Genomic DNA, 54,099 nt, shown 5'->3' on the forward strand with positions numbered 1-54,099 from the left:
TTGCCGCTGGACCCTCTTCCCAAGTTTTCGCTGATGCCGCCATTGCAGCCATAGCTTTTGCCGCTGGACCCTCTTCCCAAGTTTTCGCTGATGCCGCCATTGCAGCCATAGCTTTTGCCGCTGGACCCTCTTCCCAAGTTTTCGCTGATGCCGCCATTGCAGCCATAGCTTTTGCCGCTGGACCTTCTTCCCAAGACCGGACGATTTTAGCCAAGGGAGCGGAGTTCAAAAGATCATCCGCATTGCTACCCAACGTAAAACTGGCTTTCTTCTGGCCGTCCGGGGGACACGTTTCTTCGTCGCTCATCTGTGACTCCTTGCTAGCAGTCCACTGCTAGATGACGGTACTAGATACACCATGGCGACCAAGGGCCGCGTATTTTGACGATCGTAGCCAGAGATAATGATGTAGTCCATTCAAGGATTGATATCGTCTAGCAAGAATGCAAAGCGCGGACAAGCAACGACTATTCAGCGACATGCTCTGGCAGATGAGTTGCAGACGACGATGAACGAACAATGAACAGATGCAGTTGCCGGAACACGGTCTCCCGGCTTCGAAGCGACAGAGGAAAAAAGACCGAATCACTTGCAGATACATCGCGCGACGACCTGATGATTCAAGCCAACGCCCCAAGCGGTAAGATGCCCCACAACCGTCCATAATAGAGACTGCCATGGCTGGGATATCCCTAAACCTACCGGAAGATCTGTCCAACTCTCTCACCGACCTTGCCAAAACCAACGGCCAGACAGCGAGCTACCTGGCGATGGACGTTCTTCGCGACTACATCGCGCATGAAAAAACGCTGACCGCTCAAATTGAGCAAGCGGTAAAGGAAGCCGACGAAGGCAAATTCGCCACCGTTGACCAAGTGGCCGCCATGCGCGCCAGGCGCTGGAGCAAAAATGCAGATTGAGTGGCTTGAAAAAGCACTCAAAAATCTGGAAGACGAAGCAAACTACATTGCTCTCGAAAATCCCAAGGCGGCCGACGACTTCTCCGTCGCCATGTTCGCCAGCGTCGACAAACTCACTCACTTTCCCTCAATGGACCGTGAAGGTCGGGTTAAACAGACTCGGGAATGGGCAGTACCCAACTGGTCTTATCTGACCCCCTATCGGGTACGCGGTGATCGCCTACAAATACTCGGCATATTTCATACGCGGCAGCGCCCTCGTTCAAACTGGTAATGAACACAGAACACGCCTCCCCGACACCCAAGATCCATCCCTGATAAACTGCGCCCCATTCGCCTCGCTGAATCAGATCCCCATGTCCCTACAAACCGCCCCACTCTCCCGCCGCTTCTCCGTCGCCCCCATGATGGATTGGAGCCACTAACTCTACAGGCCTTTAAATACGTGCTATGTAGCGAACCATAAATATGTACGTACCACTTCTGTACCACTCCCCTGCAAAGGACGGCAGTTCTTCGCACGTATCGGCTCCGCGAATATCCGCTGCTATGCTTAAAGCTTTAGGAACCAGGGCGATATTGATGGCGAGCGAATACTCACTAGCGGATGTGCTGGAAAGGATGTATGAGAACCAACTGGCGTTAGAGGCGGCAGTAATGGAACTGGTGTTATGGACAGAAGAGCGTGGCGAATTGACGACTGGTGGAAACGTCCGTGGCGCCCTTCAAACGCTTGGTGAGAATGCAGGCCACATCAAACAAGGCTTAGCCAAGCTGAAGAAGCCGGATCGCCCGTAAAAATTTTTCGCCAATGCGGAAGGATACTCCAACGTACCGGGCATTCGAATCTCTCCTTCACCGCCAAATTGATAAAACGCAAACCCCTGATTTTCCTGGAGAAAATCGGGGGTTTGTGGTTTTTGGCGTCTCAAAAAAGCCTCCATGGGACCACCATGGGACTGGCGCCCTGTTTTGGTGCGTAAAGGGCGTGTTGGCCAACCCTAGATTTCGATTGAAAAAGCGGGATTATTTGGCGTTTGATGCTAATCGCTCGCGTGATCTCCAATCGAAAGGAAGGGGTATGGACGGAATAGGCAGGCGGCTTAGAGAGGAGCGCGTTCGACTCGGCTACACCCAGGCTGCTTTTGCTGCATTGGGCGGGGTTTTGGTGAATGCTCAGGGAAAATATGAGCGTGGGCTGCGCAGTCCCAGTGCTCTATATCTCGCCCGATTGGCTGAGATAGATGTCGATGTGATTTACATCTTAACCGGACGATGTAAACGTTAGCTTGCTAATAGTAGGGAATATCGTAATCCGTGATGGCATAAAACTATCAATTAAGCGCTCGTTTGAATTTTCAATTCTGCTTTCTTGAAAATACACCGTAATTGGTCAATCTTACATGTCTAGTCACTTAAGGATGGAGCCGTCATGACTGCCAAACAAGCGAGCCGTAATTGCGCAAAATGCAAAAAGCCGTATGACCCCTCTACAGAAGCGGAGCCCACTTACATGGTTTCCACTACCTCAGATCTACTTTGCCCTAAGTGCAAGCGGAAACACTCGGCGCAGATTGTGAACACTGCACTGCGCAACAACGTAGAGAAAATGTGCATGCTCGCGGGCCACCGCAAATAATAGCGTCAGCGGATAGACAAGGTGATCTATTCATATGAGTGTACTGTTTGTTTCGTGCATTTATTCGGGTGGCGGAGGAATGTAGGGCTTTGGCTGGAATGGTACGTCTCCGGACGGCCGCCATCTTACGTTTTCAAGCCCGTAGCGCTCGGCGAGCGGTTTGCTTATACGTTTAAGCTTATCATTACGTGACCGCGGAATGATGCCTATTCCCGCATCGCAGCAAGCCCAGTGCCATGCCTCCGCATTATTCATTACTTCGCTTCGTATGATGAAAGACCTGGTTGCATGGTGGATTTCATATTCGATGATATATAAGCAATTTTTCATATTTAGCTCCCTCTGAGTTTTTTGTTATTTGGTCCGAGAGAACGTTCAGATTTTTTTCTTGTACATGGTGTGCCGTTTCGTATAAATATTGATTTCGCAGGCTTTACTGTGCCGTCCGTCGGCAGCGTGCGGAAAAAAGTAAACTCATGGGGGATTTTCTATTTCTTACTAGTGAGCCTGTTCCCTCAGCAGTCTCTAAGTAAAACTCCTGTCTTGCCCGTACTCAGTACGGGCTTTTTTACTGTGTGCTCAATGGTTATGAATAAGTCAGACGAAGTTGCGCGTGCTGTTCATAAGTGTGATCACCCCTATATACGCAAGGGCTACTATTTGGGCTTAGATCCAGAGGAGTACGTGTGCATGTGTTGTGGAAAACAGCGAAAGCCTGAGCAGTGGGAGGATTTTGCGTCTCGGCGTACACCGCCTGCTGGAATGCTCAACGGACCGAAGCGCCATCAGCCTTTGGCTGTTATAGGGCGCTGCTAGTAACGCGTCCTATGTTCAATGGCCCCCTACATCAAGGCCCGCTCCGGCGGGCTTTTTTGCGGTTGGCGGAAACCAGACCCCGGGAGCCTGGTCTACCATTATCCTTGATAACGGCTGAGCATGATCGCTAAGGACGAGCGACGTGTCGCTCCCCATCACTGCACGGCAGATGAATGCGCTCAGGGCGCTGCAACGCAAGGACCCGGACCTGGGCGAGCTCGCCACCGCCATCGCGCTGGCCTTCGATGCGACGAAGGTTGAGAACCCGCAGATGGCGCGATTGATCCTGGAAAAGACCTGCCGTCGCATGATCGCCCGGCAACCCGGCAGTCATGAAGCAATGATTCAGCACCTGGCGACCTTCGGGAAATTGAATTGTCTGACACCGGCGCAGGTCAGTGACTTTATCGTTCGAGTCAGAAGGCACGCTTGATGTTGCGCCATGGTACTGATCGCCAATGCCTGTCGCCCCGATTCCAACGTCTCATCTAAACGTGAATATCTGACGCTGTGTGCGCGAGAGTGTGTGCGCGTGAGCGCAAAGGTCGTGAGTACTGCGCAATGCCGCACAAAGTCTCAAAAGCAGCCCGCCATGACCCCTCTCGCGTTTTCATGTTGACCCACGGGAAAGAGGTTAGGAGGGTTAGTTTTTTTCAGAGCGCCTTGAAAGCCTTGTTTGTTATGGCTTTTCGAATGGTTTGCAAGGTTAGCTTTTGGGTTAGGTCTGGTTATTTCCTAACCTTTAATAGCGTTAAATATTCAATATATTAATTCCTTTAAAAACAATAGGTTACGGATTACTAACCTTTAACCTAACCCAACCTAACCCATCAAAGTTAGGTCTCAAGCCCAACAAACACGGGCCTTCCGAGTCACAACACCCCCCTCAAAAAAAAACTAACCTTTTTCCCGAGGCACCTACTGAATTCAGTTGTGTGTGAGTGCTTATGAGCGTTGCTGAAAACATCCACCTTCGCAGGATTTCGCAGGTTTTCTGCACCCTCTAAAACGCCGAGCAAGCCCCCAGCCTACGCCGTCGAGAGTGGTACGCGGGTGCGCAGAAAAAACGACCTATTTAGCCCGCAGGCGAGGTGGGGGGACGACGGCGCGCGCCAGGTGCAGACCATCCTACAGACCGCCTGTAGCACGTCACTCCCCCGGCCTGATGTGGCACGCCAGTTCCCCGAGCCGTAGCCGTGCCAGTAGGGCCGGCGACATGTCCTGATGCGGCCGAGCTACGGCACGCCAGTCAATACGTCGGGATACGGTCACGCCCCGTATTTATTGACTGAAACGTCGCTTCCGGTTGTTGTGACACCATGAAAATGCTATGTTGAAATGGGTTTTTTCATGTCGTAGAAGCCCAAACTTTCATCCTTCCCCTGCTCACTTTTCAGCTCTCCGACCCCACTTCCGCCTACAGCTCGTCGGCTCAAATCGCGGCGCATTTAAACCTCGATTACTGTACGCACATACAGCTATTGAGATTCCCGCTATGAACGTTGACATGGACACCGATGATTGGCTCGGTTGCCCCACTCCACTTGAGATGTACCAGCACCAATGCTCAATCCTCGTAGATGAGCTGGTGGAGACAGAGCGCATGCTGCGTCGAGCGCGGGAGAATATCGCTGGCTTGGTGCAGATGAATGACCTGCTGATGGCAGGCAAGGCGGATGCGAAAGAGAGGTTGGCAGCGGCTGAAGAAAAGATCAGCATGCTGGAACAGCAGTACTCGTTTGCCTCAGTGCAAAGCGTGAAGATTATTACCGGGCAACGAGACCATTTGCTCAGGGAGAATCAGCGACTGCTGGTCGAGCTTAGCGTTTACAAGCAGCCATTAGCCTAACTCGTCGGCATAGGCCGCTACTGCTTCCTCAGTCAGCTCCCGCCACTCACCTTCGTTGATCAGTCCCTTGTGCTTGAGGTCGTCAGCCAGGGCGAGCCGCGTTTCGTATCGCTCCTCGGGGGTGGCCGATATAAATGCGGGATCGTTACGCAGCGCAAACCACGCCTCCATTGCGTTCACCTGATCAATGTTGATCGCCACGACGAATACCTCGAGCCAGTGTCTACAGTGTAGAGATTGGCCGGGGACCGGCTGTTCATCGGCGCCGACGAGCGGAGATGCTTATGTGCGGGAGACTTTCGCAGTACCGGGGAATCCACGACTTTGTTGCAGCGCTGAGTATGCCCAATGCTCTGGCGAACTCCGTGGGTGATCAGCCGATAGAGCGCTACAACGTCGCGCCGACAACTACGGTTGCGCTGCTGCACCTGCAGGGCGACCTGCTACACGCTGATCCGGTGCGCTGGGGGTGGAGGCCGCATTGGGCGAAAGACCGCGCCGCGCCGATCAATGCCCGCGTGGAGAAGGTAGCCCACGGCCCGTTCTTCCGGGCGATCTGGCCACATCGTGCAATCACGCCTATCGACAACTGGTTTGAGTGGGTAGATGAAGGCGGACCCAAAAAGCAGCCCTACCTGATCCGTCGGCGGGATGGTGCGCCGATATTCTGTGCGTCCATCGGCCAGATGCCTGACCCCGATGAAGGACCAGGCGAGCATGACGGCTTCGTGATTATCACCGCCGATAGTGCCGGCGGCATGGTGGATATTCACGACCGAAGGCCCGTGGTGTTAACCCCGGACCTGGCCCGCGAATGGTTGGACCCGGCAACGCCAAAGGAACGCGCCGAGCAGATGGTGTTGCACCAGGGCGAACCCGCCGAGGCCTTTGAGTGGTTCAAGGTTGACGTCGCGGTGGGCAACGTGAAGAACAAACAGGCCGGTTTGATCCGGCCCTTGATTTAGAAAAGTCCGCCGAAGGCGTTCGGCTCCCAGTTCATGATCACCAGCTCGCCGGTAACTTCGGCCTTCGCCTGGCGTTGATTGGCCGTGCTGTATCGAATATCCACCGTTTCGAAGTGGAACCCCTCAAACACCCGCCTGATATCGGGGTGATCGTTGATGCTCACCATCACCTTGCCCTTGCAACGCCGCATGAACTCGGCCATCCGCTCGTAGTTTTCGAAGGGGAAGTCCACGCCATAACCGGCGGTCTGCCAATACGGTGGGTCCATGTAATGGAAGGTATGTGGCCGGTCGTAGCGCTCGGCGCACTCAAGCCACCCGAGATTCTCGACGTAGGTGCCGGACAATCGCTGCCAAGCTGCAGACAGGTTCTCCTCGATCCTCAGCAAGTTAATGGCCGGCCCCGTGGTGGCGGTGCCGAAGGTTTGTCCACTGACCTTGCCGGCGAAAGCATGGTGCTGCAGGTAAAAAAACCGAGCAGCGCGCTGGATATCGGTAAGGGTTTCCGGCCGGGTCATCTTCTGCCACTCAAACACCTGCCTGGAGCTGAGCGCCCACTTGAACTGGCGCACGAACTCTTCCAGGTGGTTCTGCACGACGCGGTACAGAGTCACCAAGTCGCCGTTGATATCGTTGAGAACTTCAACCGGCGCAGCCTGGGGACGCATGAAGTAAAGCGCGGCGCCGCCAGCAAAAACCTCGACGTAGCATTCATGGGGTGGAAACAGTGGAATTAGACGATCTGCCAGGCGGCGCTTGCCACCCATCCACGGGATAATTGGTGTGCTCATAAGTGATCCTTGTTTTGAAAATTGGATTCGCTTAGGCTTCGCACCCCCTGCGCAGTGGGGCGGGGCCTTGGTTGGAGCACTCGGCGTGTTCGAGTGATTCAGCGTCGAGCGAGTGTTAGCGCACCAGCTCGTCGCCTCGTTTACTGCGCAGGGGGTTTTATGCCCCTACGGGAATTTCGTATGGCTTGAAGCGCACGACCTCCTCCCCGAGCCATTCATTCACTTGCGCCATGCGCGCTTGAATCGGCTCCAGCTCATTGGCCGCATAGATCTGCGCCGCTTCCCTGATCGACCCAAACCCACCCGCGTTCTGCGGCACGATGCCCATCAGTTGCGGCGGAATGCGCAAGCTGGCCAGCACGTCGTCGCGGGTCTGATTTTTGATCGAGTTGAATTCATCCTTGGCTGTGACTTCGCTGACAGGGATGATCTGCAGCCCGTCTTTTTTGCCGTTAGGCGAATACACAAACAGGTTGCGGAAGTTGCCAGGCCCCTTGGAGTCCTTCAGCGCTTTGCGTAGCGAATCGACGTCCGCTTCGTTCTGTGCGGCGTCGGTCATGTAGAGAATGAAACCGGCATGACTGCCATTCTCGTAATACTTGCGACGAAACAGAGTGGCTGACTCGTTCAATAGGGCCGATTGCAAAGCGCTGATCCACTCGGGCAGGCCGTACACTTCCTGATGCAGATCCGCCTCCCGCAGATGAAAGACGGTGCCCGGTTCAAATTCGTGCTCCTCTTTCCAGCCCTGGACCATGAACTGCCGGCCGTCCTTGCCCGAGCGCATGTACTTCGCCAGCGGCGGTACCAGCTCGCGCACCGGGCCGAGCATCGAGCGCCGTCCTTCCAGATAGCCGTTACCGAGACACAGGAAGTCCAGGGCGAACTGCTCAAACGCTGCCCGCGACAGCAATCGGTGTGGAATGAAGGTTTTGCTCAGCAAATTGCGCTTGAACATCAAACCGGAATGCAGATGCACGCTGGAACCCACCGACCGTGCCAGACCATCAAGGGACAAGGGCGGCTCATACCACCGTCCGTTAAACCAGCACTCCAGATAATCGAACACCTCCCGGCCACTCAGCACTGGTGACGGATCGCCGAAGCTGAATGCCTCCATCTTGCTGTCACTGCGAGGGATAAACTCCTGAGTACCCACGGTAGGCACCTGGGCCAACTGCTTGGTGTTTCTGCGGCGGTTCGACATCAAAAAATCTCCATCCGCCCGGTGTTGGCAGAGGTCTGCCCCTCCAGCGGTTCGTTGTGCAATGCGTGAAAAAGCGCCCACGCCAGGTCGGCGTGGCCGGTGTTGTCGTTGCGGCCGGCGGTGTACGTGAATTGGCGACCGCCTGCGGTGATGGTCTTGCGGATCGCCATCAACGATTGCGCCATGTCGGTCCAGCCGGCGTCGAACTCCAGCCGGCCCCGGTGGATCACGTCGTAAGCCTTCAGCACCAGGCGCGTCTTGACCTCGGGCGAATAGCTGAACGTGGTGACATTGGGAAAAAATTGCCGCACCAGTTGCGCCACGCCGCTGCCCAGGCCAGTGACGTCGATCCCGATATACGTCACCCAGTAGCGGTCGCAGACAGCTTTAATCACGCTGGCCTGCGCCGCGAAGTCCATCCCACGGAACTGGTGACGTTCCAGCACCCGGAACTTGCCGCCCGGTACCAGCGGCGGCGCGACCACCACCAGGCCGGAGCAGTCGCCAGTTTCCGCAGGGTCATAGCCCACCCACACTTGGCGATCACCGAATGGGCGCATCGCAAACGGCTTGTAGTCCTCGGCCCACTCGACCCAACTGTCGACCATGCACGGCTGCAGCACCGTCAGCGGAAAGATGCTCGCGCCGTCGTCAACGAACTCGCACATCAGCAGGTTGGCAAACGCCTCGGGACTGTACTCGCGGCGCAGCTCCTCAATGTCGAACAGGTCGCAACCGCCCTGCTCGGCGTCGAGGATGGTGACGATCTGGCGCCACAGCCGGTCTTCGCAGAACCGGCCTTGCTGGAGCGCGCCGTGGGAAACATCGACCTTGGTGTGTTGCGCCGCTGGCTTGCCTTTGTTGAAACGTTCGCCAGTCCAGAACGTATAGGCTTCGTGGGCCATGGTCGACGGCGTCGAAAAGTAGGTTTTTCGCCACTTCTTGTGCATCGCCATGCCGGAGGCAACCTTGTTCAGCTCCTCAAACTTGAACGTCCAGAAGAACTCATCGAAGTAGAAATTACCGTGGTAGCCCTGGGCCGTGCGTGCGTTGGTACCGAGAAAAAACAGTTCGGCGCCATTCGGCAAGACGATAGGGTCACCGGTCAGCTCAACGCCGATGACTTCGCGGGCAAATGCTTGGATGTACCCACGAAACAGGTACGCCTGGTTTTTCGAAGCCGACAGGAAGATCTGGTTACGCCCGGTCTCCAGCGCATCAATGAACGCCTCGCGGGCAAAGTAGTAAGTGGCGCCGATCTGCCGGCTTTTGAGGATGACGCGAGTGCGCTGGTTTCCCGCCCGGTGCCAATCCTTCTGGTAGTCGAAACACCCATCGATAAACGCTTCGCGCAGCAGCTCGATCTGGTCTTCGCTGATGTCGTTTTTCGGCGTCTTTTTCTTCGGCCCTTCGTTGCGTTTGGCAAGGTTGGGGTTGAGTTCGGTTTCGGTACCGCCGCCCTGGAAACGCTGAATGCGCGCCTGGCGCTCCAGCTGGCGGTGCAGAAGATCAATTTCCTTGAAGTCTCCGCCGCTCTTGCCTTCCTTGAGGATCAGTTGCACCAAACGCGCTTCCAGCGCACCGCCGATCCGCTCGACGTTGTCGGCCCGGTCCCACTCGTCGCGAGCCTTCCAGCTGTGTAGCGTTTTTTCCTTTTCGCCCGTAGCCTCGGCAATCTCGCAGATACGCCAACCCATCCAATAGAGGAACTTGGATTGGCGTCTGGGATCGATGGGGAGCAGTTCGGTCGTATTCATGGCCGCGATGCTGCCGCTCTGGCCTGCGACTCAGTAGCGCCGCCCCTTGTAGCCCCGCCCTCTACAATCCCGTCCCGTTGCCGCAACTCGCGCGCGTCACGACCATGCCCCTCATTGCAACGCACTTAGCGCCCAACGCATTGAGGATTCCCGGCATGAAGAAATTTCGCAGTAATTGGTTCCGTGTCGCCGTCGAGGGCGCTACCTCGGACAAGCGCACCATCAAACGCAGTTGGCTGGAACAGGCGGCGAAAAACTTCAACCCTTCCACATACGGCGCCCGAATCTGGCTGGAGCACTTCCGCAGCTTGCTGCCAGACAGCCCGTTCAAAGCCTACGGCGACGTGCTCGCGGTCAAGACCGAAGAAGTAGAAATCAACGGTCAGAAGAAGCTGGCCCTTTTTGCCCAGGTCGAGCCAACACCCGACCTGATCGCCATGAACAAGGCCAAGCAGAAGATCTACACCTCGATTGAAATTGACGACAGCTTCTCGGATACCGGCGAGGCGTACATCGTCGGCCTGGCGGTGACCGACTCTCCTGCCAGCCTGGGCACCGACGTACTGTCTTTCTCTGCGCAGAAGCCCGAATCCAGCCCCTTCAAAGACCGCCACTACTCGGCGACGTCGATGTTCACCGAGGCAGTGGAAACCGAGCTGCAGTTTGAAGAAGTCGAAGACAAGCCCGGCCTCGGCGCCCAGCTTTTCAGCAAGGTTCAGGCGCTGCTGGGCGGCAAGCAGGCGAAGGACGATGCCGAGTTTGCCCAGATCGGCCAGGCCGTTGAAGCGATTGCCGACCACGTCAAAGACCTGCCGGATCAACTCGCCGCCGAGAAGAAATTCTCCGGCGAACTGAATACCAAAGTCGAGCAGCTCAGCAAAGACCTCGTCGAGCTGAAAACTACCCTCGGCAACACGCAAGACCACTCCCAAACCCAGCGCCCACCGGTAACCGGCGGCGGCAAACAAGCCCTGGCTGAATTCTGACCTGCGGCCTCAACCGCCCAGCCCACTATCGGAGACACCCATGCGTAACGACACTCGAAAACTCTTCACTGGCTACCTCGCCCAGGTGGCACAGATCAACGGCGTGGAATCGGCCACCGCTACGTTCAGCGTGGACCCGACTATCCAGCAGCGCCTGGAAACCAAGATTCAGGAATCCAGCGAGTTCCTGACCAAAGTCAACGTCATCGGCGTCGACGAACAGGAAGGCGAAAAGGTCGGCTTAGGCGTCGGCGGCACCGTTGCCAGTCGTACCAACACCAAGGTCAAGAAGCGTGAGCCAAGCAGCATTGGCACCCTGTCCAGCGACAAGTACCGAGCTGAGCAGACCGACTTTGACACCTACGTCAGTTACAAGCAGCTCGACGCTTGGGCGAAGTTCCCGGACTTCCAGACTCGCCTGGCCAGCGCAATTGCCCAACGTCAGGCGCTCGACCGTATCCAAATCGGTTTCTACGGTACTTCGGCCGCTGAACAAACCGACCGCACCGCGCACCCGTTGCTGGAAGACGTCAACATCGGTTGGCTCCAGCAATACCGCACTCACGCACCTGACCGCGTGCTGAAAGAAGGCGCCGTCGCCGGCAAGATCACCATCGGTAAAACCGGCGACTTCAAAAACATCGACGCCCTGGTCTACGACGCCATTCAGTTGCTCGACCCTTGGTACCGCCGTAACCCTGGTTTGGTGGTACTGACAGGCCGAGAGTTGGTGCACGACAAGTTCCTGGCCCTGGTCAACAAGGACCAAGACGCGACCAATACCCTGGCGAGCGACCTGATCATCTCGCAGCGCCGCGTCGGTGGCCTGCCGCTGTACGAAGTGCCGTATATCCCGGAAGGCACCATCCTCATCACCACCTTCACCAACCTGTCGGTGTACTGGCAGATCGGTGGGCGCCGCCGCTACCTCAAAGAGGAGCCAGAGTGGAACCGCGTCAGCAACTTCGAATCGTCGAACGAGGCTTACGTGGTGGAGGAATACGGCCTTGGTTGCCTGCTGGAAAACATCACCCCAGTCGAAGAAGCCGGCAGCGAGGGTTAACCCCATGGCACTCAGCATCGCCCAAGCCCACCAGCGCCGCGCTCGCGCGGCCATGGAGGCGGCAAAAACAGCACCGCAGCAATCCATGGCCGGTGCCACAGCCTACGAGCATCAGTTGAATCAGCTGCTGCAAGACCGCTTGCGCTTGAAGGCCATCCAGTCCAACGAAGGCAAGGCTGCGCTCAAGCTGCAGCTGCTGCCTGAGTACATCCCGTATGTCGAGGGCGTGCTCCAAGCGGGCAACGGCGCTCAGGACGACGTTATGACCACTGTCATGGTCTGGCGCGTCGATGTTGAGGACTACAGCGGCGCGCTGGACATCGCCGACTACGTCCTCAAGCACAAGCTGATCATGCCGGACCGCTTCGAACGCACTACTGGTTGCCTAGTGGCGGAGGAAATCGCCACCGCCGCGCTGAAAGCGCAGAAGGCCAACGGCAGTTTCGACTTAGCGATCCTGCACCGCACGGTTGAACTGACCGAAGCCGAGGACATGCCCGACCAAGCCCGCGCCAAGCTGTTCCTGGCAACTGGCCGCGCCACCTTGCACGGCATCAGCGCCGAAGAGCCTGGTCAGCCTGGACAGATTCAGGCCGGTATCGACCTGCTCAAGCGCGCCATCGAGCTACACGACGGCTGCGGCGGTAAGAAAGATTTGGACGGCGCCGAACGCCTCCTGAAAAAACACGCTGCCACTGGCAGCTAACCGAGCGTCCCCACGCACCCCGCCGGCTCGGGGCGGATCGGCCAGGCCGCTCCTCCTGAACGTGAAGCCCCGACCACCGGCGACCTATTTTCGAGTGCAGTCTCATGAGCGCATTTGTTGCCAGCGGCACCGTCGCCAGCGGCCACATAAACACCGACCCGTTCTGGCCGTCGATTGATCTGGACAACCTGCGGGCCACCCTGCGCATCGACTCCAGTGTCACCCCGGCCCGTCTGGAAACCGCCGTGATCGCCGCTGCCATCAACCTCAACCGCGAACTGAGTGACTGGCGCAATGCTCAACAGGCGGCTGGCTACGCCACGCTGGCAGATGTCCCAGGTGATCGGATCAAGGACGTATCGGTAAAGGCCCACCTCTACCGTCGTGCCATCGAAGCCGGTACGGGTGCCGAGGTGTGCGAGCGTTATCGCGACTACAGCGCTACCAATAGCGGGAACAGTAAAGCCGAGGAAACCGCCCCTACCATCGACGACTACCGCCGCGATCTGCGCTGGGCAGTCCGGGATTTTCTCGGAAAAAGCCGCACCACCGTGGAGCTGATCTGATGCCCGTCACCATCCGCGCCAACCAAAACGAAACCGTCGACGCGCTGTGTTGGCGGTATTACGGCCGAACCGCGGGCGTCACCGAAGCGGTGTTACAGGCGAACCCCGGCTTAGCTGACCACGGCCCCGTCTTGCCACACGGCCTCCCCGTCAACATGCCCGAAGCCCAAACCAGCGCGCCCCAACGGCAGATGGTGAACCTATGGGACTGACTCCCTGCAACCAAGGAAACCCACACCATGGCTGATCCGACTTCCAGCGCCGTGACCGGCCTGCTTATGGGCCTGGGCCTGGCAACCGTGACGCCGATTATCGACGGCGAGGCGCTGTTTGGCGCAATCCTCGGCGCATGGCTGGTGACCAGCACCAAGCATGACCTCAAGGTCTGGCAGCGGCTGGGCTCGCTGTTTCTGTCGGCCGGCGTGGGCTATCTGTTCGCGCCGATGGCCCTGCAAGCCCTCCCGTTCATCACCAGCGGCGGCGGTGCATTTGTCTGCGCCTTGGTGGTCATCCCGATCAGCATCAAGCTGATGGTGTGGGTGGAAAAAGCGGACATCTGGGACATCTGGCGTCGCATCCGAGGGGGCAGCTGACATGCCAAACATCGAACTGGCCGTGCAACTGATCACGGCAATCGCCTACTTGCTGAGCGCCTTCCGGTTGGCCTGCTACACCCGAGGCGCATCCCGGTACCGGCGCAGCATCTCACTACTCGCCAGCCTGTTCGGCTCCGCGCTGTGCATCTGCGGTCTGGAAATTCTGCTGTACCGCCAGCCCACCAGCCTCTGGCAAGCCGTCTCCATCGCATTGCTCTGCACCCTGATTTTCCGTTCACGCGGCAACGTCGCCGCCCTGCTGAGGCCCAGCGCATGACCACCACCCTTCGCCACGGCGACCGCTCGCAGGCGGTGCTAATCCTGCAAAAGAACCTCAACAGGCACGGCGCCAAGCTGGTGCCTGACGGTCACTATGGTGACGCCACAGAGACGGCCGTCCGCGCGTACCAGGTGAAAGTTGGTCTGGTCGCCGATGGCGTCGCCGGCACCAAGACCCAGGCCAGCCTGGCCGGCGGTGACTGCGCCCAGTTGCTTCGCAACAGCGACCTCGTCGCCGCAGCCGAACGCCTGGACGTGCCGCTGGCAAGCATCTATGCGGTCAACGAAGTCGAGTCCAAGGGCAAAGGCTTCCTCGACAACGGCAAGCCCGTGATCCTGTTCGAACGGCACGTTATGTACCGCCAGCTCGCCAAGGTTCGACACACCGGCGATGACCCCGCAGAAATCAAGCGCCATGCCGATGAACTCGCCGCGACCAACCCCGCCCTGGTCAACCCGAAGGCCGGTGGTTATATCGGCGGTACCGCCGAGCACCAACGCCTGGCCATGGCCCGTCAGATCGACGACACGGCCGCACTTGAATCCGCATCCTGGGGCGCTTTCCAGATCATGGGTTATCACTGGGAGCGCCTTGGCTACGCGAGCGTGCAGGCCTTCGTGGCGGCGATGAGTGCCGGCGAATCGCAACAGTTCGACGCTTTCACGCGCTTCATTGAAACCGACCCGGTGCTGCACAAGGCGCTGAAAGCCCGCAAATGGGCCGAGTTTGCCCGGCTCTACAACGGGCCGGATTACCTGCGGAATCTTTACGACACCAAGCTGCAGCGCGCCTATGAACGGCACGCTGGCTGTGAGTGTGGACAAGGGGTGGCGGCATGATTGACTTCGAAGCAGTGAAAAAACTCCGCGTGCGGGACGGGGATCTGCTGGTGGTCCCGGAATCGACCGAACAAGACGACATGCTTCGGCTGGCCGAGTGCATCCAGCTGATGAACAACGCCAGGGCCGTGATCGTACGCGGCCCGATCAAGCAGCTCGACGCCGCAGCCATGAACAAACTCGGCTGGTACCGCGCGTGAGCCCCCTGCGCCAGGCCCTGTACGGCATTGCCCTGATCGGTGCCCTGGCGCTGCTGATCTGGGGCCAGCAACAGCGCATCAATACCGCCGAAAGCCAAACAGACCTGGCAAAGAGTGCGGCCAAGACGGCCCGCGAAGATGCCGACCGCAATCTGGCGACCGCTACCACGCTCACCGCCACCCTGAAGCAAGAGCGCGAAAACCAGTCAGCTCTGCGCGTCCAACAGGATCAACTGCGCCTGGCCCTGGCAAAGCGCGCACGAACCATAGAGGAACTGAAACGTGAAAACGACGAACTACGCGACTGGTCTGCTCAGCCTTTGCCTGACATTGCTCGCCGGCTGCGTGAACGCCCCGCCCTCACCGGCGCCGCAGCTTACCGTGACTGGCTGTCCGGCCGTGGTGCCGTGCCAGTTGCCGGCGACAAGCCCAGCCAATAACGGCGACCTACTCACCGACGAAGACCGCGCCGAAGCCGCCTGGGCCGATTGCGCCGCCCAGGTCGACATGGTCTACAAACACCAGCAGGCCCACCCATGAACAAGCCCGAGAGCCTGCGCGCTCACCTGTTGACCACCGTTGCCGAGCTGCAGCACAACCCCGACCTGTTGCTGATTTTCATCGACAACGGCAAGGTGCGCTGCACCGCTGCGGCAACCCTTTCTTTTGAGTACAGATACGATCTGCAGGTCATCTTTACCGCCTTCGCGGGGCACCCTGACAGCGTGATGCTGCCCGTACTGGGGTGGATCAGCATCAACCAACCGGAGCTGCTCGAAAACTACGAAAAAATGCAGAACGGTATTCAGTTCGAAGCCGACATTCTCGACAAAGATAAGGTTGATCTCGGCCTCACATTGCGCCTGACAGAGCGGGTAGTCGTAGGCACGGATGCTCAAGGCAACACGACCGTGAAGCATGCCGGCGAGCCGCAGCGAGTGGCAGGTTACCTCGATCCGAATTGGGTGCCAGGTTCCCAGGGCAACGCCAGCGAATGGGTAGTGCCTGATGACAAATAAGCTGGAAGCGTTGGAGACCTGGGCATCTGGCCTGTTGGAGCAGCTCCAGCCAGCCGCCCGCAATCAACTCGCCCGCACCATCGGCCAGGAACTGCGGCGCAGCCAGCAAAAGCGGGTACTGACACAGCAAAACCCGGATGGCAGCAAGTTCGCACCACGGAAAAAGAGGAACTTGCGCGGCAAGCAAGGCCGCATCCGGCGCAAGGTTGAGATGTTCAAAAAGTTGCGTACCGCGACCTACATGAAAGCCCGAGGCGACAGCAACGCCGTGACCGTGGGTTTCACTGGCCGGATCTCCCGTATCGCCAGGGTTCACCAGTTCGGATTGAAGGACCGTGCGGAGCGTGACGCGCCCGAAGTGCGCTACGAACAGCGTGAAGTGCTGGGATTCACTGATTCGGATATTGATTTAATCCGAGATAGAATACTTTCCCACCTAAGCTAGAGGTCCTCGATACTCAAGACGTCGTCTTCAATTTCGTAGCCTTTGGGCTTTTTGTACAACACTGATCGGGCTACTTTCCCTTTAAAACCCAGCTTAGATTTAAAGTAAAAAGTGAAAGCATCAACGAGCTCGTCCGAGGCGCGAGGATCCAAAAGTATTGACTTAATGAAGCGATGAGGATCAACAGGTATGGTTATGCCTTTTTTACCGTCTGCTTTTATTTCCGAAGGGCAGTACAGAGTGGCTCGCCATTCATCTTCATGCTCAAAGGCTTCTCGTTTTACGTAAAGCATATCAACAGCACCACCAATGTTGAATACCGTTCGCAGACTCGCCGCCACATATTTCGCTTTGTTATTAAGCCTGATTTGAGAGACATATTCGACTTGCCTCAAGCGATATTTATAACCCTTCCCTTGGATACCGACCCTTATTATCTCCCTGAATTTTTCTATACTGGTGGAAATTCGCACTCCCATCCCATCTTTCGAATAAATTCGCCATAACGCGTCTGAGGTATGTGTACTGCTCCAACACTGCCCAAAAACCGCATGATCTTTCGAATGCTTTATTAGTTGTTCATAGGGATCATCCCAAGTGCTTGGGTTTGCAAAATAGAGTTCTTTCTTTTCAAACAATTGAACTACGCGCGCAAAATCCATTATCCGATAAAGCTGGGTGGTTTTTTTTCCCACTACCATGATATTCCCCGTTTAGACATTGCTCCTCGTGGAATCATAGCGGGGACAAGGTGATGAAAGCCATTAATATGCCATCGCGTTGAAGTCCTAAAAAACTGGGCCATTTGTTAAAGCGCCGTGTAACCGGCCGGTTTACAAGGCGAACAAGCTGCACTCCTACGCGCGCAACGCCACCATCGGCGCCATGAACAACCTAGCCGCCCTCGCCCGCCTGCTCGAAAACCTCATCCGCTTCGGCGTCATTGCCGCCGTGCAGATGGAGCCTCCGCGCGTGCAGGTAACAACCGGAAAGCTGACCACCGCCTGGCTTCCCTGGCTCGCATTGCGCGCCGGAGCTGACCGCGAATGGGACCCGCCCACTATCGGTGAACAGGTGATCCTGCTTAGCCCTTCGGGCCAGCTCGCCAACGGGATCGCCGTGACTGGCGTATTCAGTGACCTCGTCCCGGCCAACGGCAACCGCCCAGGCCTCCACCGTCGTACCTACTCCGACGGCACGGTGATCGAATACGACAGCGAGGCCCACCACCTCAACGCCACGTTGGCCGACGGCGGCACCACCAACCTGATCAGCACCGGCGGCATCAACCTGGTCGGCGACATCACGCACCAGGGCGACTACAACCAAACCGGCAATCAGACCGTCACCGGTCGGGTTGACGTGTCGATTGACGTGGTTGCAGCAGGCGTCAGCTTGGTCACACACCCGCACGGCGGCGTCAAGGCCGGCGGCGACCAGTCGGGAGTACCCATCCCATCATGAATCGACATACCGGCGGCGCCATCAGCGAGCGCGAGCACATCAGTCAGGCGATCACCGACATTCTCACCACCCGCATTGGCACGCGTGTAATGCGCCGCGAATACGGCAGCTTGGTGCCCGAGCTGGTGGACCACCCCTTCAACGACGTCAACCGTCTGCGCGTTTACGCCGCCACGGTCATGGCGCTTATGCGCTGGGAAACCCGCATCAGCCTGAGCCGCGTGCAGTTCGCGGGAGCGAACATGCAGGGCCAGGCCTCGATTGATCTGGAGGGCACCGTGGTGGACACCAATGAGCCGCTGAGCCTCAGCGTGCCCCTGCAGCTGGGAGGCAGTGTATGAACAGTTTCGCCGCCATCGACCTCAGCCAGCTGCCGCCGCCGCAGATCGTCGAGCAAATCGACTTCGAACAGATCCTGGCCGAACGCAAGGCCTATGCAGTCAGCCTGTGGCCGGTCGAAGAACAGGCTCAAATTTCCGCACGCCTGGCGCTGGAGTCGGAACCGCTGACGAAGTTGGTACAGGAGAACGCCTATCGCGAAACCGTGTGGCGTCAGCGGGTCAATGAGGCGTGCCTTGCCAACCTACTCGCCACAGCCCGTGGCACTGACCTGGAACAGTTGGCTGCCAACTTCAACGTCAAGCGTCTGGTGATCCAGGAAGGCAATCCATCGGCCGTGCCGCCTATGCCAAGACTTATGGAGAGCGACGACAGCCTGCGCGAGCGTGCGCAAATGGCCTGGGAAGGTTTGAGCACAGCCGGCCCGCGCAATAGCTACATCTTCCACGCCAGGGCTGCGGACGGTCGCGTGGCCGATGCCACCGCTGAGAGCCCGTCGCCCGCAGTGGCGGTGGTGACGGTGCAATCGCTTCTCGGCGATGGCACCGCTTCCCCTGACTTGCTCGCTCTGGTCAACACCTACCTCAGCGATGAAGATCGCCGGCCGGTAGCCGACCGTTTGCTTGTCCAGGGTGCGGATATTCTTAAATACCAGATCAAAGCCAAGCTCTACCTGCTCTCCAGCGGGCCGGAGTCGGAACCGATCGTTGCTGCCGCCGAGCAGCGTTTATTGGCTTATGTCCACCAACGGCGTCGCTTGGGCATGGAGGTCTCAGAATCTGCCGTGCATGCCGCGTTGCATGTAGAGGGCGTGCGTAAGGTCGAGCTGGAAGACTGGGTCGATATCGTCGCGACCAAAGCACAGGCGCCCTTCTGCACCGAAGTCAACGTCATCCGAGGCGCCGAATGATGGGTGGGCAGCAGCTGCTACCTGGGAACTCCACACCGCTGGAGCGCACGGCCGCGCAGGCACTAGCACAGATCAAGCGAGTACCAATCCCTCTGCGTCAGCTCTGTAACCCGGACACCTGCCCTGTTGATCTTCTGCCCTACCTGGCCTGGGCTTTTTCGGTCGACCGCTGGGACAGTAAGTGGACCGAAGCGGCGAAACGCACCGCCATCCGGTCATCCCATTACATCCACTCCCGCAAAGGCACCATTGGCGCACTGCGCCGCGTCGTGGAGCCGCTCGGCTACCTGATCGAGGTGCTGGAGTGGTGGCAGACGACCCCCGAAGGCGTTCCCGGCACGTTCGCTCTGAAGGTCGGAGTGCTGGAAACCGGCATCACCGAAGAGATGTACCTGGAATTGGCCTGGCTGATCGACGACGCCAAGCCAGTCACCCGTCATCTGACGGGCCTGGCCATCAGCCTCGAAACAACCGGTGGCATGAACATTTTCGCCAGTACCTACGACGGCGATGAGATCGACATCTACCCCCCAGTCTTTCGCGACATCGTCACCACCGGCGTTATCGGCGCACCTGGGCGCGAACACTCCATCGACACCCTCGATATCTATCCGCCGATACCAGGCGCTATTGGCCTTGCGTGCTACATCGGCGTCGCGGGTCGTGAACATTCCATCGACACATTGGACATCTATCCATGATCAATCCGAACTCTCAGTTTTTTGCGATTCTCACGGCTATTGGGGAAGCCAAACAGGCCAATGCAGACGCGCTCGGCATTCCCTGGAAGCTGACGGAAATGGGCGTCGGTGACGCAAACGAAACCAACCCAATACCAGACCGCAATCAAAAGAAGCTGATCAACGAGCGTCGCCGCCGGCCGCTGAACAGGCTGATGATTGACCCGGCCAACAAAAATATTCTGATCGCTGAACAGATCATCCCGGCAGAAGAAGGCGGATGGTGGATCAACGAAATCGGACTCTACGACGCTGACGGCGACCTGGTCGCCGTGGCGAACTGCGCGCCTACCTACAAATCCCTGATGTCCCAAGGCTCCGGTCGGACGCAGGTGATACGTATGAATTTCATCGTATCCAGCGCGGCGAATGTGGTGCTGATGATCGATCCGGCGGTGGTGCTTGCCACACGCAAGTTCGTGACGGACTCCATCACTGACGCCATCAATCAGCAGGATGTGAAGCAGTCGGTGCTGGTAGCGACCACTGGCCCAGTAGTCCTGGCCGGTGCGCAAACCATTGACGGCGTGGCAGTCCCGGTAGGTTCGCGGGTACTGGTGAAGGACCAGGCCCAGGGCAAAGACAATGGCTTGTACCTCACCACCGCCGAAATCTGGACCCGTACAGCGGATGCCGATATCGGCGCGGAGGTGACACCTGGTTTGTTGGTTCACGTTGAGCGCGGCGCAGCAAATGGCGACACGCTCTGGCACCTGGTCACTGACGCGCCCATCGTCCTGGGCACGACGCCTCTAACGTTCCAGTGGGCAGGAGGGCAGAACGCGCCAACGCCGCCGGTTAATGACCGCTCTAAACGGGTAACCAACACCGAGGCAGTGCGAAACCAAATCGAGAGCGCGCTCCAGCAGTACCCGGTGCACGTCTTCCGCAAGAACCGGCTGATCAATGGCGCGTTTCAGATTTGGCAGCGAGGCAAGTCAGGCGTCGTTGGAAAAGCCAACGGTGATCCCGAAAGCTTGTTCGGCCCGGACCGCTGGATGATTTACAGTCCAAAGAACGCCACCTGCAATTGGAGCCAACTGCCGCTCGAGCAGGACGCCAATATCAACGAAGCAAAGTTTGCCCTGAGACTCTCGCGGCAAGGTGAAGGCAATGGCTGGAATCTCAGTCAGCGCATCGAGAACGTCGAAACATTGGCCGGCGGGAAGGTCACCGTCTCGTTTTATATGAAAACCAGCGTTCCACATACGTGTGCGGTGATTCTTCGCCAGAACTTTGGAGTGAACTCAACCGAGCCGAACGTCGATGTGGGCACCTCGGTGGAGCTCACAACGGTATATAAAAAATACGTCGTCACCCTCGACCTGGGCGGTGTGGTGAACAAGAACAAGGGCGTCGCCAATGACTTCCTGGAAGTTATCTTGGCCAGCGGAGGAGCCGGTGCCTACTACACGGACATTACCAACGTCCAGATCGAGTCCGGCAGCGTGGCGACGCCTTACGATTACAGGACGCACCAGGAGGAGTACCGCGCATGCCTGCGCTACTTCGAAAAGTCTTTCCTGCAGGATCACCCGTTGAAATCCAACAACGGTCCGGGGACCTGTATTGCCACCTTCACGCAATCCGCAGCAGCACAGGCCTCGCAGTCAGCGCTGCGTATGGACTTCCGAGAAGTGAAGCGCGTTGTTCCTACGCTGAAGCTGTTTTCACCTGGTGAAAGCTCGTCGGAGATCTGGGCACAGTCGGCCGTAAAACCCTGCACTCTGACGAATATCCAAAGCTTGTGGTCGACAGGCTTTTCGCTTTCATGCCTACCACCGGCAGGGTCTATCCCTGGCTATACCCTACAAATCGAGTGGACCGCCGACGCGGAACTTTGAGGTGACGACTATGAATGCAACCGTGTACAGATTCACCCCAGCCGGCGTCCGTCGAATGAGTGACCATGTGTTCATCCCGGAAGATATGGGCAACAAGGACTGGGTGACGTACTTGGAGTGGGTAGCCGATGGTGGACAAACATTGCCCAAGTCGACCGTTGAAGAAGCGGCCAATGAAGAGCGGCGATGGCGAGACCTGGAACTTCAAGGTGTCGCGTGGCTACGTGAACGCCACCGGGATCAGGCCGAGCTGGGTTCAGACACAACGCTCAGTGCAGACCAATACAGCGAACTGCTGACCTACATGCAGCAACTGCGCGACTGGCCCCAATCTGTCAGCTTTCCTGATGCCAGCAAGCGCCCAGTACCGCCAGGCTGGATCAAGGACCAGGTTCAATAAAACTCCCCCTGTAAACGCGGCCCCTACAAGGTGCCGCGCTCGCCCAGCCGGCGCGCGCGCGGCAACCTCTGCACTGTCATTCCATCACAGCGCAGGCATAACCCATGGCCGATTATCTCCACGGCGTGCGGGTCATCGAACTCAACGACGGCACCCGCCCCATTCGCACTATTCCCACCGCAGTTATCGGCATGGTTTGCACGGCTGAAGATGCGGACCCACTCGTTTTCCCTCTGGACACGCCCGTCCTGCTCACCAACGTGCAAACCGCCGTCGGCAAAGCCGGCGTAAAGGGCACCCTGGCCGCGAGCCTGCAAGGCATCGCCGACCAGACCAAGCCCTACGTCATCGTGGTGCGGGTCAAGGAAGGCGCCGACGAAGCGGCCACCACTAGTGCCCTGATCGGGGGCACCACACCCAACGGTCAATACACCGGTATGAAAGCGCTGCTCGCCGCCAAGTCCCGCGTGGGTATGGCGCCACGCATTCTCGGCGTGCCTGGCCTGGACAATTTGCAGGTGGCCACCGCCCTCGGAGCCATTGCCAAAGACCTGCGCGCCTTTGCTTACGTCAGCGCCTGGGGCTGCAAAACCAAGGAAGAGGTGGTCGCTTACCGCGCGAACTTCGGCGCCCGCGAAATGATGGTGATTTGGCCGGACTTTCAGAACTGGGACACCGTCGCCAACAAGACCGCTACTGCCTCGGCCGTGGCCCGAGCGCTTGGACTTCGCGCCCTGATTGATCAAGAGACGGGCTGGCATAAAACCATATCTAACGTGGCCGTCAGCGGCGTGACCGGTATCAGCGCCGACGTGTTCTGGGATCTGCAAAACCCGGCCACGGACGCGAACTACCTCAACAGCAACGACGTCACCACCCTGATCAACGCCAACGGCTTCCGCTTCTGGGGTAGCCGCACCTGCAGCGATGACCCGTTGTTCGCCTTCGAAAACTACACCCGCACCGCGCAGATCCTTGCGGACACCATGGGCGAAGCGCACATGTGGGCCATTGACCGCCCTATGCACGCCTCCCTGGTGCGCGACCTGGTCGAAGGGGTGAACGCCAAGATGCGCGAGATGAAATCCCAGGGCTACCTGATCGGCGGCAGCTGCTGGTACCCGGACGACATCAACACCAAAGACACCCTCAAGGCCGGCAAGCTGTGGGTGGACTACGACTACACCCCCGTGCCGCCGCTTGAAGACCTCACCTTCCGCCAGCGAATCACCGACCGTTACCTGATCGACTTCGCCAAGGGCATCAACAGCTAAACCGGGCCTCCCCGCGAGGGGAGTTCACCCTGAACCCGTATCCCGGAGATCACCGCCATGGCAATGCCTCGCAAGCTCAAAAACCTCAACCTGTTCAATGACGGCAACAGCTACCTCGGCTTGGTGAAGTCCCTCACCCTGCCCTCCCTCGGTCGCAAGATGGAAGCCTATCGTGGCGGCGGCATGAATGGCCCGGTCAAAGCTGACCTGGGCATGTCCGACGACGGCATTCAGTTCGAATGGAAAACCGGTGGCCTCGATCTGATCTCTCTGCGCCAGTTCGGCGCCGTCAGTGCTAACAGCGTAGCCCTGCGCTTCTCTGGCCCTTACCAGCAAGACGACACCAACGAAGTCAGCAACGTGGAAGTGGTCGTGCGTGGCCGCCACGAAACCATCGAGATGGGTGACGCCCAGCCCGGTGAGGACACCGAGCACTCCATGACCACCACCTGCAGCTACTACAAGCTGACCGTGGACGGCGAAGAAATCATCGAAATCGACCTGCTCAACTTCGTCGAGAAGGTCAACGGCGTGGACATGCTGGAGAAGCACCGCACCGCCATGGGCATCTGACCCACCCCTCAATCGAGCCTCATCCTTTAATCACCAGGAGCAACTCCCATGAAGAACGAAACCACCGAACAGCCCGACGTGCAGCATCTGGCCGACAACAACACCGTCACCCTCGACACGCCAATTCGTCGCGGCACCACCAGCATCGAAAGCATCACCCTGCGCAAGCCGAACTCCGGCGAGTTGCGCGGCGTGAGCCTGGTGGAGTTGCTGCAGATGGACGTCGGCAGCTTGATCAAGGTTCTGCCGCGCATCAGCTCGCCGAGCATCACTGCCGTCGAAGTCGCCGGCATGGACCCGGCCGACCTGCTGGCCTTGAGCAGCAAGATCTCTGGTTTTTTGTTGCAGAAGTCGGCGATGACGGATGCATCCCTCGTCGCGTAGAGGACGCCATGGCCGATCTAGCCGTGGTTTTTCACTGGGCACCGGCTGATATGGATCGGCTGGGCCTGCAAGACCTGATGGACTGGCGCGAGCGCGCCAGGGTGCGGAGTTCCAACGATGGGGAATGATCTGAGACTTCAGGTGCTGCTCAGCGCCATTGATAAGGCCACAGGTCCCCTGAATAAAATCACGGGCGGCAGCAAGGAAACAGCCCGCGCCCTCAAAGCCGCCCGTGACCGCCTGAAAGAACTCAACACCCAGCAACGCGACGTCAGCGCCTGGCGTGAACTGCAAGCCGCAACCCGCGCGACATCCGAGGCGCTCGCCGCCAACAACACCAAGGTAGGCGAACTCGCCCGCGAGACGGCCAAAGTACGGCAGCAGCTCGCGCCGACCCAGGCGCTGTTCGACAAGTCCCGGCAGAAGGTTGACGCGCTCAAAACCAGTCAGACCGACCTCAAGCGCGAACTCACCGGGACACGCAATGCCCTGGGGTTGATGAGCGACGAACACCGCCAATCCGCCAGCCAGATCGCCGCGCTCAATGCCGTGATGCAGAAGGGCAATGCCCTGACCCGAGCGCAGCACGACGAATACACCCGCCTCACAGCCGCCCAGCGCGAGCGCAAGACCCAGCTGGACCAGCTCGCAGCCAAGGAAAAGACCCTGGCTGACCGGTTCACCCTGAACAACGCGCAGTTGCGCACCAGTCGCGCGGGCCATGCCAGTCTGCGCGACGAGATCCGCCGCCTGGAAACCCCGTTCAAGGACCAGCTCGCGCTGCTGAAACAGCACACCGCCGAGTCGAAACGCTTGGGCGAGCAGTACGGCCAGCAGCAAGTAAAACTCGGCAACCTCGGCGTACAGCTTAAAAACGCCGGCATCAGCACCAATGCCCTGGGCGCACACGAGTTGAAGCTCAAGCGCGATATCGACACCGCCACCCAGGCCATGAAATTGCAGATGGACCACCTGGATGCGTTGAAGCGCAAGCAGGACAGCCTGGCAAAAGCGCGTGCCGCCTACGACAAAACCCAGAGCCTAGCTGGCAGTGTTGCTGTATCCGGCGCCGCTAGCCTTGGCGCGGGCTACGCCGCCAGCCGCCCCGTCGTGTCGGCCATCAAAGCCTTTGCCCCGAATGAGGACTCTGCCACGCAGCTCAAAGTGTCGATGATGGGCGACACCGGCAAGGTCTCTGCAGACTTTCAAAAGATCACCGATCTGGCGACCAACCTGGGCGACCGACTGCCAGGCACCACAGCCGACTTCCAGAACATGATGACAATGCTCCGACGCCAGGGCCTGAGCGCGCAGAGCATTCTCGGCGGTACCGGTGAGGCTGCTGCCTACCTCGGCGTGCAGTTGAAGATGCAAGCCACGGACGCGGCGGAGTTCGCTGCCAAGATGCAGGATGCAACCCGGACTACCGAAAAAGACATGATGGGGCTGATGGACACCATCCAGCGTGGGTTCTACGCGGGTGTGGACCCAGGCAACATGCTCCAGGGGTTCAGCAAAATCGCGCCTGTCATGGACGTCATCAAAAAGTCAGGAATCGACGCGGCCAAGGAACTTGCGCCGCTGTTGATCATGATGGACCAGGCCGGCATGGAAGGTGGATCAGCGGGTAACGCATTCCGCAAAATCTTTCAGGCGGGTCTCGATCAAGACAAAGTTGATAAAGCTAACAAAATTGCAGCGGGTGCAAACAAGGGCGTATCGCTCAAGTTCACGAACGACGATGGCAACTTCGCTGGGCTGGAAAATCTCTACGCGCAAGTAGAAAAGCTCAAGGTTCTGAACGATACCGACCGCACTGCCGTGATCTCCAAACTATTCGGGGATGATGCTGAAACGCTGACTACCTTGAATACGATGATGAACAAAGGGTTGGTCGGTTACCAGGAGGTGCAGCAGAAGCTGCAGAGCCAGGCCGATCTGCGTACCCGCGTCAACGAGCAGCTGGGTACCCTAACGAACGTCATGGAAGCTGCCGAGGGCAGTTTTACCAATGCCATGGCGGAGTTTGGCGCCGCAGTTGCTCCCGAGCTAAAAGAGCTGATCAATACGCTGGGCGAACTTGCCAATGGAGTCGGTGCCTGGGCGCGCAAAAACCCGAAGCTGGCCGGCGGCCTGGTCAAGGTAGTGGCGGCTGTAGCAGTTGCTGCCGTAGTGTTCGGCACATTGGCGTTGACCATGGCAAGCATGCTCGGCCCCTTCGCAGTACTGCGGTATGGCATGGCGCTGTTTGGCATTCGCTTGGGCAGCATCAAAGCTCAGTTGATCGGCACCCGTATTGCTGCTGCCGCCGCCGGTACCGAGGTCGGCCGGATGGGCAGAATCTGGAAGACGGTCACAGCCAGTCGTGCCGCTGGCGGCATGATGAGCGTTATCCCTACGTTAGTCAGCTCCGCGCGGATTGCTGCGGTCAGCGTATTGCCAATGCTCGGAGGCGCAATCAGCGCGGTAGGCGCAGCCATACTTGCTACACCGGTCGGGTGGCTGATCGCCGCTGTCGCTGGCCTGGTCGCCATTGCAGCGCTGATTTACAAATACTGGAAGCCGATTAAAGGGTTCTTCCTCGGCTTCTGGCAGGGACTCACTGAAGCCCTGCAGCCGCTCCTTGCCGGGTTTGGTAAGTTCGGCGGGCTGCTGATCAGCCTGGCGAAAGCCGCCTACTCCATTCCGATTATCGGTTTCGCGTTGCGCCTGCTTGGCAGCATTGTCCGCCCGTTGTTCAGCATGATCTCCTCCGGCATCAGTGGAGTGATCGGTTGGTTCACCGACCTGCTGAAACCGGTCGAAGACGTCGGCGGTGCAGCACAGTCGATGGGCCAGCGATTTGGCGCGGCCATCGGCAACATGCTCATGACCCTGCTGCAGAGCATCGGCTCTATCGCAACCGGCGCAGTCAACGTGTGGACCACCATCAAAGCCAGCTTTGACCAGGGCCTCGCCGGCATCCTGCAATTGATCACCAACTTTAGTCCGCTTGGCTTGTTCTACCAGGCGTTCGCCGGGGTGATGAATTACTTCGGCGTAGAGCTGCCGGGGAAATTCACCGAGTTCGGCGGCATGATCGTCAACGGTCTGGTCAATGGCCTGACCGCAGGGCTCGGCGCTGTGAAGGGCGCTATCAGCTCCATCGGTGACTCCAGCATCGGTTGGTTCAAGGAAAAACTAGGCATCCACAGCCCGTCCCGCGTGTTTGCGGAACTTGGCGGTTTTACAATGGAAGGGCTGACAAAGGGCCTGGAGGGTGGACAGAAAGGGCCGCTCAACGCCTTGTCGAGCATGAGCAAACAACTGACCGCCGCCGGTACTCTGGCGCTAAGCGCAACAGCCATGCCGGCGTTGGCTGTCGATGATCGCCCGCCGATTAGCAGTACCGGCACATCGACGGTTTACGACAGTCACGACACCTACCAAATCACCATCGCTGCTGCGCCTGGCATGGACATGCAAGCCATAGAGAAAAGCCTGCGCGCCATGCTCAACAAGATTGAAAACGAGAAACGCGCCCGTCAGCGCAGCAAGTTATCGGACCGGGATTAATCACCATGATGCTCAGCCTCGGCATGTTCGTGTTCAGCCTATCAACCCTCGCTTACCAAGCGCTGCAGCGCCAAACCAATTGGCGCCATGCCAGCAACAGCCGCGTCGGTGCACCACCCGCGCTGCAATTTGTAGGCCGTGGCGACGATACCATTACCCTCCCCGGCATCATCCTTCCGGAACTGGCCGGTAGCGTGCTCAGCCTGGACGCTTTGCGGTTGATGGCGAACACCGGCAAGGCCTGGCCGATGGTCGAGGGCACCGGCCGGATTTACGGATTGTGGGTGATCGAGAGCCTGAGCGAGACCAAAACTGTGTTTTTCAGAGAGGGCACGCCACGGCGCATTGAGTTCACCCTTACGCTCAAGCGTACCGATGACGACCGTATCGACCTGCTCGGCGCCGCTACCAGCACCGGGCTCAACATTCTGCGGGGGCTGCTGTGATAGAGGCCGCGCTGTCCAAAGTCACCGGTTACCTCATGAATACGGCGGAACGCTTCGTCCGGGACGCGGCCTATCCTGTTCCGGCCTTCCGTCTCACGGTGGACGGCAACGATATCGCCATGAAGGTGAGTCCGCGGCTGATGAACCTGGATCTAACCGACAACCGTGGCGTCGAGGCCGACCAGCTCACGATCACATTGAGCGACCATGACAGCATGCTGTCGATACCGCCAAAGGGCGCAGTACTTCGCTTGTGGTTGGGCTGGAGCGACACCGGCCTGGTGGACAAGGGCACCTACACCGTCGACGAGACAGAGCACAGCGGCGCGCCGGATGTGCTCAGCATCCGCGCTCGATCAGCAGACCTGCGCAAAGGGCTGAAGACCAAGCGCGAGCGCAGCTGGAGCAATACCACGCTGGGTAAAGTCATCGGCGATGTCGCCATGGGAAACAACCTCACCTCGACCGTGGCTGGCGCGCTTGGTGCGTTGCCGATCCTGCAGCTTGACCAAGCCAACGAATCGGACGCCAACCTGATCACGCGCCTGGGCGAAGAATTCGATGCGGTGGCCAGCGTGAAGGCTGGGTGTTTGCTGTGCATCCCTGCAGGCGGCGGCAAGACCGCCAGTGGGCTTCCCCTGCCTCACATTACCCTCACACGCGCCGACGGCGATCAGCACCGCTACCTGCAGGCGGATCGCGACAGCTACGACGGGGTGCGCGCCTATTTCTACGATGTGCATAGCGCCACGAAACAGGAAGCGATTGCCGGCGGCGGCGAGAACCTCAAAGACCTGCGCCATACCTACAGCGACCAGCAGTCAGCGCTGAGGGCTGCAAGGGCCGAGTTTCGACGCCTGCAACGCGGCAGCGCCACGCTCAGCTACACGCTCGCGATGGGCCGGCCGGATCTGATCCCCGAACTGACCTATACGCTCCAGGGCGTTAAAGCGGAAATTGACGAGATCATCTGGTACGGCGGCAACGTGCAGCACAACCTGAGCCCGGATGGCGGCTACACCGTCAGCCTGGAGCTGGAGAGCAAGTTGCCGGAGGACAATGTTGAAGACCTAGCAGAAGAGAACCACGGAAATTACACGGGGATCGTTGCTTACTACCACGATCAGAAAGACGGGAAGGAAAAAACAGTCACGGCGGGGGGCCAAAGTAAGCCAAAACGGCTACGGTGGTTATATGCCTCGCAACAGACGGCCAAACGGGCAGTAGATCGCGAATGGGTGCGGACAAAATCCAGAAGTGAATAGGATGGACTTGTTAGAATCGTCCATCATTATGAAAACAGCACATCATACAATGGCCGCGTGTGAACTATATAAAAAACCAGGGAAATAATCACCACTAAAATAGTCAGTACCGAAATCATAAAAATAGCGCCAAATTGAAAGGTCAGTCGAGAACAGATCGCCTTAAAAACACTTTCATATGCTTCTGGCGTTGACTCGAAACGCTTTTGGAAAACATTCTGCTGTCGCTTAACGTCAGCCTCGATTGTATTTAAAGTTAACTTCTGATTTAGAAGCAGCCCTCCCAACAACAAGCAAAATATTATAGAACCAAACAAAATCACCGTATTAATCGCAAATTGCGCATCAAGGCTATTTGTCTTCTTGATTTGACTTAAAGCAATAAACGTTGCTACCGGAATACCTAAAAGCTGCGTTTGAATCTCCGAAATAGCTTTATGAAGTCTTGAAGTTGTATCCAACTTAAAGGTATGAACCTCTTCTTTAGCTTTCTCATAAGTAAAATCAGTAGAGAAAAGGTTATATCCAACCTGCGCTCTCTGATACAGCTCCCTAAGATTATTAACCAAATAAGAAAACCGCCCATCTAATGGGACAGCTTCAGTCAACTCAATCACCGTCTCAGCTAAAAGAGATTTCTTTTGCTCTTCATGCAGGCTCCCACTCATCAAGCCATGCAAGCTTTCCATCGCTGCAATATCAAAATCACAGACATCCTGAAAGTTATACTTAACAGAAACTTCAAATTTTCCGTTTTTATAGAAAATTAACTTCTCATTCTTATCATCAAGATAATAAGCACTTCCTTCCAAAACCTTTATCAACTGCAATAACGACCTGTAGCGTTCAACAATAGGAGGAAGCACCAAATCTCTTGAATAAAAATCATCCTTCTTAAGGTAAAAATGATTTTTTTCTTTTACAAAAACACCCGACTTTGAGAGGTACTCTTTAAAGTCTGCGGCCAATATCCCCAACCCTACTCTAGGGGACTTCACCTGAAGTTCTATAGCGCTCCCTACAACTATTGACTGAAGGCTTCCCGAGTATGAAAAGCCGGAATCAGGCAAAGCATCATCATCATCCAAAATAAGTAAAAGATTCTGTTTGATTTCGGCATCGATAGGCAACAGGTATGTAGACCCTTGCAATTTCTGCATAGCTCTATATATAGGCAATAAATGCGCAAAATCAAGCCTCATCTTCTTCTTCGTCTCTATGTTCTTTTATCATCCGATCAAGCAGTTCACTCGGCAACTGTGTGATGGTCAGGGAGCCGCTTTCTTTGTCGAATAATATTTCCTTCGACTCCAAAGCTAGTCTATCAAAATCTAGACGCCAGTGCTTCGACTTACCGCTAAACTTCACCAACCTATTTAGTGATCGTTTATCAGGAACAAAACCGTCAGAGATATTGGTCTCGGACTCAGAAACAGCGACAATCAATTCTTCAGGATTTTCTGGCCATAATTCGTTCGAAAATGGCTCAAGCTCAAATGGACGATCAATATCCGCATACCCTTTACATATGGTATAAGCCTTACGTAAAAACTCGCTTTTCACTTCATCCGACATTTCTTTATCTTCGGCGAATAGCTCGAGAACTTTAGTAAGAGACCGCGTCTCCGCTGCGGCCGCGACAGAGTTGTTGCAACCAATAAAAGCTTTGAAGAAACCCGAAACCTTATCCTGCCCCTTGCCTTTTAAAAAACTAAGATATTTTTCCGATTTAGCACGCCACTTTGTAAGGTTTACGCGGCCAGCCAAACGAAACCCTTTTATGTCTAAGTGGGTTGAATCAATAACCTCTTTGTCCTTCAACGCCGTGCCCAGCTCATCATTTAAAATAGCGACAATAAAATAATCGTCATTATCGCTAGGTGTATTCCTAGTAAAGTGAGCGAAAAAAACATGGCCGCCTGGAGAAGCTGTACGTTGAGCTTCCCGAATCAGAGTTCCTGACATATTTAGAGATGCTAATACAAAATCAGGGACTGGAGCCTCGCAATAATCCCTTAGAAATTTGCTGACCGGATAATTTTCTTCATCCTCTTCAAATTTACCGTGTTCTTTACCTGCCTTCGTTACATAGAGATGGGCAAGCTGATCTATAAGGCGCTGAACTGTCACACTAACTTCTAGTGTAGTATCTCTAGGATCCAGCTCAAACTTTCCTTCTTTTTTTGTGACGGTGTGAACGATGACTTTATGGATTTTATTTTCAATTGACTTTATCGCGTCAGCGTCTAGAGCATTTACCATATTCATTCAACCACCTTATTATATGAAGTCCATCTTCGCCACACCGATCCGGCCAACTACTTAAGACGAAATCTTGCTCCATGACTTAGCGCTATCTAAAGCTAGACTTTTAAATAGAAAGTTCTCTCTGATCTGGCTAATACCAATAAGTGCTGACGAAGAATCCAGATCATACAAATCATCAACGAGTATTATTTTCAGCATGGATCATGTCCTTATGATGTTGTAGGAGTTTGGATTGTGCGGCCTAATTGGCCCACAAACCGACCTGAGCGGAGTGGATCACTTGGCTTCACTGCCTAACAGACCCGTTCTTAATGGGTACAGATTATGCTGGCCGTTTGGTATCGGCAAGGGCTTCAGTCAAATCCTTGAGACGCTGCTCAACATCCATTAAGCGTTTCTTTTCCTCAGCAGCGCTTTGTATCTCTCGCTTACCCGCCTCCCCAAGCGAGCGGAACAGCTCAAGAATGGCCTCCTCCTGCTGATTAGCAGCTTGCTTTTCCGATGATTCAGCCGAAACACCCAGAAACATAGAGCCCTCGCCTGTCAGCAACCAATCCAGACTTATACCCAAATGGGTGCGTATAGCAGCCATAGCCTTTGCGTTGGGTTCACGCTCGCCCAAAAGGTAGTTCTGAAGCGTCCTGTAAGGGATCCCCACTACCTCTGAGGCTTCCTTAATAGACATGCCTCTGTCGTCGATAACGCTGCGCAGGCGAGCGGCTATACTCATTTTTTCATATAATCCAATTGACGCACCCGTTTTGGTGCGTATACTGCGAACAAACAGGTACATCTTAACCAACTAGGAACACTCGAACCATGAGCCAAGCCATGGAAAAACGCCAGGTCCAAGCGCGACTGATCGAGCGCGGTAGTAACTTCCGTCAGTTCGCCCTAAGCCATGGCTATGAGGTGCGCACAGTGACGCAAGTCGTTCAGCGTTGGGCGGGCAACAACAAGCTACCCCGTGGCAGGTTGACGTTCCAAATCCTACGAGACCTGTCTCGGATGATCGGCAAAGAAATAGTGCCGGGAATCCTCGCGGAAAGCGCCGAGCAAAACTCAGCACCGGCTATGTGAAACGACTGTAGGGGCGATGACTCCAGGGAGAAACCAGAAGATGAAACGCCCAGTTCTAGCCACCAAGCGCCAGGTAATGAGCGCAGTGATAAACGACTACGAAGGTGGCCGGGAATGCGCTGCAGCCCGCCTTGGATACGAACTCAAGAAGTTCGATAACCACATCTACGAAAACGCCGGCAGTCGGCCCCTGAGCGATGAACAGATTCATCTGTTAGAGCAGGACATGGGCACCACCTACCTGCCGGAATACATCGCGGCGATGTACGGCGGCATGTTCGTCCCCCTCGCCAAGCCTGAAACACTCGACAATGTGGACCTCTACAACCGTTCAGTGCGTGCAGCAGCCAAGCGCGGTGTGGTCGACCAGATCATTGCGAAGGCACTGGACGACGGCGTCATCGAGCGGGACGAAGCCGAGGCGATTTTGCGCGCTCACAGCCATTACATGGCGGCTCGTCACTCCGAAGTCCTGGCAACGATTCTGCTGCACAGCCGGGGGCCAAAGCATTGAGCACCTACAAGCTGGTCTGTCCCTGCTGCGGCAGCTCGATGCGCATTCGTACCTCCGAAGGGCAGACGCCTTGCTTCCGCTCAATGTATTCGGAATGCACCAACCTGCTGTGCGGCGCCACGTTTTCCGGCTCTTTGGTTTGGGAATACCAGCTGAGCCCATCAGGCATCGAGCGCCCCCTTACCGTTCTGCCCATGGCGCCCACCAAAGTGCGCCTCCTTGCTCGACAGAACCTCACGGCAAAGACCGATCAACCCGATTTGCTGGATCAACTGGAAATGGAGGCCGCACCTGTATGAACACGATCACCCTGACTACCAACCCTGCCAGTGACTACCGTGCCGCGATGCAACAAGCGGCCGTGGCCTATCTGTACCGTCACCGCTGCGAGCATCTTGCCGGCGACAGCCAGCTTTTAGAGAACTGCACACGGTACTTGACCCAGTCGCTTGAAGTGCCCACGCACCTGGTGCAGCGCATCGCTGAACTGGCGGTGGCCGAGTTCGAAAGCATGACCTGCAAGCGTGTGGCCTGGTTGGGTATCCATCCCACCAGCGGCCCTTTCCGCCCGGTGATCTTGCTGCTCGACAACTGCACCCAACAGCGACATCCCGTTTCAGCACGCTTGCTCCCCACACGCCTGCTGCTGACACGCAACCTCCCGCACTAATCCAAAACCCTCCCTGTTAGATGCCCGCACCGCGTGGGTAGGGGAAATTTGCAACTTACTGGTGGCCGAAATGAGCAAAATCACCATAAAACTGGAGCTGGACGAACAACAGGCGCAGCACTACCTGTTGTGGTTGACCAGTCAGTACGAAGTCACCATGGCTGATATTTGGTACTCCGACCGCTACCGGAATGTGCCAAGTGGTCAGCGGGCGCCGAAGGTGCTTGAGGACTTGCCCTACCTGGCAGGCATCTGCAAGACGCGCAGCGAGCTGAAAAAACAGCTCGTCGTCACGGTCGCGGAGCATGTGCAGTGATTCGCAAGCCCATGGAAGACAAGATCCGCGCTGATGTTCTTCAGCGCCTGGAATCTGATTACGGCCTTCAGCACATGAAAGGCACGCATTACATGCGTAAGGGCACCTGCCCGCAGTGCAATCAGAAACGATTGTTTTCGCGCCACGATGAACCCTGGTTCATCCGCTGTGGCCGCGAGAAAAATTGCCGGTACATGGCTCCCACCAAAGAGCTTTACCCGGACCTGTTCGACGATTGGAGCAAGCGTGCACCGGCCACCCGAGACGAGCCTGCCGCCAGTGCAAAGGCCTACCTGACATTTGCCCGAGGTTTCCGCGTTGAGCTGATAGAGGGCTGGTACACCCAGGAAAGCTACTTTGATCGCGACCTGAATATTGGCTCTGCCACCGTGCGCTTCCCTCTGGAACACGGCGGGTACTGGGAGCGCTTGATTGACCAACCGTCACGGTTCGGTAAGAAGAAAGCCCGCTTCCAACCACTCAAGAGCTACAGGGGGCACTGGTGGTGCCCGCCGTGCGTGGATCTGCTGCAAGTAAATGAGCTGTGGATGGTTGAAGGCATCTTCGACGCCATAGCGCTCATTCAAAACGGTATCTCTGCGGTTGCGGCGCTGTCCTCAAACGCCTTTCCAGAGGAATCGCTCAAGGCCCTGATCACCGCTCGCGGCGGTAAAACCCCGAAGCTGGTTTGGGCTCTGGATAACGAGCCAGGCGCTCACAAGTACACCCGTATGTGGGTCAACCGTGCCCGCGAACTCGGTTTTACCTGCGAGGCTGCTCAGCTGTCACAGCCTGACGCCCGCAAGGTTGACTGGAACGATCTGCATCAACGCTGGGCGTTTATCGACGACGAAAAAGCCCGCGCTGATCGCATCGAAAGTGACTTGAAAGAAGCCCGCCACCAGGGCGCCCTGCTGATCGCAGAAAGTGCCAGCGACAAGGCATTGCTCATGTACCAGTGGCGTGAACGGGAGGAATTCCACTTCTGTTTCGACTCCCGCCTGTACTGGTGGAAGTTGGACCTGGCGAAATACAACAACGCCAAGCAGGCCCTCGAAAAGAGCGATGGCCACGAAGCCCAAACACTCAATGAAAAGCAGCTGCGGGAGAAGGCACTGAACGTCGCCGGCTGCGTCGTCGAGATCGCCAACTGCTACCCCAAAGCCCTCTATTTCCAGCGCAACGAGATTACCGACGAGTCCTGGTACTTCTTCCGCGTCGACTTCCCGCACGACGGCGGCTCAGTGAAAAACACCTTCACGGGCGGACAGGTCGCCGCTGCGAGCGAATTCAAAAAAAGACTTCTCGGCATGGGTGCCGGAGCCGTGTTCACCGGCAGTGGACAGCAATTGGACAAACTCATGAAAGACCAGCTTTTCGGCATCAAGACGGTTCAGACCATCGACTACGTGGGCTACAGCAAGGAATACCACTGCTACGTGTTCAACGACGTCGCCATCCGTGAAGGCCAGGTGATCCACATTAACGAGGAAGAGTTTTTTGAGATGGGCAAGTTGAAACTCAAGACTCTGCAAAAGGGTGTGAAGATCGATCTTGAAAAGGATGGCAAAAAATACGATGACCAGTGGCTTGGGCTTCTGTGGCAGTGCTTTGGTGCCCAGGGCATCGTGGCGTTGACCTTCTGGTTTGGCTCGCTGTTCGCCGAACAGATCCGAGGTCGGTACCAGTCGTTTCCTTTCCTTGAGGCCACTGGCGAGGCCGGCGCCGGCAAGACCACGTTGCTAACGCTGCTATGGAAACTCGCGGGCCGCGACGGATACGAAGGGTTTGACCCGTCCAAATCCACCAAGGCCGGCCGCAGCCGCTTGATGGGCCAGGTCTCCGGCATGCCCATCGTGCTGTTGGAGTCAGACCGTAGCGGTGACGACAAGGCCCACGCCAAAACCTTCGAATGGGACGAACTCAAGGATTACTACGGCGGCGGCACCCTGGCGACTAAGGGTGTGAAAACCGCAGGTAACGAAACCTACGAACCGCCGTTTCGAGGCACCATCGCCATCAGCCAGAACGCCTCCGTAGTGGCTTCAGAGGCGATCATGACCCGCATCGTCAAACTGCACTTTGTGCGACCCAACGTCACCGCTGAAAGCCGCGCGGCGGCAGATCGGCTCAACGCGCTAGAAGGTTCGACACTCAGCAACTTTGTGCTGCAGGCCGTGCGTAAAGAACTGGAGGTGATGGAACTGTTCGGCCAGCGGGTTGCGGGCTACGAGGCGAAGTTGCGCAACCTGCACTCCCATTGCTTTGCCTGCGACACCCCATTCAAAGACGAGCATGGCGAATGTAGCCATTGTGGCAACAAGCTGCGGGGCTACATCCGCGTGGAGCGGATCAACAAGAACCACGCCCAAATGCTCACCCTGTTGGACTGCCTGTGCATGGTGGTGCCGCTCACCAGCGCACAGGTCGAGCACACCCGCTCGCAGATCATCCGCATGGCAATTGAGCGCCAGGCCTCGATCAGCTCCGACCATCCGGTGGTGGCTGAATTCTGGGAAGTTTACGAATACCTGGAAGGCCTGGACGCCGATGGCCCGGTGGTCAACCACAGCAAGAAAGACCACGTGATCGCCATCAACCTCAACGACTTCGTGAAGTGCGCGGCAGAAAACCGGCAAAAAATCGCCGACGTCAGCGAGCTGCGCGAGCGCCTGAAGGACTCCCGCTCGCGGAAGCTGCTCGACGTCAACAAGGCGACCGACAGCGCGGTACGGGCTCACCAGGCCAGCAAGACCAATGCTGTCGTCACGAAGCAACCCATCGTGAAGTGCTGGCACTTCCAGGCCTGATTCATCAACGGCAATACCTGCCAGGCGCTGCAACGTCTGACACCACCCAAAGGAGAAGCACCATGCACGTACAAGTCATCGCAAGCGGCGGCCAAAACGGCGCAACGAACCGTCACAGACATATCGAAGAACTGAGGGATTGGTTTGGGGAAAGCTCAAAAGTCATTCACGCCGAGGCCTATGCGCCTGACGACCTGGTCAAAATTCTAGAAGTTAGCGCGGCAACCGATTTTGAAATTCTGGTGCTGGAGTGCAGCCCCGAGCAAATCGTGGCCGTCCTGCTGTGGCAGACAGAAACCGAAGAGGTTGCCGAACTTGAAAATGTGCTTGTGCACCTGGTGCGCAAGCAAAAAACAACCGGCGAAAGCCAGTAAGAAGGTGGTGCCGAGGGGCTGCAACCCCTCGACACCGACCACCCAAAGGAGAAGCACCATGCAAGTGAATCAACCCCAAGGCGGCATCGCAGAGGCTACCACAACCCCGCTCGCTGTCGGCGACACGGTCAGCTACGTCGCAATGAGCGGCGGTGGTCGAGAATACCGCCTCAGCGCTCGTACAGGTGTGATTGAAGGAATTTATGAAAACGTCGCCACACTACGCACTGCCAACGGCCGGAGTGTTACTCAATCCCTGGACAAGCTGACACCCGACGGCCAACCCAAAGCACTGACAAGAATGTTTATGAGGGGCCAGCCATGAGTTCAAGCCCTCGCACTCGCCCGCCGTTAGCCGGTTACCGTCTGGACTTGCCCAGCCGCTGCGATATCTGCGGCAGAGCCCGCTCAAAGGGAAAGCACGAGGCATGTAGTCGAATTCGCCAGCAGAGCAAGACGGCGGAATGGGCCGCATTTATGGCAGAGCGTGAAGCAGCCAAGCAGAAAAAACGGTGTCGATACGCGCACCTATGAGGATAGTCATGAACACAGCATTTATCCTGATGGCTCAGTACGACGGCCAAGCGATTATCTCTCTGGAGGAGGTGTGCCGGGATTACTTCACGCACCTGACGCCGGACATGTTCCAGCGCAAGGTGATGAGTGGTCAGATCAAGTTGCCCATCACCCGCCTGGAGCCCAGCCAGAAGTCGGCCAAGGGCATCCACCTCACCGACCTGGCCGCGTACCTGGACCTACAGCGCGCAGCCGCGGTTAAAGAGCACAACCAGCTCAACGGGATAAAACACGCCGTTTGAGCCACTTCTGCGATGCGGCGCCCAGTTGGACGGGCGCCCTCAGAATCTTTTCGTGCCACTCCCAGCCCACATAGCGGTCGCCCCGACCGCGAAGGTGGGTGTAACGCCTCATTGAATTCCAATCCCTGTGGCCGGAAACGCTCGCCACACGCGGAATATCCCAGTCCATTTCGAACAGGCGGCTAACACCTTCATGCCGGAGGTCGTGGAAGTGCAGATCCGCGATGGTCAAAAACTTGCAGGCTTTCGTCCAGGACGTTGAGATCGACTCAGGGCTGTAGGGGAAGATGTCTTCGCCGGCCTTCGGCATCGTCTGGAGGATGTGCCACGCCTCGTCCGGCAGGTAACACCAAACATCGTTGCCGATCTTCTGCCCTGGGTTTTTCATGTCGCGCACCAGCACCCGCTGGCCAGCCTCGTCTACGTCTGCCCAGCGAATTCGGGTTATTTCATCGAGCCGGCGCGTGGAGAACAGGGCGAAGCCCACGACCTTCAGCATATTTATGACGGTCGGGCGCCTCACCTGCATGGCCTGGTAGTGCGTCAGCACCCGTCCCAGCTCATCCAATGTCGGCCGGCGGTCACGCTCACGGCTTTTCAGGTTGTAGCCCAGCTTGCGCAACACACGCCGCGCACCGCCCATGGCGAGCGGATCGACCTGGTAGCCCCATGCGTCCTTGGCAATTGCCAGCACTGCGCCCAGGTGCGCTAGGTCATTGCCAGCGGTTTGCGGCTGAACGCCACCGCCCTCCCCGCTCATTCGCCAAAGTGCATAATCGACAAGGCACTGGGTGTTGATATCCGTATCGGTCAACTTGCCCAGGTAAGTCTCGCCAATTGCATTGAGTGTGGCGCGCTTAGTCTTGCCCAGCGGCTTGGCTTTCTCCACTTCGACCAGGTAGCGATCGGTCATATCTTTCAGCGTGGCACCCTTTCGGTTTGCGCGCTCAATCGCACCAGGCTCATCCAGCTCTGACCCGCGCTTGCGTGCCCAAGCCTGGGCGGCCTGTTTTCGGGCGAAGGTCTGGCTCTCTTGGTAGACTTGCACTCCGTCGCGCTTGATGCGGATCTGTGCCGTGTAGCTCACAGTCCCATCCGCCAGTTTTCTTGCCCTGATAGTCGCCATATTGAAAGTGGTACGCGTCAGTTTTGAAGTGGTACATCGTACCACCGAGCCTTTAAAAACGCCTGAAAACGCCCGAAAACACGCCAAGAACACGTTGAGTAAAATGCTAGATAAACAGACCTTTAGCCCCGTAAACACAAGGCCCACGCTGTCTCGGCGCTTTAGTGTTGCCCCCATGATGGACTGGACCGACCGCCACTGCCGGTTCTTCCTGCGCCTGCTCTCCAAACACGCCCTGCTCTACACCGAGATGGTCACCACCGGCGCTATCCTCCACGGCGACCACGACCGCTTCCTGCGCCACAACGAAGCCGAGCACCCGCTGGCGCTGCAGTTGGGCGGCAGTGTTCCGGCTGATCTGGCCGCCTGCGCTCGAATGGCCGAGGCCGCCGGTTACGACGAAGTGAACCTGAACGTCGGTTGCCCCAGCGACCGGGTGCAGAACAACATGATCGGCGCGATCCTCATGGCGCACCCTGCCCTGGTGGCGGACTGTGTGAAGGCCATGCGCGATGCGGTGTCGATTCCGGTGACGGTGAAGCACCGTATCGGCATCAATGGGCGGGACAGTTATGCCGAGTTGTGTGACTTCGTCGGGACGGTGAAGGACGCCGGTTGCACCAGTTTTACTGTGCATGCGCGGATTGCGATTCTGGAGGGGTTGTCGCCCAAGGAGAACCGGGACATTCCGCCGTTGCGTTATGACGTGGCGGCGCAGTTGAAGCGGGATTTTCCGGAGTTGGAGATTAATCTCAATGGTGGGATCAAGACGCTGGAGCAGTGCCAGGAGCATTTGCAGACGTTTGATGGGGTGATGCTGGGGCGGGAGGCTTATCACAATCCGTATCTGTTGGCGGAGGTGGATCAGCGGTTGTTTGGCAGTGAGGCGCCGGTGATTAGCCGGGCGGAGGCGTTGGCGCAGTTGCGGCCTTATATTGCTGAGCATTTGGCCAGTGGTGGGACGATGCATCACATTACTCGGCATGTGTTGGGGTTGGGCACGGGGTTTCCAGGGGCGCGCAAGTTCAGGCAGTTGTTGTCGGTGGATATTCATAAGGCGGCGGATCCGTTGGCGTTGCTGGATCAGGCGGGGACGTTGTTGGAGGGGCGGTGATTGGTCGAGTGTCAGGTAGATGCTCATTGGGAGTACCGGCGCTATCGCAGGCAAGCCAGCTCCCACATTTTTGCCTGGTGAGTGTCAGGTAAGTGCTCATTGGGTGTACCTGCGCTATCGCAGGCAAGCCAGCTCCCACATATTTAGCGGTGATTGCAAGGGCGCGGCAGGTGCTGCCGGCCCTTGCTGCACTGTTGCTTAGTTTTCCGGCACTGTTCCTTTGGGCACAGTTACCCATTGGTCGGTGTCGCGGTTATACCTTTTCCAATCTTTATCGGTCCTGACTTTTCGGTAAAGCGTGTTGAATGTGGTGCCGCCGAGTATTTGAAATTGAACTTCACCGCCTGGCGTTTTGCAGTTAACCAACCCCAGAATGGGTGAGTTCGGGTTTACTTGCAGTGCATACACGGCGTCTCCAAAGGTTCCGGTGGTGGCGTAGTCCAGTGCAAAACTCACGAACTGACTTTTCGGGGTGTCGCTGGACTGTAAGGCGAGCAGTCGCATTGTCGTGTAGGTGGCACCGTTAAAACCCAGCGCGTGTAGGTCAGGCCCATCGATGGCCCAGTACTTTTCGGGTGTGCCACCGTCCCTTAGGTATTTATCCAGGTCATTCTGCGCCTTGGAGTAGATCACCCCGGCCTTGAGTTTCTGGACGTGCCAATTGTTGGTGTCCGCGCTCTCATACGCGCGGTATACCCAGGTGGCAGGCGCAGTCACTCTGGTATCGGTGATCTTGCCGCCGTAGGATGAGGTCAGTTCGTTTTCCTTTTCCAGGGTGCGGCTCCCCATGGGTTTACCTGCCTTGGCAGTGTCAATGATGCCACGCATTTCCTGGGTATCGTAACAACCGGCGCTGAGGGCCTGCTGTACCGTCACATCGGCAAATACCGTTGTTGAACAAATAAAACCCAGCGCGGCGAATAGTGTTGATATATTCCGTTTCATTACATCTCTCCTTTGCTTTCAAACTAACGAACCAGCAGATTTTAATGCATAGACGCACACACTTCGCCGCGGACAGTTATGTCATCAGAGTTTTTATCGGCCCAAGTTAGCGCTTGCCAGTCAGGTATAGCACAAGTAAAAACAGCAACAACTAAAGAGCTGGAAAATAAACTTTTCACAACTTCAAAACATTGATATTGCCTCTATCAACTGGCTTGAAACCAGTGGCGCAGGACGGGTGGAATCCAGTTGAACCTAGCTGCGATTTTGCCCTCCAATTGAGCACCACGGCCGGTGATTCAAACGGCCGTTTCCAGGTTATTGCCCTCGCAAACGACCTAACGCATTTGCGCCCTTGAGCGCCTGCCAGCGCTCGGGTAATGTCACTAGACCCACAGGACAGAGCACGCCCATGACTTCCAAGCTGGAACAACTCAAGCAATTCACCACCGTCGTAGCCGATACCGGCGATTTTTCCACCCTCGCCAAGCTCAAGCCACAAGACGCCACCACCAACCCTTCCCTGCTGCTCAAGGCTGCGTCGATTCCTGGCTATGCCAAGCTGCTGGATGAGTGTGTGCAGGATTGCAACGGCGATGTGGGCCTGGCCAGTGACCGCTTTGCGGTTGCGGTGGGTCAAGAGATTCTCAAAGTAGTGCCGGGCCGTATTTCCACTGAGGTGGATGCGCGTCTGTCGTTCGACGAGGCCGCGATTCTCAAGCGTGCGCACCGTCTGATCGACCTGTACGACAAAGCTGGCGTTGGCCGTGACCGCGTCCTGATCAAGATCGCCTCCACCTGGGAAGGCATCCGCGCCGCCGAGAAGCTGGAAAAAGAAGGCATCCAGACCAACCTGACGCTGTTGTTCTCCTTCGCTCAGGCCGTGGCTTGTGCCGAAGCGGGTGTGTTTCTGATTTCGCCGTTCGTGGGCCGTATCTACGATTGGTACAAGAAGGCCAACGGCACCGACTACACTGGCTCCGAAGACCCGGGCGTGCAGTCGGTGACGCGCATCTATAACTACTACAAGGCTAACGGCTACAAAACAGTAGTGATGGGTGCGAGCTTCCGTAACCTCAGCCAGATCGAGGAACTGGCCGGTTGTGATCGCCTGACCATCAGCCCGGACCTGTTGGAGAAGCTGGCAGCCGATGAAGGCAAGCTGGAGCGCAAATTGGCGCCAGGCCATGCCGGTGAGGCCCGTGTGCATATGACTGAAGCGCAGTTCCGTTGGGAGTCCAACGAGGACGCGATGGCGACTGAGAAGCTGGCGGAGGGGATTCGTCAGTTTGCTCGGGACCAGGAGAAACTGGAGGCGTTGTTGTCGGCCAAGCTGTAAAAGCAGATAGCAGCAAAAAGGGCGGCACCTGTGAGGGTGTCGCCCTTTTTTGTGCGTCGGTGTCACCGCCGTCCGATGTGGGAGCTGGCTTGCCTGCGATAGCGGTGGGCCAGCCAACACTTCATCGACTGACACTGCGTAATCGCAGGCAAGCCAGCTCCCACATTGGACTGTGTGTGTTTGGGCAGGGAGGCCGTCAGTGCCGCTCGAGGGCGTTGACGAGGTCGTGGAAGGCTTCGCGGTTGGACTCATTCAAGCCCATCAGGATTTTGTGCGCTTCCAGCACCTTGACCCGCACCACTTCCTCGGACTGGTCCTGGGACGGCAGGTCGGTCAGGCACTCAGGGCACGGGATGGGGCGGTCAACGATGTTGAACACCTGGTCAAAGCCCATGGATTGCAACAGACGGGTGATGTCTTCGTGGGTGGTGACCACGGTCGGCAATAGGCCGACCTTCTGCCGAGACAGAATGGACAATTTGGCCAACAGGCCCAGGGTGGTGCTATCGATGCTGCGCGTTTCGGTCAGGTCGATCACGATCGCCGAGAAGTTCAGCGCTGTGAAGATCCGCTCGATCGTCGCATCCAGGGCCGAACACAAGGTCAGGCGCACTTCACCGACAAACTTCAGGACGAAGGTCCCGTCTTGCTCGGCGAATTGGATTCTTCCGGTACTCATCAAAGATTCCTGCTCAACACCAATAGGGCGATATCATCCGGCATCTCCCCTAGCGTGGCCAATCCAAAAACCTGCCGCAGGCCATCCAGGCTGCCGCCCGCCGACTTGACCTTTTGGGGCAAGGCGGCTTCTTTCTCTTTGAGTGTAGGCTCTGGCAAAAGGTCCAGGATGCCGTCGGACATCAGCGTCAGGCTGAAGGTCGGCGGCAGTTCCAGGATGTGGTCTTCGTAGGTGGCTTCGTTAAACAAGCCTACGGGCAGGCCACGCCCTTCCAGGTAGCGCACACTGTCAGGAGTGTACAAAACAGGCATCGGCAGGTGACCGCCAATGCTGTAGGTCAAAAGACCGGTTTCTTCGTCGATCACGCCGCCGACCATCGTCACGTGCTTGCCCAGCTTGCAGCTGATCAGGCCCCGGTTGATGTGGCCCAGCACTTCGGAGGGGGTGAACTCCGGCAAGGTGCCGTTGCGCTTGGACTCGAACAACAGCCGTGTGGTCATGAACTTCAACAACACGGTAACAAACGCGGAAGACGCGCCGTGGCCGGAAACGTCGGCCAGGTAGAACGCCACACGGCGCTCATCGACACGGAAATAGTCGACAAAATCACCCGACAGGTACAACGACGGGATGATCTGGTGGGCAAACGTGAATTCGTCAATCGTCCAAGGGCTCACCGGCAGCATGTTCATCTGCACCTGGCGCCCGGCGTTCTGGTCTTCCTGCAGCAGGTTCAGGCTGGCTTCGAGTTCGCGGTTGGCGGTCTCGAGCTTTTCGCGGTAGCGCTGGTTTTCCAGGAGCAGGCGTGCACGGTCCAGGGCGCGGCGCACCGAGTGCTCCAGCACGGCCAGGTCTTCCAGGGGCTTGATCAGGTAATCGGCGGCGCCCAGGCGCAAGGCTTCAACGGCATCGTTCATGACACCGGCACCGGACACGACAATCACCGGCGTTTGCGGGGCAAGGTCGGTCACCTGGCGAATCAGCTCCAGGCCGCCCATCTGGGGCATGCGCAGGTCGCAGATCACAAGGTCGGGCTTGTCGCGCTCGAATACCTGGAGACCCTGTTGGCCATTACTGGCCTGCAGGACGCTGAAGCCACTGTCTTCCAAGTAGGCCGCGAGGCTCGCGCGCACTACTTCGTCGTCATCGATAATCAGCAGCGTGGCACTGGTTTTTTGCATGTGGGCAAACGGCGCCAGAATTAGGTTGGCGTAGGCGGCTCGGCAATGGCCGGGCTCACGTACTGGATTCGCTTTCTAGCCTCTCTGTCCTACAAAGCATTGGGATTTGGCCCATGCACAACGGTAAAGCAGAGGTGCCCTTCTAAGGCGCAGACGGTACTCCCATCCGTGAGGGGTTTCAAGCTCATGCCGATGGTCGCCGGGCGTCTTTACACCGCAAATCACCGGGAGTTATAAGAACCCTCACAACCACAACGCAAAGTAAGGATGGATGCTGTGAGCGAACACGAGCGCGACTACGCCGAAAAACGCGATTTCATCCGCATGCGAATAGATGCCGATGTGTCTTTGATCCATGCCGGGCAGGAGATTGCCGGTACCTGCGTGGACCTCTCCAGTTCCGGCATGCAGGTGCAGGCACCTCGCCAGTTCACGGTGGGTGACCTGCTGACCGTGCGCATTGATTCAGAGCACGCCGCGCTCAGGGGTCTTGAAGCGGATACCGAGGTGGTGTGGACCAAGGCAGTAGGCGATGACCAGCATCTGGGCCTCAAGATTCTGAAAATGCGCTAACGCAGCATCCAGCCCCTGCGCAAGGGTGACGCGGAGCGTCACGGGATGCATTCCCACGCGGAGCGTGGGGAACGATCAGCGCGCACAAAAAAGGCGACCTTACAAAGGTCGCCTTTTTCATTTCAAAACGTCACAGCTTAAAAGTCGTCAACGACCTTGCCGTCCTTGACCTTGAACTCGCGGTTCTGCAGGTAAGCGTTACGAATGAAGGTGTACTTGTCGCCGCTGATCAGCTTTTCGCTGTCGAGCAGGCTGGCGCGCACGTCAACGACGTTGAGGCCGAAGGTGCTGTTACGCCAGCCGATGTCGTTCATGTAGCGGTACGGTTGGGTGTAGCTGTCGACGTATTTGGACGGCGCATCACGCAAGGTGCTTGGACCCAGCAACGGGATCATCACGTACGGGCCGCTGCCCACGCCCCAGTAGCCCAGGGTCTGGCCGAAGTCTTCATCGCTGCGCTGCAGCCCCATTTTGGTGCCGACGTCAATAAAGCCCAGAACGCCAAATGTGGTGTTGACCAACAGGCGGGCGGTGTCGACGCCTGCATTGTGCGGCTTGAGTTGCAGCACGTTGTTGGCCAGGTTGCCGACATCACCGATGTTGCGGAAGAAGTTGTGAACGCCGTCCTGCACAAATTGTGGGGTGACGAACTGATAGCCTTGGGCGATTGGCTTGAGGGCATAAGTGTCAACGGTATCGTTGAAGGTGAAGATGGGGCGGTTGACACTTTCCCACGGGTCATCTTCCGAGGCCGCTTGGGCAGCGAAAGGTGCCAACAGGATGGTGGCACACACCGATAGCTGAGCGAAGTACTGGCTCCAGCGCATAGCTTTTGCTCCTTGAATGGTCTGTCATGGGCGCTATGCCCTGAATAAGGCTGTCAGTATATGACGGAAGTGTCGATTTAGGCAGCTACCTAGAATCGTCTTAGGGAAAATGCACAAAATTCCTACAAATACCGACAGTGTCATCCCCTTGTCATGCCGCCCCGATAGCGTGGCAGCTATTTCAGGGACGTTCAGATGCCACACGCCGAGATTGCCGTCGCCGCCGCCCCCTCATTGACCGCCGTGTTATTTGGCCTGAGTGGCTGCCTGGTGGATTTTGGTTCCCTGGCGCGCACCGACTCACCTTGCGCCGACGCCGAGGCCACGCCAGGCGCATTGAAAATCCTGCGCAGTCTCAAAGAACAAGGCGTGCCCTGCGCCTGGCTGGACGAACTGCCTCCCGCCGTGACCGCGCCACTCTGCGCCGGCCTGCCGGGCTGGCTCAAGGCCGCCTCGCCCTCCTCCATTCGCTGGCCTGCGCCCCACGCCTGCTGGCAAGCGCTGATGGAGTTGAACATCGAACGTCTGGAAGGCTGCGTACTGGTCAGCGGCGAGCCGCGTCTGCTGCAATCGGGCCTGAATGCCGGTTTGTGGACCATCGGCCTGGCCTCCTGCGGTTCGCTCTGCGGCCTGTCGCCCCGGCAATGGCAGGCACTGACCGAGCAGCAACGCGAACACAAGCGCGGCAAGGCCACGGTGGCGCTCTATGGCCTGGGCGTGCACTCGGTGATCGACCATCTCGGCGAACTCGGCACCTGCCTGGCCGACATCCGCCTGCGCCAGCTCAAGGGCGAGAAGCCCTGATCGAGATCATGCACAGTTGACCCCAGTGGATTAATCTACAGGTCAGCCCGTAGACCTTTCGCCGTGCGCCGTGGTCTATGCCAGTGCCTATCGATAAAAGGAAAGAACGTCATGCCTGATCGCGAGAAGTTACAACAGCAGGCCGATATTGTGCGTGAGCAACTGGAGAACCATCCCGAGTTGCCCGCCGAGAAACGTCAAGCATTGGAAGAGTTGATCGCCAAGTTCGAAGTCCAGTTGGAAATGGAACCGGCCACCCAGACGCCCAGCATCGCTGACGATGTGAACCGGGCAGTGGAAGGTTTTGAACTGGACCATCCAGGCATTGCCGGGACGTTGCGCAATATCGTGCTGACCCTTGGCAATATCGGCATCTAACCCGAGCCCAAGCCAAACACAAAACCAAATGTGGGAGCTGGCTTGCCTGCGATAGCGGCGTATCAGTCACTTGATGAATGACTGAAAGATCGCAATCGCAGGCAAGCCAGCTCCCACAGTTTTTTGTATGAAGGCTTACTGACGCGCCAGCCGCACGTTCAGGAACTGGGTGTTCTCAGTGCTGCGATACGGATTGATATCCAACCCACCCCGACGCACATACCGTGCATACACGGTCAATTTCTCCGGCTTGAGCAAGCGCTGCAAGTCCAGGAAGATCCGCTCCACACACTGTTCATGAAAGTCCGAGTGCTGGCGAAAGCTGACGATATATTCCAGCAGGCTGGCGTGATCCAGCGCCGCACCACGGTATTCCACCACCACGCTGCCCCAGTCAGGCTGGCTGGTCACCGGGCAATTGGATTTGAGCAGGTGGCTGTGCACGCTCTCCTCCACCACGCGCGAATCATCGCAACGCAGCAGTTCCGGGCGCGGGTGTTCGTAGCTGCTGACGTTGATATCCAGGCCGTCAATGCACACGCCCGGCAACGCCATCACGCCTTCTGCCTCGATGTCGGCCAGGCTGCGAATGCGCACGCTCACTGGCTTGCCGGCCGCAGAGCTGAGGTCGGTGCGCAAGGTGGCTTCAAGGCTTTGCGTATCGGCAAACGCGGTCTGGTTCAGCGAGTTGAGGTACAGCTTGAACGACTTGGACTCGATGATGTTCGGCGAGTCGGCCGGAATGCTGAACTCACCGATGGCCACCACCGGCTTGCCCGAGGGCAACAACCAGGACAGTTCGAAGCAGTTCCAGAAATCCACGCCCTTGTACGGCAGGGTCTCGGCGCTCAGGCCCAGCTCGGCCCACTTGGCGGCGCGTGGAATCGGAAACAGCAACGAAGGCGTGTAGGTGCTGATGTATTCACTGGACTTGCCCAGCGGCGAATGTTCGGCTGCGGGATGCATGGCGGAAACCTGGCTAAATAAACCGCGCCAGTCTACCAGCCTTTGCTCGCCCCCTTAACAAACGCCTCACTCAACGGTCAGTTTACCGACCATGCCCGCCTGGTAATGCCCGGGCAGGTTGCAGGCGAACTCAAGGCCTGTGGCCTGCTTGAACGTCCAGGTCAGTTCGGCCGTCTTGCCCGGCTCCACCAACACACTGTTGGGATCGTCGTGCTTCATGCCGCCCATGTCGCCGTGGCCCATGGCGCTGTGATCCATCTTGCCCATGCCGGTAGCGGTGAGCATTCCACTGGCTTGCATCTGCAACATCTCTTTCTGGTGGGCGGCATGCATGGCCGCGTCTCCCAGGTTGAACTCATGCAGCAACTGGCCTTTGTTGACCAGCACAAAGCGCACAGTTTCACCGGCCTTGACGTCCAGGGACTTGGGCTCAAAGGCAATGTCCCGCAGCGTGACTTCAACGGTGCGCGTGGCTTTATCCGCCGGGGCCGGCTGGCCGAACGCGTAGGTGTGAGTCGCATCTGCCAGGGCATTGAAACTCAACGCCATCAGGCAGCCTGCCAATAACAGAGGTGTACGCAACGCCATCTTTCACTCTCCAAAATAGGTATCCAGCTTGGGCAACACTTTAAGATGGCCTCGCTGCCAGCCAGCTGACTGCTAGATTACAACTTTGTCAGCTTGCGCCCATCCCCTGACGAGCACGGTATAAAGCCCAATGTTTTTTTGTAGGAGCGAGCTTGCTCGCGAAGGGCTTAAGCACAACGCGTCAAGCCTGACAGCCCGCGTTACCGTTGGCGTTTTTCGCGAGCACGCTCGCTCCTACATAGCCCCTATCAAGAGCCCGATATGAAACTGCTGATCGTCGAAGACCAACCCAAAACCGGTCATTACCTGCGCCAGGGCCTGGCCGAAGCGGGCTTTACCACCGAACTGGTGGCCGACGGCACCAGTGGCCAGCACTTGGCGCTGACGGGCGACTATGACTTATTGATCCTCGATGTGATGCTGCCCGGCCGCGATGGCTGGCAAATCCTGCAGGCGGTGCGCAGTGCCGGCCTGGACATCCCGGTGCTGTTCCTCACCGCTCGCGATGCCGTAGAAGACCGAGTACATGGCCTGGAGCTGGGCGCCGACGATTACCTGGTCAAGCCCTTCGCCTTTTCCGAACTGCTGGCGCGGGTGCGCACCTTGTTGCGCCGTGGCAGCAGCACGCCGCAGGAGACCACGCTGCAACTGGCCGACCTGAGCCTGGACTTGATCCGCCGCCGCGTCGAGCGCAGCGGCCAGCGCATCGACCTCACCGCCAAGGAGTTCGCCCTGCTGGAGCTGCTGCTACGCCGCCAGGGCGAAGTGCTGCCCAAGACGCTGATCGCCTCCCAGGTGTGGGACATGAATTTCGACAGCGACACCAACATCATCGAAGTCGCCATTCGCCGCCTGCGCCTGAAAGTCGACGACAATTTCCCCAATAAGCTGATCCACACCGTGCGCGGCATGGGTTACGTGCTGGAGGAACGGTTCACGTGATCAAGCGCCTGTCCCTGACCAGCCGCCTGGCGCTGCTGTTTGCCGCCTGCACGGCGGTGGTCTCGTTGATCGCCGGAGTGTTGTTCAACCGGGCCAGCGAGGCGCACTTCATGGAGCTGGACCAGCAACAGCTCGAAAGCAAACTGGTAGCCCTGCGCAGCACCTTGCAAGGTGTCGCCTCACCGGAAGACCTCGCCCGGCGAACCCCTCAACTGCGCGCCGAACTCGATCACCAGCCCGACCTCACCTTGCGCATCACCGGGGCGGGTCAACGTTGGCTGGACGGCGCGCCACACCTTCCCTTGCCCCAAGCGCCCGGCCTACACAGCCTGCAATACGCAGGCACCGACTACCGCGTATTCATCGCACCCTTGACGCCCAGCCAACTCGATTCGCCACAGCTGACACTGATCCTCGACATCACCCACCACCAGCACTTTCTGCAACGCATGCAACGCTTGATCTGGCTGACCGTCGGCCTCTCGGCCCTGGCCACTGCCCTGCTCGGCGCCTGGGCTGCACGCAGTGGCTTGCGACCACTGCGGCGCATGGGCGAAGTGGCTGCCAGCGTCTCCGCCCATTCCCTGACGCAACGCTTACCCCAAGCGCAAATGCCGGTGGAGCTGGCAGAGCTCGCCCAGGCCGTCAACGCCATGCTGGCCCGCCTCGATGATGCGTTCCAGCGCCTGTCCGCCTTCAGCGCAGATATTGCCCACGAACTGCGCACACCGCTGTCCAACTTGCTGACCCAGACCCAAGTCATCCTCACCCAGCCACGCCCGCTGGAGGATTACCGCGAGGCGCTGCACAGCAACCTGGAAGAGCTGCAATGGATGGCGCAACTGGTCAACGACATGCTGTACCTGGCCAAAGCTGACCACGGCTTGCTGATGCCCAGCCGAGAAGCTCTGGATTTGGGCGATGAGGTCGACGCACTGTTGGAGTTCTTTACCCTGCTGGCGGAGGACGCACAGGTGACGCTGGTGCGCGAAGGCACCGCCCAGACGATGGGCGATCGCGGTATGTTGCGTCGGGCCTTGTCGAATCTGCTGGATAACGCGCTGCGGTTTACCCCACCGGGCGGTGAAGTGCGGGTGCGGATCAAGAGTGGCGTGACACTGACGGTTGAGAACAGCGGGGAAGGCATTCCTGCGTCGTTACTGCCGAGGCTGTTTGACCGGTTCTACCGAGCCGACCCGTCGAGGCGCGCAGGCAGCAGTGAACATGCGGGGCTGGGGTTGGCGATTACCCAGTCGATTGTACGCGCGCATGGCGGGAGGATTTATTGTGAGTCGCAGGCGGGCTGGACCAGGTTTGTGATTGAGTTGCCCGAGGGCGACTGCTGATCGTTCCCACGCTCCGCGTGGGACTGCATTCAGGGACGCTCTGCGTCCCAACAGCGGACGCGGAGCGTCCGGTGAGGCATTCCCACGCGGAGCGTGGGAACGATCAGACGCGTGGGAACGAGCAGGTTACGAATACCTGAGGGCGTGCGCCGGCTCAATCTTCGCCGCCCGATACGCTGGGTAAATCGTCGCCAAGAAGCTCAACACAAACCCCGCCGAGCAAATCAGCAACACATCCCCACCTTGCAGCTCCGAAGGCAGGTTGCTGACAAAGTACACATCCGAGCTGAAGATATGCTGCCCGCTCACCCGCTCCAGCCAGCCCACCAGCTCACTCACGTTCAGGGCCGCAATCACCCCCAGCACGCCGCCGATCAAGGTGCCGACCACGCCAATCACGGTGCCCTGCACCATGAAGATCGCCATGATCTGCCGAGGTGTAGCGCCGATGGTACGCAGGATGGCGATGTCCGCGCCCTTGTCGTTCACCACCATGATCAAGGTGGCGATGATGTTGAACGCGGCCACGGCGACGATCATCAGCAACAGCAGGCCGATCATGGTCTTTTCCATTTTCATCGCGCTGAACAGGCTGCCCTGGGTGTGGGTCCAGTCATCCGGCTTATAAGCCGCGCCCAGGCTGGCGGCGATATCTGCCGAGACTTTGGGCGCTGCATACAGGTCCTTCACCGCCAGGCGCACGCTTTGCACCTGGTTGGGCTGCCAATGCTGGATTTCAGCGGCGTCGGCCATGTGGATCAGGGCCATGGAGCCATCCAGTTCGGCGCCGACCTTGAAGATGCCCACCACATTCAGGCGCTGCATGCGCGGGGTGATACCGCCCGGGGCGCTGCTGAGTTCCGGCACGATCAGGGTCAGTTTGTCGCCCACGTTCAGGCGAAAACGCCGTGCAGTGATATCACCGACCACCACCCCGAACTCGCCGGGCTTGAGGTCGTCGAGTTTGCCGCGCACGATGTGCTGGGCCACGATCGACACCTTGCCTTCCTGAGCCGGGTCGACGCCGCTGATCTCGATGGGCTGCATCGCGCCCTTATAGGAAAACATGCCATCCATCTGGGTGAAGGGCACAGCGGCGGTGACTTGCGGATTCTTCATCGCGGCCGCGGCCACCGGCTGCCAATCATCAATCGGCTTTACGCCGACGATGGTGGCGTGGGGCACCATGCCGAGGATGCGTGAGCTCATTTCACGCTGAAAGCCGTTCATCACCGAAAGCACTACGATCATCGCCAATACGCCCAGGGCGAGGCCGATCATCGAGGTCATCGAGATAAACGAGACAAAACGGTTGCGGCGCTTGGCGCGGGTATAGCGCGTGCCGATAAAAATCGATAACGGTCTGAACATTCGCGGGCACCGTTGGAAAAATGAAAAAGCCCGACCTCAAAAAACCGGGCTTGCAACAGGTCAGATAGCGACCAGATGACCTTCCTGCAAATGCAGTACGCGGTCCATCTGCCGGGCCATGCTCATGTCATGGGTCACCACCAGGAACGCGGTGCGCATCTGGGTGCTCAGTTCCAGCATCAAGTCCTTGATGCCCTGGGCGGTGTGGGAGTCGAGGTTGCCGGTCGGCTCGTCGAGCATCACCAGGCCGGGGTTGTTCACCAGGGCACGGGCAATCGCCACGCGCTGGCGCTCACCACCGGACAACTCCGCTGGCTTGTGCTCCAGGCGGTGGCCGAGGCCGACGCGCTCGAGCAAGGCCGTGGCACGCTGACGCGCTTCAGGAATCGCGGTCTTGCCAATCAACAGCGGCATGCACACGTTTTCCAGGGCGGTGAATTCCGGCAGCAAGTGGTGGAACTGGTACACAAAGCCCAACGAGCGGTTGCGCAGTTGGCCGCGGGCCTTTTCATTCAAGGCCGAGAGTTCTTCACCGGCCAGCCATACGCTGCCCTGGGACGGCGTGTCGAGGCCGCCCAACAGGTTGAGCAAGGTACTCTTGCCGGAACCGGAACTGCCGACGATCGCCACACGCTCGCCAGGGTGCAGTTCAAGCTGCAGGTTGGACAGCACCACCACCGACTCCGGGCCTTCCTCGTAGGATTTGCCCAGGTTGCGGCAGCTCAGGATTGCTTTTTCACTCATGCCCGATTCACTCATAACGTAATGCCTGTGCTGGCTGGGTACGTGCCGCGCGCCAGGCTGGATACAGGGTGGCAAGGAAGCTCAGGACCAACGCAGCGCCGCCCACCATCAGCACGTCCTGGGTTTGCACCTGGGACGGCAAGTAATCGATGAAGTAGACGTCGGCGTTGAGAAACTTGTGGCCGATCACCTTTTCAAGCAGGGCGATGGCGGCGCTGACGTTCAGCGCGGCCAGAATGCCCACCGCCGTGCCGATCAAGGTGCCGACCACGCCGATCACGGTGCCCTGCACCATGAAGATCGCCATGATCTGCCCCGGCGTGGCGCCCAACGTACGCAGGATGGCGATGTCGCCCTTCTTGTCGTTCACCACCATCACCAGCGTGGAGATGATGTTGAAGGCCGCCACGGCGACGATCAGCAACAACAACAGGCCGATCATGGCTTTTTCCATGCGGATGGCCTGATACAGGTTGCCGTGGGTGCGG

The 54,099-nt window shown here is 57.8% G+C and carries 68 protein-coding genes and 1 pseudogene (1 of these 69 only partly in view); 49 read left to right on the forward strand and 20 right to left on the reverse strand.

The genetic code is table 11. The features are described 5' to 3' along the window. A pseudogene (locus tag JFT58_RS21335) lies at positions 1-307 on the reverse strand (hypothetical protein); the annotation flags it as partial. A 370-nt stretch (positions 308-677) separates the two neighbouring features. Here JFT58_RS21335 and JFT58_RS21340 point away from each other — a divergent pair. The 4 genes from JFT58_RS21340 to JFT58_RS21355 all read left to right on the forward strand — a co-directional run bounded on the left by JFT58_RS21340 (position 678) and on the right by JFT58_RS21355 (position 2,208). After that, complete coding sequence (locus tag JFT58_RS21340) at positions 678-920, forward strand: CopG family ribbon-helix-helix protein (RefSeq protein WP_054899089.1); 243 nt, start codon at positions 678-680, stop codon at positions 918-920. Next, entirely contained in the window at positions 910-1,194 is a 285-nt protein-coding gene (locus JFT58_RS21345; RefSeq protein WP_054899088.1) for a type II toxin-antitoxin system RelE/ParE family toxin, read from the forward strand. Before JFT58_RS21340 ends, JFT58_RS21345 begins: the two co-directional genes overlap by 11 nt. Before the next feature lie 308 nt (positions 1,195-1,502). Then, a complete protein-coding gene (locus tag JFT58_RS21350) occupies positions 1,503-1,718 on the forward strand; it encodes a hypothetical protein (RefSeq protein ID WP_198834565.1) in 216 nt (71 codons plus the stop codon). A 283-nt stretch (positions 1,719-2,001) separates the two neighbouring features. Next, on the forward strand, positions 2,002-2,208 hold the full coding sequence (locus JFT58_RS21355) for a helix-turn-helix domain-containing protein (protein WP_052329190.1): 207 nt from the start codon (positions 2,002-2,004) through the stop codon (positions 2,206-2,208). 411 nt (positions 2,209-2,619) lie between these two features. Here JFT58_RS21355 and JFT58_RS30385 read toward each other — a convergent pair whose 3' ends face one another. Continuing rightward, positions 2,620-2,889 (reverse strand): DUF6555 family protein, encoded by a 270-nt coding sequence (locus JFT58_RS30385; protein ID WP_232914435.1) that lies wholly within the window; start codon positions 2,887-2,889, stop codon positions 2,620-2,622. 628 nt (positions 2,890-3,517) lie between these two features. Here JFT58_RS30385 and JFT58_RS21360 point away from each other — a divergent pair. Both JFT58_RS21360 and JFT58_RS21365 read left to right on the forward strand, forming a co-directional pair. After that, positions 3,518-3,808 carry a hypothetical protein gene (locus tag JFT58_RS21360; RefSeq protein ID WP_198834566.1) on the forward strand — a complete coding sequence of 97 codons (291 nt, stop codon included), beginning with the start codon at positions 3,518-3,520 and terminating at the stop codon, positions 3,806-3,808. A gap of 1,062 nt (positions 3,809-4,870) precedes the next feature. Then, positions 4,871-5,224 carry a hypothetical protein gene (locus JFT58_RS21365; protein WP_198834567.1) on the forward strand — a complete coding sequence of 118 codons (354 nt, stop codon included), beginning with the start codon at positions 4,871-4,873 and terminating at the stop codon, positions 5,222-5,224. Here the strand turns inward: JFT58_RS21365 and JFT58_RS21370 are convergent. Then, a complete protein-coding gene (locus JFT58_RS21370; RefSeq protein ID WP_014717577.1) occupies positions 5,216-5,425 on the reverse strand; it encodes a hypothetical protein in 210 nt (69 codons plus the stop codon). The two genes, JFT58_RS21365 and JFT58_RS21370, sit on opposite strands and share 9 nt — an antisense overlap. Before the next feature lie 83 nt (positions 5,426-5,508). On the opposite strand from JFT58_RS21370, the gene JFT58_RS21375 reads away from it, so the two are divergent. Then, positions 5,509-6,189 carry an SOS response-associated peptidase family protein gene (locus JFT58_RS21375; RefSeq protein WP_198834568.1) on the forward strand — a complete coding sequence of 227 codons (681 nt, stop codon included), beginning with the start codon at positions 5,509-5,511 and terminating at the stop codon, positions 6,187-6,189. Here the strand turns inward: JFT58_RS21375 and JFT58_RS21380 are convergent. The 3 genes from JFT58_RS21380 to JFT58_RS21390 form a co-directional block, all read right to left on the reverse strand. Then, the gene (locus JFT58_RS21380) at positions 6,186-6,980 is read right to left on the reverse strand and encodes a DNA adenine methylase (protein ID WP_014717575.1); all 795 of its coding nucleotides are present in this window, start codon (positions 6,978-6,980) and stop codon (positions 6,186-6,188) included. The genes JFT58_RS21375 and JFT58_RS21380 overlap by 4 nt on opposite strands. Positions 6,981-7,137: 157 nt before the next feature. Continuing rightward, complete coding sequence (locus JFT58_RS21385; protein WP_198834569.1) at positions 7,138-8,187, reverse strand: phage portal protein; 1,050 nt, start codon at positions 8,185-8,187, stop codon at positions 7,138-7,140. Continuing rightward, entirely contained in the window at positions 8,187-9,944 is a 1,758-nt protein-coding gene (locus JFT58_RS21390) for a terminase ATPase subunit family protein (protein WP_198834570.1), read from the reverse strand. Before JFT58_RS21390 ends, JFT58_RS21385 begins: the two co-directional genes overlap by 1 nt. 155 nt (positions 9,945-10,099) lie before the next feature. Here JFT58_RS21390 and JFT58_RS21395 point away from each other — a divergent pair, with 155 nt between their 5' ends. The 13 genes from JFT58_RS21395 (at position 10,100) to JFT58_RS21450 (ending at position 16,644) form a co-directional block, all read left to right on the forward strand. Further along, complete coding sequence (locus JFT58_RS21395; RefSeq protein ID WP_198834571.1) at positions 10,100-10,930, forward strand: GPO family capsid scaffolding protein; 831 nt, start codon at positions 10,100-10,102, stop codon at positions 10,928-10,930. Between the two features lie 40 nt (positions 10,931-10,970). Further along, a complete protein-coding gene (locus JFT58_RS21400; RefSeq protein WP_198834572.1) occupies positions 10,971-11,993 on the forward strand; it encodes a phage major capsid protein, P2 family in 1,023 nt (340 codons plus the stop codon). A gap of 4 nt (positions 11,994-11,997) precedes the next feature. Next, complete coding sequence (locus JFT58_RS21405) at positions 11,998-12,699, forward strand: phage terminase small subunit (RefSeq protein WP_103451536.1); 702 nt, start codon at positions 11,998-12,000, stop codon at positions 12,697-12,699. A 104-nt stretch (positions 12,700-12,803) separates the two neighbouring features. Then, a complete protein-coding gene (locus tag JFT58_RS21410; RefSeq protein ID WP_198834573.1) occupies positions 12,804-13,265 on the forward strand; it encodes a head completion/stabilization protein in 462 nt (153 codons plus the stop codon). Further along, complete coding sequence (locus tag JFT58_RS21415) at positions 13,265-13,477, forward strand: tail protein X (RefSeq protein ID WP_103451534.1); 213 nt, start codon at positions 13,265-13,267, stop codon at positions 13,475-13,477. Before JFT58_RS21410 ends, JFT58_RS21415 begins: the two co-directional genes overlap by 1 nt. A 27-nt stretch (positions 13,478-13,504) precedes the next feature. After that, positions 13,505-13,858, forward strand: a complete 354-nt coding sequence (locus JFT58_RS21420; protein ID WP_060549139.1) for a putative holin — start codon at positions 13,505-13,507, stop codon at positions 13,856-13,858. Between the two features lies 1 nt (position 13,859). Next, positions 13,860-14,138, forward strand: a complete 279-nt coding sequence (locus JFT58_RS21425) for a phage holin family protein (RefSeq protein ID WP_198834574.1) — start codon at positions 13,860-13,862, stop codon at positions 14,136-14,138. Continuing rightward, positions 14,135-14,980 carry an N-acetylmuramidase domain-containing protein gene (locus JFT58_RS21430; protein ID WP_198834575.1) on the forward strand — a complete coding sequence of 282 codons (846 nt, stop codon included), beginning with the start codon at positions 14,135-14,137 and terminating at the stop codon, positions 14,978-14,980. Before JFT58_RS21425 ends, JFT58_RS21430 begins: the two co-directional genes overlap by 4 nt. Further along, positions 14,977-15,180: a hypothetical protein gene (locus JFT58_RS21435; protein WP_060549137.1), complete on the forward strand. Its 204-nt coding sequence runs from the start codon at positions 14,977-14,979 to the stop codon at positions 15,178-15,180. The genes JFT58_RS21430 and JFT58_RS21435 overlap by 4 nt, the downstream gene beginning before the upstream one ends. After that, positions 15,177-15,620 carry an Rz-like lysis system protein LysB gene (gene lysB / locus JFT58_RS21440; protein WP_198834576.1) on the forward strand — a complete coding sequence of 148 codons (444 nt, stop codon included), beginning with the start codon at positions 15,177-15,179 and terminating at the stop codon, positions 15,618-15,620. Before JFT58_RS21435 ends, lysB begins: the two co-directional genes overlap by 4 nt. Next, positions 15,526-15,720: an Rz1-like lysis system protein LysC gene (gene lysC, locus JFT58_RS30390; RefSeq protein ID WP_282389590.1), complete on the forward strand. Its 195-nt coding sequence runs from the start codon at positions 15,526-15,528 to the stop codon at positions 15,718-15,720. The genes lysB and lysC overlap by 95 nt, the downstream gene beginning before the upstream one ends. Continuing rightward, on the forward strand, positions 15,717-16,199 hold the full coding sequence (locus JFT58_RS21445) for a phage tail protein (RefSeq protein WP_198834577.1): 483 nt from the start codon (positions 15,717-15,719) through the stop codon (positions 16,197-16,199). The genes lysC and JFT58_RS21445 overlap by 4 nt, the downstream gene beginning before the upstream one ends. Further along, entirely contained in the window at positions 16,189-16,644 is a 456-nt protein-coding gene (locus JFT58_RS21450) for a phage virion morphogenesis protein (RefSeq protein WP_198834578.1), read from the forward strand. Before JFT58_RS21445 ends, JFT58_RS21450 begins: the two co-directional genes overlap by 11 nt. On the opposite strand, the gene JFT58_RS21455 is transcribed toward JFT58_RS21450, so the two are convergent. Continuing rightward, positions 16,641-17,345 carry a DUF2971 domain-containing protein gene (locus JFT58_RS21455; RefSeq protein ID WP_198834579.1) on the reverse strand — a complete coding sequence of 235 codons (705 nt, stop codon included), beginning with the start codon at positions 17,343-17,345 and terminating at the stop codon, positions 16,641-16,643. The genes JFT58_RS21450 and JFT58_RS21455 overlap by 4 nt on opposite strands. A gap of 184 nt (positions 17,346-17,529) precedes the next feature. On the opposite strand from JFT58_RS21455, the gene JFT58_RS21460 reads away from it, so the two are divergent. From JFT58_RS21460 to JFT58_RS21520, 13 genes are all read left to right on the forward strand, one after another. Beyond that, positions 17,530-18,108, forward strand: coding sequence for a phage baseplate assembly protein V (locus tag JFT58_RS21460; protein ID WP_198834580.1), 579 nt, complete (start codon positions 17,530-17,532; stop codon positions 18,106-18,108). Further along, positions 18,105-18,449 (forward strand): GPW/gp25 family protein, encoded by a 345-nt coding sequence (locus JFT58_RS21465; protein ID WP_014717558.1) that lies wholly within the window; start codon positions 18,105-18,107, stop codon positions 18,447-18,449. The genes JFT58_RS21460 and JFT58_RS21465 overlap by 4 nt, the downstream gene beginning before the upstream one ends. After that, positions 18,446-19,357 (forward strand): baseplate assembly protein, encoded by a 912-nt coding sequence (locus tag JFT58_RS21470; RefSeq protein WP_198834581.1) that lies wholly within the window; start codon positions 18,446-18,448, stop codon positions 19,355-19,357. Before JFT58_RS21465 ends, JFT58_RS21470 begins: the two co-directional genes overlap by 4 nt. Further along, positions 19,357-20,058, forward strand: coding sequence for a phage tail protein I (locus tag JFT58_RS21475; RefSeq protein WP_198834582.1), 702 nt, complete (start codon positions 19,357-19,359; stop codon positions 20,056-20,058). Before JFT58_RS21470 ends, JFT58_RS21475 begins: the two co-directional genes overlap by 1 nt. Beyond that, positions 20,055-21,941 (forward strand): phage tail protein, encoded by a 1,887-nt coding sequence (locus tag JFT58_RS21480; protein ID WP_198834583.1) that lies wholly within the window; start codon positions 20,055-20,057, stop codon positions 21,939-21,941. Before JFT58_RS21475 ends, JFT58_RS21480 begins: the two co-directional genes overlap by 4 nt. Positions 21,942-21,996: 55 nt before the next feature. Next, a complete protein-coding gene (locus JFT58_RS21485; protein WP_198834584.1) occupies positions 21,997-22,341 on the forward strand; it encodes a phage tail assembly chaperone in 345 nt (114 codons plus the stop codon). A 104-nt stretch (positions 22,342-22,445) separates the two neighbouring features. After that, a complete protein-coding gene (locus tag JFT58_RS21490; protein WP_198834585.1) occupies positions 22,446-23,615 on the forward strand; it encodes a phage tail sheath protein in 1,170 nt (389 codons plus the stop codon). Positions 23,616-23,672: 57 nt separating this feature from the next. After that, complete coding sequence (locus JFT58_RS21495) at positions 23,673-24,188, forward strand: phage major tail tube protein (RefSeq protein ID WP_014717552.1); 516 nt, start codon at positions 23,673-23,675, stop codon at positions 24,186-24,188. Between the two features lie 48 nt (positions 24,189-24,236). Then, positions 24,237-24,572 (forward strand): phage tail assembly protein, encoded by a 336-nt coding sequence (locus tag JFT58_RS21500; protein WP_198834586.1) that lies wholly within the window; start codon positions 24,237-24,239, stop codon positions 24,570-24,572. 8 nt (positions 24,573-24,580) lie between these two features. Beyond that, entirely contained in the window at positions 24,581-24,700 is a 120-nt protein-coding gene (locus JFT58_RS21505; RefSeq protein ID WP_019818212.1) for a GpE family phage tail protein, read from the forward strand. Further along, a complete protein-coding gene (locus JFT58_RS21510) occupies positions 24,690-28,127 on the forward strand; it encodes a phage tail tape measure protein (protein WP_198834587.1) in 3,438 nt (1,145 codons plus the stop codon). The genes JFT58_RS21505 and JFT58_RS21510 overlap by 11 nt, the downstream gene beginning before the upstream one ends. Before the next feature lie 5 nt (positions 28,128-28,132). Then, a complete protein-coding gene (locus JFT58_RS21515) occupies positions 28,133-28,573 on the forward strand; it encodes a phage tail protein (RefSeq protein WP_198834588.1) in 441 nt (146 codons plus the stop codon). Beyond that, complete coding sequence (locus JFT58_RS21520; protein ID WP_198834589.1) at positions 28,570-29,838, forward strand: phage late control D family protein; 1,269 nt, start codon at positions 28,570-28,572, stop codon at positions 29,836-29,838. The genes JFT58_RS21515 and JFT58_RS21520 overlap by 4 nt, the downstream gene beginning before the upstream one ends. A gap of 26 nt (positions 29,839-29,864) precedes the next feature. On the opposite strand, the gene JFT58_RS21525 is transcribed toward JFT58_RS21520, so the two are convergent. From JFT58_RS21525 to JFT58_RS21535, 3 genes are all read right to left on the reverse strand, one after another. After that, entirely contained in the window at positions 29,865-31,040 is a 1,176-nt protein-coding gene (locus JFT58_RS21525) for a hypothetical protein (RefSeq protein WP_198834590.1), read from the reverse strand. Beyond that, positions 31,030-32,106 (reverse strand): nucleoid-associated protein, encoded by a 1,077-nt coding sequence (locus JFT58_RS21530; RefSeq protein WP_198834591.1) that lies wholly within the window; start codon positions 32,104-32,106, stop codon positions 31,030-31,032. The genes JFT58_RS21525 and JFT58_RS21530 overlap by 11 nt, the downstream gene beginning before the upstream one ends. A 322-nt stretch (positions 32,107-32,428) precedes the next feature. Next, positions 32,429-32,899, reverse strand: a complete 471-nt coding sequence (locus tag JFT58_RS21535; RefSeq protein ID WP_233095425.1) for a helix-turn-helix domain-containing protein — start codon at positions 32,897-32,899, stop codon at positions 32,429-32,431. Between the two features lie 38 nt (positions 32,900-32,937). On the opposite strand from JFT58_RS21535, the gene JFT58_RS21540 reads away from it, so the two are divergent. From JFT58_RS21540 to JFT58_RS21580, 9 genes are all read left to right on the forward strand, one after another. Further along, positions 32,938-33,186, forward strand: a complete 249-nt coding sequence (locus tag JFT58_RS21540; protein WP_198834606.1) for a hypothetical protein — start codon at positions 32,938-32,940, stop codon at positions 33,184-33,186. Positions 33,187-33,226: 40 nt separating this feature from the next. After that, positions 33,227-33,700, forward strand: coding sequence for a YmfL family putative regulatory protein (locus tag JFT58_RS21545; protein WP_014717543.1), 474 nt, complete (start codon positions 33,227-33,229; stop codon positions 33,698-33,700). After that, positions 33,697-33,999 (forward strand): ogr/Delta-like zinc finger family protein, encoded by a 303-nt coding sequence (locus JFT58_RS21550; RefSeq protein WP_054919910.1) that lies wholly within the window; start codon positions 33,697-33,699, stop codon positions 33,997-33,999. The genes JFT58_RS21545 and JFT58_RS21550 overlap by 4 nt, the downstream gene beginning before the upstream one ends. Next, on the forward strand, positions 33,996-34,370 hold the full coding sequence (locus JFT58_RS21555; RefSeq protein ID WP_106117866.1) for a hypothetical protein: 375 nt from the start codon (positions 33,996-33,998) through the stop codon (positions 34,368-34,370). The genes JFT58_RS21550 and JFT58_RS21555 overlap by 4 nt, the downstream gene beginning before the upstream one ends. A 70-nt stretch (positions 34,371-34,440) precedes the next feature. Further along, the gene (locus JFT58_RS21560) at positions 34,441-34,686 is read left to right on the forward strand and encodes a hypothetical protein (RefSeq protein WP_014717540.1); all 246 of its coding nucleotides are present in this window, start codon (positions 34,441-34,443) and stop codon (positions 34,684-34,686) included. 11 nt (positions 34,687-34,697) lie between these two features. Beyond that, entirely contained in the window at positions 34,698-37,496 is a 2,799-nt protein-coding gene (locus JFT58_RS21565) for a toprim domain-containing protein (protein ID WP_198834607.1), read from the forward strand. A 62-nt stretch (positions 37,497-37,558) separates the two neighbouring features. Beyond that, on the forward strand, positions 37,559-37,870 hold the full coding sequence (locus JFT58_RS21570) for a hypothetical protein (RefSeq protein ID WP_032803372.1): 312 nt from the start codon (positions 37,559-37,561) through the stop codon (positions 37,868-37,870). A 58-nt stretch (positions 37,871-37,928) separates the two neighbouring features. Further along, positions 37,929-38,195 carry a hypothetical protein gene (locus JFT58_RS21575; protein ID WP_198834592.1) on the forward strand — a complete coding sequence of 89 codons (267 nt, stop codon included), beginning with the start codon at positions 37,929-37,931 and terminating at the stop codon, positions 38,193-38,195. Between the two features lie 217 nt (positions 38,196-38,412). Beyond that, complete coding sequence (locus JFT58_RS21580; protein ID WP_198834593.1) at positions 38,413-38,688, forward strand: pyocin activator PrtN family protein; 276 nt, start codon at positions 38,413-38,415, stop codon at positions 38,686-38,688. On the opposite strand, the gene JFT58_RS21585 is transcribed toward JFT58_RS21580, so the two are convergent. Then, a complete protein-coding gene (locus JFT58_RS21585; RefSeq protein ID WP_169918520.1) occupies positions 38,663-39,814 on the reverse strand; it encodes a site-specific integrase in 1,152 nt (383 codons plus the stop codon). The genes JFT58_RS21580 and JFT58_RS21585 overlap by 26 nt on opposite strands. A gap of 103 nt (positions 39,815-39,917) precedes the next feature. Between JFT58_RS21585 and dusA the strand changes: the two genes are divergently transcribed. Further along, positions 39,918-40,928 (forward strand): tRNA dihydrouridine(20/20a) synthase DusA, encoded by a 1,011-nt coding sequence (gene dusA, locus JFT58_RS21590; RefSeq protein WP_198834594.1) that lies wholly within the window; start codon positions 39,918-39,920, stop codon positions 40,926-40,928. A gap of 198 nt (positions 40,929-41,126) precedes the next feature. Here dusA and JFT58_RS21595 read toward each other — a convergent pair whose 3' ends face one another. After that, entirely contained in the window at positions 41,127-41,873 is a 747-nt protein-coding gene (locus JFT58_RS21595) for a hypothetical protein (RefSeq protein ID WP_034126660.1), read from the reverse strand. Positions 41,874-42,285: 412 nt separating this feature from the next. Here JFT58_RS21595 and tal point away from each other — a divergent pair, with 412 nt between their 5' ends. Continuing rightward, positions 42,286-43,212, forward strand: coding sequence for a transaldolase (gene tal / locus JFT58_RS21600; RefSeq protein WP_044272927.1), 927 nt, complete (start codon positions 42,286-42,288; stop codon positions 43,210-43,212). Positions 43,213-43,408: 196 nt separating this feature from the next. Here the strand turns inward: tal and rssC are convergent, their stop codons facing one another. Further along, positions 43,409-43,891 (reverse strand): anti-sigma factor antagonist RssC, encoded by a 483-nt coding sequence (gene rssC, locus JFT58_RS21605; RefSeq protein ID WP_003172602.1) that lies wholly within the window; start codon positions 43,889-43,891, stop codon positions 43,409-43,411. Continuing rightward, complete coding sequence (rssB, locus tag JFT58_RS21610) at positions 43,891-45,072, reverse strand: two-component system response regulator RssB (protein WP_054899086.1); 1,182 nt, start codon at positions 45,070-45,072, stop codon at positions 43,891-43,893. The genes rssC and rssB overlap by 1 nt, the downstream gene beginning before the upstream one ends. Before the next feature lie 276 nt (positions 45,073-45,348). Here rssB and JFT58_RS21615 point away from each other — a divergent pair, with 276 nt between their 5' ends. Next, positions 45,349-45,645: a PilZ domain-containing protein gene (locus JFT58_RS21615; RefSeq protein WP_003189689.1), complete on the forward strand. Its 297-nt coding sequence runs from the start codon at positions 45,349-45,351 to the stop codon at positions 45,643-45,645. 137 nt (positions 45,646-45,782) lie between these two features. On the opposite strand, the gene JFT58_RS21620 is transcribed toward JFT58_RS21615, so the two are convergent. Beyond that, positions 45,783-46,472, reverse strand: a complete 690-nt coding sequence (locus JFT58_RS21620; RefSeq protein ID WP_003189688.1) for an MlaA family lipoprotein — start codon at positions 46,470-46,472, stop codon at positions 45,783-45,785. A gap of 195 nt (positions 46,473-46,667) precedes the next feature. Here JFT58_RS21620 and JFT58_RS21625 point away from each other — a divergent pair, with 195 nt between their 5' ends. After that, positions 46,668-47,276 carry a hypothetical protein gene (locus JFT58_RS21625; protein ID WP_034126658.1) on the forward strand — a complete coding sequence of 203 codons (609 nt, stop codon included), beginning with the start codon at positions 46,668-46,670 and terminating at the stop codon, positions 47,274-47,276. A 111-nt stretch (positions 47,277-47,387) separates the two neighbouring features. After that, entirely contained in the window at positions 47,388-47,654 is a 267-nt protein-coding gene (locus JFT58_RS21630; protein WP_014717525.1) for a DUF4404 family protein, read from the forward strand. Between the two features lie 135 nt (positions 47,655-47,789). On the opposite strand, the gene queF is transcribed toward JFT58_RS21630, so the two are convergent. Together queF and copI are read right to left on the reverse strand one after the other, a co-directional pair. Beyond that, the gene (queF, locus tag JFT58_RS21635) at positions 47,790-48,620 is read right to left on the reverse strand and encodes an NADPH-dependent 7-cyano-7-deazaguanine reductase QueF (RefSeq protein ID WP_034126657.1); all 831 of its coding nucleotides are present in this window, start codon (positions 48,618-48,620) and stop codon (positions 47,790-47,792) included. A gap of 66 nt (positions 48,621-48,686) precedes the next feature. Next, positions 48,687-49,208, reverse strand: coding sequence for a copper-resistant cuproprotein CopI (gene copI, locus JFT58_RS21640; protein WP_054899085.1), 522 nt, complete (start codon positions 49,206-49,208; stop codon positions 48,687-48,689). Positions 49,209-49,469: 261 nt separating this feature from the next. Between copI and JFT58_RS21645 the strand changes: the two genes are divergently transcribed. Beyond that, positions 49,470-50,150 carry a heavy metal response regulator transcription factor gene (locus JFT58_RS21645; protein ID WP_020302902.1) on the forward strand — a complete coding sequence of 227 codons (681 nt, stop codon included), beginning with the start codon at positions 49,470-49,472 and terminating at the stop codon, positions 50,148-50,150. Then, positions 50,147-51,496 carry a heavy metal sensor histidine kinase gene (locus tag JFT58_RS21650; protein ID WP_054899067.1) on the forward strand — a complete coding sequence of 450 codons (1,350 nt, stop codon included), beginning with the start codon at positions 50,147-50,149 and terminating at the stop codon, positions 51,494-51,496. Before JFT58_RS21645 ends, JFT58_RS21650 begins: the two co-directional genes overlap by 4 nt. Before the next feature lie 126 nt (positions 51,497-51,622). Here the strand turns inward: JFT58_RS21650 and JFT58_RS21655 are convergent, their stop codons facing one another. The 3 genes in view from JFT58_RS21655 to JFT58_RS21665 are tightly spaced (at most 60 nt apart) and all read right to left on the reverse strand, a layout consistent with a single transcriptional unit that may run on beyond the window. After that, the gene (locus JFT58_RS21655; RefSeq protein ID WP_014717521.1) at positions 51,623-52,867 is read right to left on the reverse strand and encodes a lipoprotein-releasing ABC transporter permease subunit; all 1,245 of its coding nucleotides are present in this window, start codon (positions 52,865-52,867) and stop codon (positions 51,623-51,625) included. 60 nt (positions 52,868-52,927) lie between these two features. Continuing rightward, entirely contained in the window at positions 52,928-53,611 is a 684-nt protein-coding gene (gene lolD / locus JFT58_RS21660) for a lipoprotein-releasing ABC transporter ATP-binding protein LolD (protein ID WP_019818240.1), read from the reverse strand. 7 nt (positions 53,612-53,618) lie between these two features. Beyond that, positions 53,619-54,099 carry the end of a lipoprotein-releasing ABC transporter permease subunit gene (locus tag JFT58_RS21665; protein ID WP_054899068.1) on the reverse strand. The gene runs 770 nt beyond the window's last position, so the window shows 481 of its 1,251 coding nt (coding positions 771-1,251); its start codon lies beyond the right edge, outside the window — the gene reads right to left on this strand; the stop codon is at positions 53,619-53,621.

The organism is Pseudomonas sp. MF6767 (assembly GCF_016405475.1).
GTDB lineage: Bacteria > Pseudomonadota > Gammaproteobacteria > Pseudomonadales > Pseudomonadaceae > Aquipseudomonas > Aquipseudomonas paracarnis.

Coding starts and splice junctions, on each gene's coding strand:
- JFT58_RS21365 (WP_198834567.1), top strand. CDS start 4,871: ATGAACGTTGACATGGACACCGATGATTGGCTCGGTTGCCCCACTCCA.
- JFT58_RS21465 (WP_014717558.1), top strand. CDS start 18,105: ATGAATCGACATACCGGCGGCGCCATCAGCGAGCGCGAGCACATCAGT.
- JFT58_RS30385 (WP_232914435.1), bottom strand. CDS start 2,889: ATGAAAAATTGCTTATATATCATCGAATATGAAATCCACCATGCAACC.
- JFT58_RS21355 (WP_052329190.1), top strand. CDS start 2,002: ATGGACGGAATAGGCAGGCGGCTTAGAGAGGAGCGCGTTCGACTCGGC.
- JFT58_RS21375 (WP_198834568.1), top strand. CDS start 5,509: ATGTGCGGGAGACTTTCGCAGTACCGGGGAATCCACGACTTTGTTGCA.
- lolD (WP_019818240.1), bottom strand. CDS start 53,611: ATGAGTGAAAAAGCAATCCTGAGCTGCCGCAACCTGGGCAAATCCTAC.
- JFT58_RS21595 (WP_034126660.1), bottom strand. CDS start 41,873: ATGAAACGGAATATATCAACACTATTCGCCGCGCTGGGTTTTATTTGT.
- dusA (WP_198834594.1), top strand. CDS start 39,918: ATGCTAGATAAACAGACCTTTAGCCCCGTAAACACAAGGCCCACGCTG.
- JFT58_RS21385 (WP_198834569.1), bottom strand. CDS start 8,187: ATGTCGAACCGCCGCAGAAACACCAAGCAGTTGGCCCAGGTGCCTACC.
- JFT58_RS21570 (WP_032803372.1), top strand. CDS start 37,559: ATGCACGTACAAGTCATCGCAAGCGGCGGCCAAAACGGCGCAACGAAC.
- JFT58_RS21450 (WP_198834578.1), top strand. CDS start 16,189: ATGACAAATAAGCTGGAAGCGTTGGAGACCTGGGCATCTGGCCTGTTG.
- JFT58_RS21620 (WP_003189688.1), bottom strand. CDS start 46,472: ATGCGCTGGAGCCAGTACTTCGCTCAGCTATCGGTGTGTGCCACCATC.
- JFT58_RS21645 (WP_020302902.1), top strand. CDS start 49,470: ATGAAACTGCTGATCGTCGAAGACCAACCCAAAACCGGTCATTACCTG.
- JFT58_RS21455 (WP_198834579.1), bottom strand. CDS start 17,345: ATGGTAGTGGGAAAAAAAACCACCCAGCTTTATCGGATAATGGATTTT.
- JFT58_RS21585 (WP_169918520.1), bottom strand. CDS start 39,814: ATGGCGACTATCAGGGCAAGAAAACTGGCGGATGGGACTGTGAGCTAC.
- JFT58_RS21445 (WP_198834577.1), top strand. CDS start 15,717: ATGAACAAGCCCGAGAGCCTGCGCGCTCACCTGTTGACCACCGTTGCC.
- JFT58_RS21405 (WP_103451536.1), top strand. CDS start 11,998: ATGGCACTCAGCATCGCCCAAGCCCACCAGCGCCGCGCTCGCGCGGCC.
- JFT58_RS21630 (WP_014717525.1), top strand. CDS start 47,388: ATGCCTGATCGCGAGAAGTTACAACAGCAGGCCGATATTGTGCGTGAG.
- copI (WP_054899085.1), bottom strand. CDS start 49,208: ATGGCGTTGCGTACACCTCTGTTATTGGCAGGCTGCCTGATGGCGTTG.
- JFT58_RS21525 (WP_198834590.1), bottom strand. CDS start 31,040: ATGAGGCTTGATTTTGCGCATTTATTGCCTATATATAGAGCTATGCAG.
- JFT58_RS21515 (WP_198834588.1), top strand. CDS start 28,133: ATGATGCTCAGCCTCGGCATGTTCGTGTTCAGCCTATCAACCCTCGCT.
- JFT58_RS21475 (WP_198834582.1), top strand. CDS start 19,357: ATGGGTGGGCAGCAGCTGCTACCTGGGAACTCCACACCGCTGGAGCGC.
- JFT58_RS21485 (WP_198834584.1), top strand. CDS start 21,997: ATGAGTGACCATGTGTTCATCCCGGAAGATATGGGCAACAAGGACTGG.
- JFT58_RS21530 (WP_198834591.1), bottom strand. CDS start 32,106: ATGAATATGGTAAATGCTCTAGACGCTGACGCGATAAAGTCAATTGAA.
- JFT58_RS21460 (WP_198834580.1), top strand. CDS start 17,530: ATGAACAACCTAGCCGCCCTCGCCCGCCTGCTCGAAAACCTCATCCGC.
- JFT58_RS21345 (WP_054899088.1), top strand. CDS start 910: ATGCAGATTGAGTGGCTTGAAAAAGCACTCAAAAATCTGGAAGACGAA.
- JFT58_RS21490 (WP_198834585.1), top strand. CDS start 22,446: ATGGCCGATTATCTCCACGGCGTGCGGGTCATCGAACTCAACGACGGC.
- JFT58_RS21545 (WP_014717543.1), top strand. CDS start 33,227: ATGAAACGCCCAGTTCTAGCCACCAAGCGCCAGGTAATGAGCGCAGTG.
- JFT58_RS21625 (WP_034126658.1), top strand. CDS start 46,668: ATGCCACACGCCGAGATTGCCGTCGCCGCCGCCCCCTCATTGACCGCC.
- JFT58_RS21390 (WP_198834570.1), bottom strand. CDS start 9,944: ATGAATACGACCGAACTGCTCCCCATCGATCCCAGACGCCAATCCAAG.
- JFT58_RS21540 (WP_198834606.1), top strand. CDS start 32,938: ATGGAAAAACGCCAGGTCCAAGCGCGACTGATCGAGCGCGGTAGTAAC.
- JFT58_RS21380 (WP_014717575.1), bottom strand. CDS start 6,980: ATGAGCACACCAATTATCCCGTGGATGGGTGGCAAGCGCCGCCTGGCA.
- JFT58_RS21430 (WP_198834575.1), top strand. CDS start 14,135: ATGACCACCACCCTTCGCCACGGCGACCGCTCGCAGGCGGTGCTAATC.
- JFT58_RS21470 (WP_198834581.1), top strand. CDS start 18,446: ATGAACAGTTTCGCCGCCATCGACCTCAGCCAGCTGCCGCCGCCGCAG.
- JFT58_RS21400 (WP_198834572.1), top strand. CDS start 10,971: ATGCGTAACGACACTCGAAAACTCTTCACTGGCTACCTCGCCCAGGTG.
- JFT58_RS21500 (WP_198834586.1), top strand. CDS start 24,237: ATGAAGAACGAAACCACCGAACAGCCCGACGTGCAGCATCTGGCCGAC.
- JFT58_RS21435 (WP_060549137.1), top strand. CDS start 14,977: ATGATTGACTTCGAAGCAGTGAAAAAACTCCGCGTGCGGGACGGGGAT.
- JFT58_RS21495 (WP_014717552.1), top strand. CDS start 23,673: ATGGCAATGCCTCGCAAGCTCAAAAACCTCAACCTGTTCAATGACGGC.
- JFT58_RS21555 (WP_106117866.1), top strand. CDS start 33,996: ATGAACACGATCACCCTGACTACCAACCCTGCCAGTGACTACCGTGCC.
- rssB (WP_054899086.1), bottom strand. CDS start 45,072: ATGCAAAAAACCAGTGCCACGCTGCTGATTATCGATGACGACGAAGTA.
- JFT58_RS21415 (WP_103451534.1), top strand. CDS start 13,265: ATGCCCGTCACCATCCGCGCCAACCAAAACGAAACCGTCGACGCGCTG.
- rssC (WP_003172602.1), bottom strand. CDS start 43,891: ATGAGTACCGGAAGAATCCAATTCGCCGAGCAAGACGGGACCTTCGTC.
- JFT58_RS21410 (WP_198834573.1), top strand. CDS start 12,804: ATGAGCGCATTTGTTGCCAGCGGCACCGTCGCCAGCGGCCACATAAAC.
- JFT58_RS21395 (WP_198834571.1), top strand. CDS start 10,100: ATGAAGAAATTTCGCAGTAATTGGTTCCGTGTCGCCGTCGAGGGCGCT.
- JFT58_RS21560 (WP_014717540.1), top strand. CDS start 34,441: ATGAGCAAAATCACCATAAAACTGGAGCTGGACGAACAACAGGCGCAG.
- tal (WP_044272927.1), top strand. CDS start 42,286: ATGACTTCCAAGCTGGAACAACTCAAGCAATTCACCACCGTCGTAGCC.
- JFT58_RS21505 (WP_019818212.1), top strand. CDS start 24,581: ATGGCCGATCTAGCCGTGGTTTTTCACTGGGCACCGGCTGATATGGAT.
- JFT58_RS21480 (WP_198834583.1), top strand. CDS start 20,055: ATGATCAATCCGAACTCTCAGTTTTTTGCGATTCTCACGGCTATTGGG.
- JFT58_RS21575 (WP_198834592.1), top strand. CDS start 37,929: ATGCAAGTGAATCAACCCCAAGGCGGCATCGCAGAGGCTACCACAACC.
- JFT58_RS21565 (WP_198834607.1), top strand. CDS start 34,698: ATGGAAGACAAGATCCGCGCTGATGTTCTTCAGCGCCTGGAATCTGAT.
- JFT58_RS21655 (WP_014717521.1), bottom strand. CDS start 52,867: ATGTTCAGACCGTTATCGATTTTTATCGGCACGCGCTATACCCGCGCC.
- JFT58_RS21420 (WP_060549139.1), top strand. CDS start 13,505: ATGGCTGATCCGACTTCCAGCGCCGTGACCGGCCTGCTTATGGGCCTG.
- JFT58_RS21510 (WP_198834587.1), top strand. CDS start 24,690: ATGGGGAATGATCTGAGACTTCAGGTGCTGCTCAGCGCCATTGATAAG.
- queF (WP_034126657.1), bottom strand. CDS start 48,620: ATGCATCCCGCAGCCGAACATTCGCCGCTGGGCAAGTCCAGTGAATAC.
- JFT58_RS21350 (WP_198834565.1), top strand. CDS start 1,503: ATGGCGAGCGAATACTCACTAGCGGATGTGCTGGAAAGGATGTATGAG.
- JFT58_RS21580 (WP_198834593.1), top strand. CDS start 38,413: ATGAACACAGCATTTATCCTGATGGCTCAGTACGACGGCCAAGCGATT.
- JFT58_RS21340 (WP_054899089.1), top strand. CDS start 678: ATGGCTGGGATATCCCTAAACCTACCGGAAGATCTGTCCAACTCTCTC.
- JFT58_RS21425 (WP_198834574.1), top strand. CDS start 13,860: ATGCCAAACATCGAACTGGCCGTGCAACTGATCACGGCAATCGCCTAC.
- JFT58_RS21535 (WP_233095425.1), bottom strand. CDS start 32,899: ATGTACCTGTTTGTTCGCAGTATACGCACCAAAACGGGTGCGTCAATT.